This window comes from Paenarthrobacter nitroguajacolicus (genome assembly GCF_029952445.1).
GTDB lineage: Bacteria > Actinomycetota > Actinomycetes > Actinomycetales > Micrococcaceae > Arthrobacter > Arthrobacter nitroguajacolicus_B.
This window is the reverse complement of sequence record NZ_JAQPPK010000009.1, coordinates 57672-114380: the sequence shown is the minus strand read 5'-3', so window position 1 is coordinate 114380 and position 56709 is coordinate 57672. Positions and strand designations below refer to the sequence as shown.

Annotated in this window: 59 protein-coding genes and 1 tRNA gene (2 of these 60 running past the window's edge); 53 read left to right on the top strand and 7 right to left on the bottom strand. The window is 61.9% G+C overall.

What is annotated here, in order from left to right; translation table 11 throughout:
- Positions 1–1016, top strand: partial view of an ATP-binding protein gene (locus PJL15_RS08525; protein WP_281450720.1) — the 3' portion only. 535 nt of this gene lie to the left of the window's left edge; 1016 of the gene's 1551 nt are visible here — the last part of the coding sequence; its start codon lies off the left edge, out of view; its stop codon occupies positions 1014–1016.
- Positions 1013–1687: a LuxR C-terminal-related transcriptional regulator gene (locus PJL15_RS08520; RefSeq protein WP_281450719.1), complete on the top strand. Its 675-nt coding sequence runs from the start codon at positions 1013–1015 to the stop codon at positions 1685–1687. Before PJL15_RS08525 ends, PJL15_RS08520 begins: the two co-directional genes overlap by 4 nt.
- 188 nt (positions 1688–1875) lie before the next feature.
- On the opposite strand, the gene PJL15_RS08515 is transcribed toward PJL15_RS08520, so the two are convergent.
- Positions 1876–3105, bottom strand: coding sequence for a pyridoxal phosphate-dependent aminotransferase (locus tag PJL15_RS08515; RefSeq protein WP_281450718.1), 1230 nt, complete (start codon positions 3103–3105; stop codon positions 1876–1878).
- A 253-nt stretch (positions 3106–3358) separates the two neighbouring features.
- Here PJL15_RS08515 and PJL15_RS08510 point away from each other — a divergent pair.
- The 9 genes from PJL15_RS08510 to rplL all read left to right on the top strand — a co-directional run bounded on the left by PJL15_RS08510 (position 3359) and on the right by rplL (position 9942).
- A tRNA-Trp gene (locus tag PJL15_RS08510) sits at positions 3359–3431 on the top strand.
- Positions 3432–3511: 80 nt separating this feature from the next.
- On the top strand, positions 3512–3793 hold the full coding sequence (secE, locus tag PJL15_RS08505) for a preprotein translocase subunit SecE (protein WP_144659401.1): 282 nt from the start codon (positions 3512–3514) through the stop codon (positions 3791–3793).
- Positions 3794–3907: 114 nt separating this feature from the next.
- Positions 3908–4777, top strand: a complete 870-nt coding sequence (gene nusG, locus PJL15_RS08500) for a transcription termination/antitermination protein NusG (protein ID WP_281450717.1) — start codon at positions 3908–3910, stop codon at positions 4775–4777.
- A gap of 130 nt (positions 4778–4907) precedes the next feature.
- Positions 4908–5339, top strand: a complete 432-nt coding sequence (gene rplK / locus PJL15_RS08495; RefSeq protein ID WP_011775609.1) for a 50S ribosomal protein L11 — start codon at positions 4908–4910, stop codon at positions 5337–5339.
- 146 nt (positions 5340–5485) lie between these two features.
- A complete protein-coding gene (gene rplA, locus PJL15_RS08490; protein ID WP_281450716.1) occupies positions 5486–6193 on the top strand; it encodes a 50S ribosomal protein L1 in 708 nt (235 codons plus the stop codon).
- A gap of 136 nt (positions 6194–6329) precedes the next feature.
- On the top strand, positions 6330–7439 hold the full coding sequence (locus tag PJL15_RS08485) for a GNAT family N-acetyltransferase (protein ID WP_281450715.1): 1110 nt from the start codon (positions 6330–6332) through the stop codon (positions 7437–7439).
- On the top strand, positions 7418–8587 hold the full coding sequence (locus PJL15_RS08480) for a GNAT family N-acetyltransferase (RefSeq protein ID WP_432443807.1): 1170 nt from the start codon (positions 7418–7420) through the stop codon (positions 8585–8587). The genes PJL15_RS08485 and PJL15_RS08480 overlap by 22 nt, the downstream gene beginning before the upstream one ends.
- A 301-nt stretch (positions 8588–8888) precedes the next feature.
- Entirely contained in the window at positions 8889–9488 is a 600-nt protein-coding gene (rplJ, locus tag PJL15_RS08475) for a 50S ribosomal protein L10 (RefSeq protein WP_281450713.1), read from the top strand.
- A 76-nt stretch (positions 9489–9564) separates the two neighbouring features.
- Complete coding sequence (gene rplL, locus PJL15_RS08470; protein ID WP_011775604.1) at positions 9565–9942, top strand: 50S ribosomal protein L7/L12; 378 nt, start codon at positions 9565–9567, stop codon at positions 9940–9942.
- A gap of 124 nt (positions 9943–10066) precedes the next feature.
- Here the strand turns inward: rplL and PJL15_RS08465 are convergent, their stop codons facing one another.
- Together PJL15_RS08465 and PJL15_RS08460 are read right to left on the bottom strand one after the other, a co-directional pair.
- Positions 10067–10555, bottom strand: coding sequence for an aminoacyl-tRNA deacylase (locus tag PJL15_RS08465; RefSeq protein WP_281450712.1), 489 nt, complete (start codon positions 10553–10555; stop codon positions 10067–10069).
- Entirely contained in the window at positions 10555–11754 is a 1200-nt protein-coding gene (locus tag PJL15_RS08460; protein ID WP_281450711.1) for an acetyl-CoA C-acetyltransferase, read from the bottom strand. The genes PJL15_RS08465 and PJL15_RS08460 overlap by 1 nt, the downstream gene beginning before the upstream one ends.
- 425 nt (positions 11755–12179) lie before the next feature.
- Here PJL15_RS08460 and rpoB point away from each other — a divergent pair, with 425 nt between their 5' ends.
- From rpoB to PJL15_RS08420, 8 genes are all read left to right on the top strand, one after another.
- Positions 12180–15686 carry a DNA-directed RNA polymerase subunit beta gene (gene rpoB, locus PJL15_RS08455; protein ID WP_281450710.1) on the top strand — a complete coding sequence of 1169 codons (3507 nt, stop codon included), beginning with the start codon at positions 12180–12182 and terminating at the stop codon, positions 15684–15686.
- Between the two features lie 104 nt (positions 15687–15790).
- Positions 15791–19690 (top strand): DNA-directed RNA polymerase subunit beta', encoded by a 3900-nt coding sequence (locus PJL15_RS08450; RefSeq protein WP_281450709.1) that lies wholly within the window; start codon positions 15791–15793, stop codon positions 19688–19690.
- Between the two features lie 421 nt (positions 19691–20111).
- Entirely contained in the window at positions 20112–20486 is a 375-nt protein-coding gene (gene rpsL / locus PJL15_RS08445) for a 30S ribosomal protein S12 (RefSeq protein WP_009358312.1), read from the top strand.
- Between the two features lies 1 nt (position 20487).
- A complete protein-coding gene (gene rpsG / locus PJL15_RS08440; protein ID WP_003803829.1) occupies positions 20488–20958 on the top strand; it encodes a 30S ribosomal protein S7 in 471 nt (156 codons plus the stop codon).
- 69 nt (positions 20959–21027) lie between these two features.
- Positions 21028–23142: an elongation factor G gene (fusA, locus tag PJL15_RS08435; protein ID WP_281450708.1), complete on the top strand. Its 2115-nt coding sequence runs from the start codon at positions 21028–21030 to the stop codon at positions 23140–23142.
- A 231-nt stretch (positions 23143–23373) separates the two neighbouring features.
- The gene (gene tuf / locus PJL15_RS08430) at positions 23374–24564 is read left to right on the top strand and encodes an elongation factor Tu (protein WP_018776689.1); all 1191 of its coding nucleotides are present in this window, start codon (positions 23374–23376) and stop codon (positions 24562–24564) included.
- A 164-nt stretch (positions 24565–24728) separates the two neighbouring features.
- Complete coding sequence (locus tag PJL15_RS08425) at positions 24729–28997, top strand: hypothetical protein (protein ID WP_281450707.1); 4269 nt, start codon at positions 24729–24731, stop codon at positions 28995–28997.
- A 28-nt stretch (positions 28998–29025) separates the two neighbouring features.
- Positions 29026–29151: a hypothetical protein gene (locus tag PJL15_RS08420; RefSeq protein ID WP_281450706.1), complete on the top strand. Its 126-nt coding sequence runs from the start codon at positions 29026–29028 to the stop codon at positions 29149–29151.
- Positions 29152–29209: 58 nt separating this feature from the next.
- Here the strand turns inward: PJL15_RS08420 and PJL15_RS08415 are convergent, their stop codons facing one another.
- Entirely contained in the window at positions 29210–30643 is a 1434-nt protein-coding gene (locus PJL15_RS08415) for a GH1 family beta-glucosidase (protein WP_281450705.1), read from the bottom strand.
- Positions 30644–31026: 383 nt separating this feature from the next.
- Between PJL15_RS08415 and rpsJ the strand changes: the two genes are divergently transcribed.
- The 28 genes from rpsJ to map all read left to right on the top strand — a co-directional run bounded on the left by rpsJ (position 31027) and on the right by map (position 49536).
- Entirely contained in the window at positions 31027–31335 is a 309-nt protein-coding gene (gene rpsJ / locus PJL15_RS08410; RefSeq protein ID WP_003803825.1) for a 30S ribosomal protein S10, read from the top strand.
- A 17-nt stretch (positions 31336–31352) separates the two neighbouring features.
- The gene (rplC, locus tag PJL15_RS08405) at positions 31353–32003 is read left to right on the top strand and encodes a 50S ribosomal protein L3 (RefSeq protein ID WP_018776685.1); all 651 of its coding nucleotides are present in this window, start codon (positions 31353–31355) and stop codon (positions 32001–32003) included.
- A gap of 4 nt (positions 32004–32007) precedes the next feature.
- A complete protein-coding gene (gene rplD / locus PJL15_RS08400) occupies positions 32008–32625 on the top strand; it encodes a 50S ribosomal protein L4 (protein ID WP_018776684.1) in 618 nt (205 codons plus the stop codon).
- Positions 32622–32927 (top strand): 50S ribosomal protein L23, encoded by a 306-nt coding sequence (rplW, locus tag PJL15_RS08395; protein ID WP_011775593.1) that lies wholly within the window; start codon positions 32622–32624, stop codon positions 32925–32927. The genes rplD and rplW overlap by 4 nt, the downstream gene beginning before the upstream one ends.
- A gap of 29 nt (positions 32928–32956) precedes the next feature.
- On the top strand, positions 32957–33796 hold the full coding sequence (gene rplB, locus PJL15_RS08390; protein WP_011775592.1) for a 50S ribosomal protein L2: 840 nt from the start codon (positions 32957–32959) through the stop codon (positions 33794–33796).
- Between the two features lie 12 nt (positions 33797–33808).
- Positions 33809–34090, top strand: a complete 282-nt coding sequence (gene rpsS, locus PJL15_RS08385; protein WP_011775591.1) for a 30S ribosomal protein S19 — start codon at positions 33809–33811, stop codon at positions 34088–34090.
- A 39-nt stretch (positions 34091–34129) separates the two neighbouring features.
- The gene (gene rplV, locus PJL15_RS08380) at positions 34130–34495 is read left to right on the top strand and encodes a 50S ribosomal protein L22 (RefSeq protein ID WP_281450704.1); all 366 of its coding nucleotides are present in this window, start codon (positions 34130–34132) and stop codon (positions 34493–34495) included.
- Entirely contained in the window at positions 34496–35317 is an 822-nt protein-coding gene (gene rpsC / locus PJL15_RS08375) for a 30S ribosomal protein S3 (RefSeq protein ID WP_281450703.1), read from the top strand. It begins immediately after the preceding gene.
- Positions 35318–35734 (top strand): 50S ribosomal protein L16, encoded by a 417-nt coding sequence (gene rplP, locus PJL15_RS08370; protein ID WP_003803795.1) that lies wholly within the window; start codon positions 35318–35320, stop codon positions 35732–35734.
- 2 nt (positions 35735–35736) lie between these two features.
- Positions 35737–36057, top strand: coding sequence for a 50S ribosomal protein L29 (gene rpmC / locus PJL15_RS08365; RefSeq protein WP_014922387.1), 321 nt, complete (start codon positions 35737–35739; stop codon positions 36055–36057).
- Positions 36054–36350, top strand: coding sequence for a 30S ribosomal protein S17 (rpsQ, locus tag PJL15_RS08360; RefSeq protein WP_142938371.1), 297 nt, complete (start codon positions 36054–36056; stop codon positions 36348–36350). Before rpmC ends, rpsQ begins: the two co-directional genes overlap by 4 nt.
- A 353-nt stretch (positions 36351–36703) precedes the next feature.
- On the top strand, positions 36704–37072 hold the full coding sequence (gene rplN, locus PJL15_RS08355) for a 50S ribosomal protein L14 (RefSeq protein WP_003803789.1): 369 nt from the start codon (positions 36704–36706) through the stop codon (positions 37070–37072).
- Positions 37073–37075: 3 nt separating this feature from the next.
- Positions 37076–37435, top strand: coding sequence for a 50S ribosomal protein L24 (gene rplX / locus PJL15_RS08350; protein ID WP_167263523.1), 360 nt, complete (start codon positions 37076–37078; stop codon positions 37433–37435).
- Positions 37435–38019, top strand: a complete 585-nt coding sequence (gene rplE / locus PJL15_RS08345; RefSeq protein ID WP_281450702.1) for a 50S ribosomal protein L5 — start codon at positions 37435–37437, stop codon at positions 38017–38019. Before rplX ends, rplE begins: the two co-directional genes overlap by 1 nt.
- 78 nt (positions 38020–38097) lie before the next feature.
- Positions 38098–38496, top strand: coding sequence for a 30S ribosomal protein S8 (gene rpsH / locus PJL15_RS08340; protein ID WP_011775584.1), 399 nt, complete (start codon positions 38098–38100; stop codon positions 38494–38496).
- An 18-nt stretch (positions 38497–38514) separates the two neighbouring features.
- Entirely contained in the window at positions 38515–39051 is a 537-nt protein-coding gene (gene rplF, locus PJL15_RS08335) for a 50S ribosomal protein L6 (RefSeq protein WP_144659422.1), read from the top strand.
- 3 nt (positions 39052–39054) lie between these two features.
- Positions 39055–39438 carry a 50S ribosomal protein L18 gene (rplR, locus tag PJL15_RS08330; protein WP_281450701.1) on the top strand — a complete coding sequence of 128 codons (384 nt, stop codon included), beginning with the start codon at positions 39055–39057 and terminating at the stop codon, positions 39436–39438.
- A 29-nt stretch (positions 39439–39467) separates the two neighbouring features.
- Positions 39468–40139 (top strand): 30S ribosomal protein S5, encoded by a 672-nt coding sequence (rpsE, locus tag PJL15_RS08325; protein WP_026539813.1) that lies wholly within the window; start codon positions 39468–39470, stop codon positions 40137–40139.
- Positions 40140–40141: 2 nt separating this feature from the next.
- Complete coding sequence (gene rpmD, locus PJL15_RS08320; protein WP_018776677.1) at positions 40142–40348, top strand: 50S ribosomal protein L30; 207 nt, start codon at positions 40142–40144, stop codon at positions 40346–40348.
- The gene (gene rplO, locus PJL15_RS08315) at positions 40348–40830 is read left to right on the top strand and encodes a 50S ribosomal protein L15 (RefSeq protein WP_281450700.1); all 483 of its coding nucleotides are present in this window, start codon (positions 40348–40350) and stop codon (positions 40828–40830) included. Before rpmD ends, rplO begins: the two co-directional genes overlap by 1 nt.
- A gap of 187 nt (positions 40831–41017) precedes the next feature.
- Positions 41018–42328 carry a preprotein translocase subunit SecY gene (gene secY / locus PJL15_RS08310; RefSeq protein ID WP_144659427.1) on the top strand — a complete coding sequence of 437 codons (1311 nt, stop codon included), beginning with the start codon at positions 41018–41020 and terminating at the stop codon, positions 42326–42328.
- Between the two features lie 5 nt (positions 42329–42333).
- Positions 42334–42903, top strand: a complete 570-nt coding sequence (locus PJL15_RS08305) for an adenylate kinase (protein WP_175538591.1) — start codon at positions 42334–42336, stop codon at positions 42901–42903.
- Positions 42904–43016: 113 nt separating this feature from the next.
- Positions 43017–44060, top strand: a complete 1044-nt coding sequence (locus tag PJL15_RS08300; protein ID WP_281450699.1) for a 3-oxoacyl-ACP synthase III family protein — start codon at positions 43017–43019, stop codon at positions 44058–44060.
- Positions 44057–44854 (top strand): glycosyltransferase family 2 protein, encoded by a 798-nt coding sequence (locus PJL15_RS08295; protein WP_281450698.1) that lies wholly within the window; start codon positions 44057–44059, stop codon positions 44852–44854. Before PJL15_RS08300 ends, PJL15_RS08295 begins: the two co-directional genes overlap by 4 nt.
- A complete protein-coding gene (locus PJL15_RS08290) occupies positions 44851–46053 on the top strand; it encodes a cytochrome P450 (protein WP_281450697.1) in 1203 nt (400 codons plus the stop codon). The genes PJL15_RS08295 and PJL15_RS08290 overlap by 4 nt, the downstream gene beginning before the upstream one ends.
- A complete protein-coding gene (locus PJL15_RS08285; protein WP_281450696.1) occupies positions 46046–47767 on the top strand; it encodes a class I adenylate-forming enzyme family protein in 1722 nt (573 codons plus the stop codon). The genes PJL15_RS08290 and PJL15_RS08285 overlap by 8 nt, the downstream gene beginning before the upstream one ends.
- Entirely contained in the window at positions 47764–48675 is a 912-nt protein-coding gene (locus PJL15_RS08280; RefSeq protein ID WP_281450695.1) for an NAD-dependent epimerase/dehydratase family protein, read from the top strand. Before PJL15_RS08285 ends, PJL15_RS08280 begins: the two co-directional genes overlap by 4 nt.
- A 33-nt stretch (positions 48676–48708) precedes the next feature.
- Positions 48709–49536 carry a type I methionyl aminopeptidase gene (gene map, locus PJL15_RS08275; protein ID WP_281450694.1) on the top strand — a complete coding sequence of 276 codons (828 nt, stop codon included), beginning with the start codon at positions 48709–48711 and terminating at the stop codon, positions 49534–49536.
- 74 nt (positions 49537–49610) lie between these two features.
- Here the strand turns inward: map and PJL15_RS08270 are convergent, their stop codons facing one another.
- The 3 genes from PJL15_RS08270 to PJL15_RS08260 are packed head-to-tail and all read right to left on the bottom strand — an operon-like array spanning position 49611 to position 52907.
- Positions 49611–50957 (bottom strand): ABC transporter substrate-binding protein, encoded by a 1347-nt coding sequence (locus tag PJL15_RS08270; RefSeq protein ID WP_281450693.1) that lies wholly within the window; start codon positions 50955–50957, stop codon positions 49611–49613.
- 52 nt (positions 50958–51009) lie between these two features.
- A complete protein-coding gene (locus PJL15_RS08265) occupies positions 51010–51912 on the bottom strand; it encodes a carbohydrate ABC transporter permease (RefSeq protein ID WP_281450692.1) in 903 nt (300 codons plus the stop codon).
- Positions 51909–52907, bottom strand: a complete 999-nt coding sequence (locus tag PJL15_RS08260) for a carbohydrate ABC transporter permease (RefSeq protein ID WP_281450691.1) — start codon at positions 52905–52907, stop codon at positions 51909–51911. Before PJL15_RS08260 ends, PJL15_RS08265 begins: the two co-directional genes overlap by 4 nt.
- A gap of 223 nt (positions 52908–53130) precedes the next feature.
- On the opposite strand from PJL15_RS08260, the gene PJL15_RS08255 reads away from it, so the two are divergent.
- The 6 genes from PJL15_RS08255 to PJL15_RS08230 all read left to right on the top strand — a co-directional run.
- A complete protein-coding gene (locus PJL15_RS08255; RefSeq protein ID WP_281450690.1) occupies positions 53131–54075 on the top strand; it encodes a P1 family peptidase in 945 nt (314 codons plus the stop codon).
- A gap of 195 nt (positions 54076–54270) precedes the next feature.
- Entirely contained in the window at positions 54271–54492 is a 222-nt protein-coding gene (infA, locus tag PJL15_RS08250) for a translation initiation factor IF-1 (RefSeq protein ID WP_011775571.1), read from the top strand.
- Between the two features lie 71 nt (positions 54493–54563).
- Complete coding sequence (gene rpmJ / locus PJL15_RS08245; RefSeq protein WP_011775570.1) at positions 54564–54677, top strand: 50S ribosomal protein L36; 114 nt, start codon at positions 54564–54566, stop codon at positions 54675–54677.
- A 196-nt stretch (positions 54678–54873) separates the two neighbouring features.
- Positions 54874–55251: a 30S ribosomal protein S13 gene (rpsM, locus tag PJL15_RS08240; RefSeq protein WP_011775569.1), complete on the top strand. Its 378-nt coding sequence runs from the start codon at positions 54874–54876 to the stop codon at positions 55249–55251.
- Positions 55252–55302: 51 nt separating this feature from the next.
- Complete coding sequence (gene rpsK, locus PJL15_RS08235) at positions 55303–55704, top strand: 30S ribosomal protein S11 (RefSeq protein ID WP_014922380.1); 402 nt, start codon at positions 55303–55305, stop codon at positions 55702–55704.
- Between the two features lie 148 nt (positions 55705–55852).
- Positions 55853–56709: the 5' portion of a DNA-directed RNA polymerase subunit alpha gene (locus PJL15_RS08230; RefSeq protein WP_011775567.1), read on the top strand. The gene runs 154 nt beyond the window's last position; the window shows 857 of its 1011 coding nt (coding positions 1–857); it begins with the start codon at positions 55853–55855; its stop codon lies beyond the right edge, outside the window.

Sequence of the window (56709 nt, the reverse complement as noted above, 5' to 3'; positions counted from 1 at the left end):
TGCTGGGCGCGGCCCTGCTCTTGGTAGCGGCGATACTGATCGCGCGCCAATTCGGTGTGGATGTGCCGTTGGGGACACTCATCCCTGCCGCGGCGATCCTTGGTGGAGCGGCGATCGCGTGGATGCAGCTGGACGAAACCCGCAGGGCCGGGTTGGTGGACAAGACCAAGGCCGATCAAGCCGGCGGATGGGTGCGCCTGGCAGCGGGCCTGGCGCTGGTGGTGGCCGGTGTACTGGTCATGGTGTCCGGTTCGGGGTCGTGGGAACAGACATGGCTGGCGCTGCTGGCCTCAGTGGCGGTCCTTGGCGGCGTCGCCCTGGTGTTGCTGCCGTGGGGACTGAAGTTCTGGAAAGACCTTGAGACCGAGCGGGCAGGCCGTGTCCGGGAGACCGAGCGTGCCGAGATCGCGGCCCATCTGCACGATTCCGTGCTCCAGACCCTGGCGCTCATTCAGCGACGGGCGGGCTCTGAACAGGACGTGGTCCGGCTGGCAAGGGCCCAGGAGCGGGAACTGAGGGCCTGGCTCTTCAGCGATCCCGCCAAGGAATCAGGCCTCCTGGCGGAACGGATCAAGGCAGTTGCGGCCGAAGTGGAGGACGCACACGGCCACGCAGTGGAGGTTGTCACAGTTGGTGATTCCACCATGACCGACAGGCATGAGGCATTGGTCCAGGCAGCCAGGGAGGCCATGCTGAACGCTGCCCGGCACGGCGGCGGGACGGTTTCGGTTTATTTGGAGAGCGCTGATGGCAGTACGGAGATCTTTATCAAGGACCGGGGTCCCGGTTTCGCCCTCGACGCTATCCCCGATGACAGGCTGGGCGTCAAGGAATCGATCATCGGACGCATGAAGAGGCATGGTGGAACCGCGGTCATCAACAGCAGCAGCGATGGAACCGAGGTCCGGCTGGCCCTCCCGTCGGCAAATCCAGAGGCGGGCGAAAGCCGAACCAGTGAAGTGCGGAACAGTGAAGCCCGAAACAGTGAAGCCCTGAACGGAGAAACGAAGCAATGACTATCAATCCTGGCGGTGGCACAGTGCGCAGCGTGCGGGTGGTGATCGTGGATGACCACACCATTTTCCGCTCCGGCTTGAAGGCTGACCTCGACTCGCGCATGGATGTGGTGGGCGAGGCAGGAACCGTGGAGCAGGCCATTGCCGTCATCGCGGAGACCCGCCCTGAGGTTGTGCTGCTGGATGTCCATTTGCCCGGTGGGCTGGGTGGCGGAGGCCGTGAGGTCATTGCCGGGTCGGCAGCCTTGCTGGGCGGCACAAGCTTCCTCGCTCTGAGCGTGTCCGATGCCGCCGAAGACGTGGTCTCAGTCATCAGGGCCGGTGCCCGCGGCTACGTCACCAAGACCATTTCGGGCAAGGAAATCTCCGATGCCGTCATCCGCGTGGCCGACGGCGACGCCGTGTTTTCGCCGCGGCTCGCAGGTTTCGTGCTGGATGCGTTCGGAACGGCACCGGCGGACATCGCGGACGACGAACTGGACAAGCTCTCTGCCCGGGAGCTGGAAGTCATGCGGCTCATCGCCCGGGGCTACAGCTACAAGGAAGTTGGCAAGGAACTGTTCATCTCCATCAAGACGGTGGAAACACACGTTTCCGCGGTACTGAGGAAGCTCCAGCTGTCCAGCCGCCATGAACTCACCAAGTGGGCCGCCGAACGCCGCCTCCTCTAACCCTCATTCACGTCCGGTCCCTTTTTCCGGGACGCTCGCTCACGTCCGTTCCCTTTTTCCGGGACCCTCAATCACGTCCGGTCCCTCTTCGGGGACAAATCAGCCCCTGGCCAACCGAAACAGGTTGCCCAGGGGCTGATGGTGTTTCAAGGAAGGTCGGGATCCAACACCCCGGCGATCAGGAATTACTATTTGGCCTTGCCCAGGAATTCCTGCATGCGGCGGACACCCTCGGCGAGGTCGTCGTCGCCCAGCGCGTACGAAAGCCGAACGTACCCGGAGGGGCCGAAGGCCTCGCCCGGGACGATTGCAACTTCGACTTCGTCCAGGATCAGCGCTGCGAGTTCAGCAGAGGTGCCCGGGCGGACAGGACCGTTGGAGGTCTCGAATTCCTTGCCCAGCAGCCCGCGGACGTCCGCGTAGACGTAGAAGGCGCCGGTCGGCGTCGGGCATTCAACGCCGTCAATCGCGTTCAGTCCGGCGACAATCGCCTTGCGGCGGCGGTCGAAGGCAACCTTCATCTCGTCGACGGCGGTCAGCGGACCCGTGAGGGCAGCGGCGGCTGCCACCTGCATGATGTTGGAAACGTTGGACGTTGCATGGGACTGCAAGTTGGTTGCGGCCTTGATCACGTCCGTGGGGCCGATCATCCAACCCACGCGCCAACCGGTCATGGCGTACGTCTTGGCCACGCCGTTGAGGATCACCACGCGGTCCCCGAGCTCCGGGGCGGCAGTGGCAATGGAGGTGAACTCGACGCCGTCGTAAGTGAGGTGCTCGTAGATTTCGTCCGTGACGACCCACAGGCCCTTGGACGCGGCCCACTTGCCGATCTCGGCAACCTGCTCCGGGCTGTAAACAGCGCCGGTGGGGTTGGACGGGGAGACGAACAACAGGATCTTGGTCTTGTCGGTGACAGCGGCCTCAAGCTGCTCGATGGTTACCAAATAGCCCTGTTCCGGACCTGCGAACACCTCGACGGGCACGCCACCGGCGAGGCGGATGGCCTCCGGGTAGGTGGTCCAGAACGGGGTGGGGATGATGACTTCGTCGCCCGGATCCACCAACGTGGCAAAGGTGTTGTAAACGGCTTGCTTGCCACCGTTGGTCACCAGGACCTGGGCGGGATCGACCTTGTAGCCCGAGTCGCGCAGGGTCTTGTCGGCGATCGCCTTCTTCAGCTCAGGAAGGCCGCCAGCGGGGGAGTAGCGGTGGTACTTGGGCTGGCCGGCTGCCTCGATGGCCGCCTGGACGATGTAGTCGGGGGTGGGGAAATCGGGTTCACCGGCACCGAAACCAATCACGGGACGGCCCGCGGCCTTCAGTGCCTTGGCCTTGGCGTCAACGGCAAGGGTGGCGGACTCGGCAATGGCTGAGATTCGCTGTGAAATGCGGGCGGCAGTTGTTCCGGCAGACATCTATGTACCGTTCTTCGCAGGCAGCTCGTGGGCTGGATGATGGGATTCGACGTAAACTACCTTATGCTGTTCTGCGGAGCTCCCGCGTGCCTACCCGGATTTGTGACTGATAATGCTGGTCACAGGGCAAAAGGGACTGGAAGCTCCGGAACTGGGCCGGTTCGACTATCGCGAATTTCTTGCGTAGACTGGTTCACCGGTGTTGAAAAGCATCACAGGCTGAAGTGCGGCCTGAAACATGGATTCGATCCATAGGGTAGTGGCGCAATTGGTAGCGCAGCGGTCTCCAAAACCGCAGGTTGCAGGTTCGAGTCCTGTCTGCCCTGCGCAAGCTGTTCCGGCGGAAACGCCGGAGCACGCGCAGCAACCATGGCTCTGATCAGAGTCGGGTCAACGACTTTGCAAGGTGAGTGAGGACCAGGTGACCGAAACAGCTGCCAGCAGCTCGAAGGGCCGTCCCGCCAAGAAAGCCGAACGCGGCTTCTTCGCCCGTATTGCACTCTTCGTACGCCAGATCATCGGCGAGCTGAAGAAAGTCGTTGCCCCCACCCGCAAGGAACTGATCAACTACACGCTCGTGGTGCTGGTGTTCGTGGTCATCATGATGGTCATTGTCACCCTGCTGGACCTCGCCTTCGGCACGGGAGTCAGCTGGGTCTTCGGTGGGTCAGGCGCCACGGACCGCTAAGCGGATCTGTCCGCAAACTGTGTGAAATTCCTTGGTTCGCCAGGAACTTTGCGGGGTTTGCGGAATTGAGCCATTTAAATAGGCATGTTAGGCAATGAGGAAGCAGGAGACCAAGTGTCTGAGCAGGAGCTCGAGGTAAACGAGACTGAGCTGGGCGAATCCGCCGAGGACTCAGCCGACGCCACGGCAATTGTCGCGGAAGAGTCCGAGGTTGATTCCGCTGCGCCCGAATCTGCCGACGTCGACGACGACGATTCCGAAGAGGACTTCGAAGCCGACGTGGACGAAGAGTCCGATGACGCATCCGGCGAGCCTGCCGACGTCGACACCGAGGAAGAGTCCGACGGCGACCAACTGACGGCCGCTGCTGCTGCTGCGCCGGCTGATCCCGCCGAGGAGTTCAAGGCCAAGCTTCGCCGCCAGGAGGGTGACTGGTACGTCATCCACTCCTACGCAGGCTACGAAAACCGCGTCAAGGCCAACCTTGAGACCCGCATCCAGACCCTGGACATGGAAGATTACATCTTCGAGATCCAGGTGCCCATGGAAGAGGTCGTCGAGATCAAGAACGCGCAGCGCAAGGTCATCAACCGCGTTCGCATTCCCGGTTACGTCCTGGTCCGCATGGACCTGACCGACGCCTCCTGGGGCGCCGTCCGCCACACTCCCGGTGTGACCGGCTTCGTGGGCAACGCCCACAACCCTGTTCCGCTGCGCCTCGACGAGGTCTTCTCCATGCTCGCCCCGGTCTTCGAAGAAGAGCAGGCAGAGCAGGGCAAGCCGGTCAACAAGCAGAACCAGGCTCCCGTGGCCGTCGACTTCGAGGTCGGCGAGTCGGTCATCGTCAAGGAAGGTCCGTTCGAGACCCTCCCGGCAACGATCTCCGAGATCAAGCCCGAGTCCCAGACCCTGGTGGTTCTGGTCTCGATCTTCGAGCGCGAAACCCCGGTAACGCTCGCATTCAACCAGGTCACCAAGATCTAGCTGATTCAAGAATTTCGCTCCAGTCCTGCCTGCTTAGCAGTTCGGGAGCGGCCGGCCGCCTCGCCATGGCGGCCACCAACCTGGGACGCGCTCCTGTGTCCCAGGAAGCTATTGAGAGAAGGACCCTACATTGGCTCCCAAGAAGAAGGTCACCGGCCTCATCAAGCTGCAGATCCAGGCAGGTGCCGCTAACCCGGCTCCGCCGATCGGTCCTGCGCTTGGCCAGCACGGTGTCAACATCATGGAATTCTGCAAGGCGTACAACGCTGCAACGGAATCCCAGCGCGGAAACGTTATCCCGGTTGAAATCACGGTCTACGAGGACCGTTCCTTCACCTTCATCACCAAGACCCCGCCGGCTGCGGAGCTCATCAAGAAGGCTGCAGGCGTTGCCAAGGGTTCAGCTACCCCGCACACCGTCAAGGTTGCCAAGCTGACCCAGGCACAGGTTGAGGAAATTGCTTCCACCAAGATGGAAGACCTGAACGCCAACGACATCAAGGCAGCTGCCCTGATCATCGCCGGTACCGCCCGCTCCATGGGCATCACGGTCGAAGGCTAGAACCCTCGAAGGCCAATTACGGTCTTCACCCGCCGGGCAACCGGCATCTGAAACATTGAAATGTCGCAGGATCCTTGCCGGATCCCCGACTGTGGCAGGGCCCAGCGCGGTCCGCAGACCACAACTGCACAAGGAGAAACAGCAGCATGGCAAAGCGCAGCAAAGCATATGAGGCAGCCGTAGCCAAGATCGAGGCAGACAAGGTCTACGCCCCGTTCGAGGCCATCACCCTCGCGAAGGACACCAACCCTTCCAAGTTCGACGCAACCGTTGAGGTCGCTTTCCGCCTGGGCGTTGACCCTCGCAAGGCCGACCAGATGGTTCGTGGAACCGTCAACCTGCCCCACGGCACCGGTAAGACCGCCCGCGTCCTCGTTTTCGCAACCGGCGACAAGGCTGAAGCAGCAATCGCTGCCGGCGCCGACTTCGTTGGTTCCGATGACCTGATCGAAAAGATCGCAGCCGGCTGGACCGACTTCGACGCCGCAGTGGCAACCCCTGACCTCATGGGTAAGGTTGGCCGCCTCGGTAAGGTCCTCGGCCCGCGTAACCTCATGCCGAACCCGAAGACCGGTACGGTTACCCCGGACGTCACCAAGGCTGTCAACGACATCAAGGGTGGCAAGATCGACTTCCGCGTCGACAAGCACTCCAACCTTCACTTCATCATCGGCAAGGTGTCCTTCGACGCCCAGAAGCTGGCGGAGAACTACGCAGCAGCACTGGAAGAGGTGCTTCGTTTGAAGCCGTCCGCTTCCAAGGGCCGCTACATCCAGAAGGCTACCGTTGCCACCACGTTCGGTCCGGGCATCACCGTTGACCCGAACGTCACCAAGGTTCTCACCGACGCGTAAGCTTCGGGAGCACTTGCTCTGAAAAGGACCGTCCGGCATTGCCGGGCGGTCCTTTTTCTTGTCCCGGCCATGTTCCGGCTTGTCCCGCCAGGTTTGGGCCTGTTCCGCGCAGGAGGCGGGCCGTAGGCTGTGGTGCGTGACGTCGTCGAGTACTTCCGAGCCCGCAGGGTTGACTGTGGAGCGGATCCAGGTCCCCGGCAGCCCTGACGCAGCGGGTGCCCCTGACTTCCAGGCCTTTCACCAACTGAACGTCGCCCACGCGCTGGAACTGTGGGGTAACCTGGACCGCTGCGCCACCTTGGCAGAGGACGTCCTTTTCTGGCAGGGCAATGAGTACGAGGAACGCCACGTTTTCCTGGCGCGGCTTGACGGCGCCGTCGTAGGTTCCGGGACGCTGACCCTGCCGCTGAGTGAGAACACGACGACGGCGGGCGTGGACGTGCTGGTTGATGCGGACTTCCGGCGTCGCGGCTTTGGGTCACGGATGCTTGCCGTGCTGGAAGAGATGGCAAAGGGGCGGGGACGGGTTTCCTTCGATGCCTACTGCGGCGAACCACTGGCGCCGGTCGAGGCCGGCGTGGAGCTTTTGCAGGCCAAATCCGGCTCAGGTGGAGTTCCGTTGGCCGCAGCGTCCACGCGTTTCGCCCTTCACCACGGGTATTCGTTGGAACAGGTGGAGACCAACAGCACGCTGGCGTTCCCGGTGTCTGAGTCGTTGCTCAGCGACCTGGAAGCTGAAGCCTTGAAGCGGTCTACTGGTTATGGCGTGATCAGCTGGCAGGATCGTTGTCCCGACCACCTCGTGGACGCCTTCGCCCGCCTCAAGAGCCTGATGAGCACGGAGGTCCCCATCGCGGGCCTCGGGTGGGAAGGCGAGGACTGGGATGCAGCGCGGGTCCGGCGCGAGGAAGCCACTTGGCGCGAAAGCGGTGTGTCCTCCGCAGTGTGCGTCGCCCGCCGGGAGGCCTCCGAAGAACTGGCTGCCTACACGATCCTGACACACAGGGAAGAGGCGCCGGCAGTGATCTACCAGGAGGACACCCTGGTGGCGCCGGGTCACCGGGGTCACGGTTTGGGGATGCTGGTCAAAGTGGACAACCTGCGTCGCGCAAAAGAGCTCTGGCCGGCCGCCACGTTGGTTATGACATGGAACGCCGTTGAAAACCAGCATATGCTGGCCATTAATATCGCCCTTGGATTCAAGCCGTCCGGCTTTGAAGGCGAATGGCAGAAACGGCTGGAATGACTTTAGACGAGACGGACACCGTTCAGGTCGAGCAGCTGTGGGTGCCCGACACCCTGGATAGTCCTGAGGCCGCCGATTTCCTGGATGCCGTGGAAGTTGGCCGCCGGGTGCGGATGGAGACGTGGGGGAGCGACGACCTCGCCTACACGCCGCTGGAAAAGCTGTTGGAGTTTTCGGACCCCTATGAACGCCAGATCATCCTGGTGGCCAAAGTGGATGGTGTCATGGTGGGCGTGGTGGACATTGCCCTGCCCTTGGCCGACAACATGGACCTTGCTGAGTTCACCTTGGATATCCTTCCCGAGTTCCAGGGCCAAGGAGTTGGTCGCCAGTTGCTTGAGGCCGCCGAACAGCTGGCCCGGGCGGAAGGCCGGACCATGATCCTTGTGGACACCAACCATCCCGCAACGTCCTTGACGGAGGTCCCGGAGGACCAGATGATTCCGGGCAGCGGAGCCGGTTTTGTCCCTGTCAGCAGTCGGGAGACAGATTTCGCCCGGAAGGCCGGATACACGCTCCAACACATCGAGCAGTTCAGTTCCTGCATTTTGCCTTTGGACTCCCAGCTTGTTGCCGACCTCCAGCTTGAGGCGGAGGAAGCAAACGGGGGCCGTTACGCGCTCCACCACTGGACCGACCGTTGCCCGGAGGCATGGCTGGAGGCTGTCGCCGCCTTGGAAAACGCAGCCGGCGAGGTTGTTCGCGATGATGTCGAGGACGACGCCCCCGAGGTTGAAGCCAGTGGCATGGTCTTCGATACCGCCGTCCTTCGGGAAACTGAAGACGCCGCCTTGGCGCAGGGGCGGCGGACGGTGGTCACCGCCGTCGAGCATGTGGACAGCGGCAAGCTGGTGGGCCTGACCACCATCAGTGTCCTCGCGCACCGCCAGGACGTGGTGTTCCAGGACGATACCCTGGTCCTGCAGGAGCATCGCGGAAACAAGCTGGGTTTGCTCATCAAGGTGGCAAATATGGAAAGGCTCAGCGAGCAATTTCCCGATGCGAGGGTGATTTACACCTGGAACGCCCCTGAAAACCGCTACCTCCTGACAGTGAACAAGCAACTGGGATTTACGACGGCGGGCGTCACCGGACTGTGGCAAAAGGAACTTCCCGGCAGGGACAAGGGGCCAACGGTCGCGGACTAGGGAGTCCTCGATTTGGTTTGCCGAACGCGGTCCCGTAACCTTGAAGTACCAAAGACCGTCGGTTGATGGGAATCCACTCTCTCGAGCACAGCTCAATTCTGCAGCTACGCCCCTGAGAACCAAGTGAATTCCTTGACGAAGGACCCTGAACATAGGGCGGCCGGCGCAGGTGAACGAAGCAAGTCTCCGCAGTTGAAAACTGTGTTGAGCCGAGCCCCGTGCATCTGCGCGGGGCGTTTTTAGTTTTAGCTCTTGTGAGCGGGGACCCGGAAGACCGGCTTTATTCCCCGGAAGGAGGGTTATGACAACGCCTAGCAAGGTTTCCGCTGTTGCGGAGATCACGAACGATTTCAAGGAATCGAACGCGGCTGTCCTGACCGAATACCGCGGGCTCACTGTTGCACAGCTCAAGGAACTGCGTGTTGCGCTCGGCCAGGACACCAAGTTCTCGGTCGTCAAGAACACCCTGAGTGCCATTGCAGCCAAGGAAGCTGGAGTTGAAGCATTCAACGATCAGCTCGCCGGCCCTACTGCAATCGCCTTCATCAAGGGTGACGCTGTTGCTGCTGCCAAGAGCCTGACGGACTTTGCCAAGGCCAACAAGCAGCTGGTTATCAAGACCGGCGTCTTCGAAGGCAAGGCATTGGACGCAGCAGGAGTTGCCGCACTGGCAGCCCTCGAGTCCCGCGAACTGCAGCTCGCACGTGTTGCTGGTGTCCTCAAGGCTCCCGCATCTGCTGCTGCACGCATCATCGACGCTCTGCGCCTCAAGCTTGAAGAAGAGGGCGGCGCATCTGCACCGGCCGCTGATGAAGCCCCGGCCGAAGAGGCTGCAACCGAGGAAGCTCCGGCTGCTGAAGAAGCACCGGCCGCTGCCGAAGCTGCAACCGAAGAGAACTAAGTTCTCCCCCCAAACAAACTCTGGTGCACGGAGCGGTACGATCCGGACCTGCGCCAACTAATGGAAGGACGCCACCATGGCGAAGCTCAGCAACGAAGAGCTCATTGAAGCTTTCAAGGAACTGACCATCATCGAGCTCTCCGAGTTCGTCAAGCTCTTCGAAGAGACCTTCGAAGTTACGGCTGCTGCTGTTGCAGTTGCTGGCCCCGCTGCCGGCGGTGCTGCTGAAGCTGCTGAAGAGAAGACCGAATTCGACGTCGTTCTCGAAGCTGCTGGCGACAAGAAGATCGCAGTGATCAAGGAAGTTCGCGCCATCACCTCCCTCGGCCTCAAGGAAGCCAAGGACCTGGTTGACAGCGCACCGAAGGCTGTTCTCGAAGGCGCCACCAAGGAAGCCGCAGAGAAGGCAAAGGCTCAGCTCGAAGAAGCTGGCGCAACGGTTACCCTCAAGTAACTCGTCTTGCTTGGGAAGCCCCGTCCGGATCTCCGGGCGGGGCCTCCTGCTTTAAACAGCAACGCGGGGTCACTTATGGCCCATCCCAAGGGGATTTATGGGCCATAAGTGACCCCGCGTTGCTTTAAGAAGGTTCGCTGATGTCCGCTACCACCGCGCCCAAAGCCGCAGTGAGGGCGTCGGCGTCAACGAAGGCGCTGCGGCCGTGTGCTCCGGCGCCCATGGAAATGCGGCGGCCCGTGATGGTGGCGTCGGCGTAGACCGGCCAGGCCGTGGTGCTGCCCAGGGGAGTGATGGTTCCCCGCTCGTAGCCAGTGGCGGCCAGAGCCACATCGGCGTGGGGGAGTGAAAGCTTGTTGACTCCCACCAATGCCCGCAGCTTCGGCCAGGAAATCTGCCGGTCACCCGGTATCAAGGCGAACAAGAAGCTGCCATCGCGGTGCTTGACCACCAAGGACTTCACAATGTCCGCCGGCGATATGCCCAGGATGCCGGCGGCCTCTTCCAGGCTTCGCGCGGCGGGACGCTCGACGACGGCGACGTCCAGTCCGCGGGCGGCGGCGTCGGCAAGGAATCTCTGTGCGCCGTCCGCCGGCGTCGTCCCAGCAGCCATCAGTCGCGGTAGAGCAGTAGTGCTTCGCCCTGGCCGCCTCCGCCGCACAGGGAAACCGCAGCTTTACCGGTTCCCCGGCGCTTGAGTTCGTGGGCGGCATGCAGGGCAAGCCTGGCACCCGAGGCTCCAATGGGATGCCCCAGGGCGATGGCGCCGCCGTGGATGTTGCACTTCTCCAGCGGATAGCGCAGGTCCTTGAGGGACTGCACTGCCACTGAACCGAAGGCCTCGTTGATTTCGATAAAGTCCAGATCCTCGGCAGTCCAGCCGGCACGCTTCAAGGCCTGGGCGATCGCGTTCGACGGCTGGGAATGCAGCGAGTTGTCCGGCCCGGCAACCTGGCCCGGCTTTCCGACTACCGCCAGGTATTTCAGCCCGTTGTCCTTGGCGAACCGGCGACTCGTCAACACCAGTGCGGAGGCGCCGTCGGACAGGGGAGAGGAGTTGCCGGCAGTGATGGTGCCGTCGGTCGCGAAGGCAGCCTTCAGCGGGGCCAGGGTTTCGACGGTGGTGTTGGGGCGGACGCCCTCGTCGGTGCCCAGGACTAGCGGATCACCCTTGCGCTGCTTGACCTGAACCGGCGCGATTTCGACGTCGAAAATTCCGTCCGCGATGGCGGCAGCGGCGCGCTGGTGGGAGGCGGCCGCGACTTCGTCCTGGGCCTTGCGGTCTATGCCCAACGTGACGTTCTTGGTTTCCGTGGACAGGCCCATGGACTGTCCGTCGAAGGCGTCCGTGAGTCCGTCATGGGCTGCAACGTCCAAGGCCTGGATCGCTCCGTAGGTCCAGCCTTGGCGGGAACCTGGGAGGAGATGGGGAGCCCGTGTCATTGATTCCTGGCCACCGGCGACCACCACGGTGGCATCGCCGCTGCGGATCAGGCGCGCGGCATCAATCACGGCTGTCAGTCCCGAGAGGCACACCTTGTTGATGGTCACGGCCGGGATGTTCCAGCCCACGCCGGCGGCAATTGCGCTCTGGCGGGCAGGATTCTGGCCGGCGCCGGCTTGGAGGACCTGGCCCATGATGACGGCGTCCACCTGCTCGGCTTTCACGCCGCTGGACGCCAGTGCGGCGGCGATGGCATGCGCACCAAGTTCGACGGCGGTGAAGCCCGCCAATTGTCCGTTGAGGCGACCCTGCGGGGTGCGGGAGGCGGCGAGGATGACAACGTCATTGTCGTCAGCGGAGTTGCTCATGGTCTCTCTTCCGATCCGGGAATGGTCTAGCAAGGCTATCGCGCTGTTTGCGCCTGACCATTAAACGTTCGTGTCCGTCCGGGCATTCCATCACGTGCCGGCTAGGAGCCGGCTAAGCGCCGGCATCCAGCATTGGGTGCCTGCGGCAACGGTGCTTGCAATCACGGACGATCTGGGGTAGACAGGAAGGCTGCTTTGCCGTATTGTAGATATTTGCGTCTTCCCTGTTAACCTTCAGCCTTCATATAGCGGTGGGCTTTACCTCTCAGCTGCGTCATTGACGTGCCGTTCCGAAACGTGCACTGCCATGCGCAGACTGGGTCCGGGTCATATAGCGGAACCGGATTAAGTATCCTGCGGAGCACTCTGCAGAATGCAAACGGGGGAGATCTGAAAACGCCTGAAGGTCTGTGGAAGGATCCCTCTTGGTCGCCTCGAGCACCTCTAATAACGAAACCGCTAACACGACAAGCACCGATGGTGCCACCCGTCGCCTCTCATTCGCAAAGATTCACGAACCCCTTGATGTTCCGAATCTTCTCGCCCTGCAGACGGACAGCTTTGACTGGCTCGTCGGAAACGAACGCTGGCAGGCGCGGGTAGCGAAGGCTGTCGAGGAGGGCGACCTCAGCGTCGCCACCACCTCCGGACTTGCCGACATCTTCGAAGAGATCTCCCCTATCGAGGACTTCCAGGGCACCATGTCCCTGAGCTTCTCCGAGCCGGAGTTCGCTGATCCGAAGTACACCATGGCCGAATGCAAAGACCGTGACGCCACCTACTCGGCCCCGCTGTATGTCAAGGCCGAGTTCATGAACAACAACACGGGCGAAATCAAGCAGCAGACCGTGTTCATGGGCGACTTCCCCCTCATGACTGAGAAGGGAACGTTCGTCGTCAACGGCACCGAGCGTGTTGTCGTCTCCCAGTTGGTCCGTTCGCCGGGCGCCTACTTCGAGCGCACCGCCGACAAGACCAGTGACAAGGACATCTTCACTGCGAAGATCATCCCGTCCCGTGGTGCCTGGTTCGAACTCGAAATCGACAAGCGCGACCAGGTCGGCGTCCGCCTCGACCGCAAGCGCAAGCAGTCGGTCACGGTTCTCCTGAAGGCCCTCGGTTGGACCGAAGGCCAGATCCTGGAAGAGTTCGGCCAGTACGACTCCATGCGTGCAACGCTGGAGAAGGACGCAACCGAAACCCGCGAAGACGCGCTTCTGGACATCTACCGCAAGCTGCGTCCGGGCGAGCCGCCCACAGTCGAGGCTGCCCAGTCCCTGCTGGACAACCTGTACTTCAACGCCAAGCGCTACGATCTTGCCAAGGTTGGCCGTTACAAGATCAACCGCAAGCTCGGCATCGACCGCTCCCTTGGTGACAAGGAAGCTTCGGTCCTGCACGTTGAAGACATCGTTGCCATGATCAAGTTCCTCGTTGCGCTCCACGCCGGCGAGAAGACCATCATGGGCAAGCGCGACGGCGAAGACCACGAGCTCCGCGTCGACATCGACGACATCGACCACTTCGGCAACCGTCGCATCCGCGCCGTGGGCGAGCTGATCGAGAACCAGGTCCGCACCGGTCTTTCCCGTATGGAACGCGTCGTCCGCGAACGCATGACCACGCAGGATGTCGAGGCCATCACCCCGCAGACGCTGATCAACATCCGTCCCGTCGTGGCAGCCATCAAGGAGTTCTTCGGAACGTCCCAGCTGTCGCAGTTCATGGACCAGAACAACCCGCTCTCGGGTCTGACCCACAAGCGCCGCCTGTCGGCACTTGGCCCGGGTGGTCTGTCCCGTGACCGCGCAGGCATGGAAGTCCGAGACGTTCACCCGTCCCACTACGGACGTATGTGCCCCATCGAAACCCCTGAAGGCCCGAACATTGGTCTGATCGGTTCGCTGGCTTCCTACGGCCGCATCAACCCGTTCGGCTTCATCGAGACGCCGTACCGCCTGGTTTCCAACGGTGTTGTCTCGGACGAGGTCCAGTACCTCACGGCCGATGACGAAGCCGAGGTCCTGATTGCACAGGCCAACGCTCCGCTCGATGCTGACAAGAAGTTCTCCGAAGAGACCGTCCTTGTCCGTGCCCGTGGTGGTGGAGGCGAGCCCGTTCTGGTTCCCGCCGGAGAGGTCCAGTTCATGGACGTTTCCCCGCGCCAGATGGTGTCCGTTGCTACAGCGCTGATCCCGTTCCTCGAGCATGACGATGCAAACCGTGCACTCATGGGTGCCAACATGCAGCGCCAGGCCGTGCCGCTGGTCCGTTCCGAGGCTCCTTTCGTGGGCACCGGCATGGAGCGCGCAGCAGCCGTCGACGCCGGTGACGTTGTCATCGCGAAGAAGGCCGGTGTGGTCACCGAGGTTTCCGCTGAACTCGTTGTGATGATCAACGACGACGGTACCGAGACCAACTACCGCATCAACAAGTTCGCCCGTTCCAACCAGGGCAACTGCTACAACCACCGCGTCCTGGTCAACGAAGGCCAGCGCCTGGAAGTTGGCGGCATCATCGCTGACGGTCCCGCAACGGACCAGGGTGAGCTCGCCCTCGGTAAGAACCTGCTCGTGGCATTCATGTCATGGGAAGGCCACAACTTCGAGGACGCCATCATCCTGTCCCAGCGCATTGTTGCTGAGGATGTCCTTTCCTCCATCCACATCGAGGAGCACGAAATCGATGCCCGCGACACCAAGCTTGGTGCCGAGGAAATCACCCGTGACATCCCCAACGTGTCCGAGGAAGTCCTGGCTGGCCTGGACGAGCGCGGCATCATCCACATCGGTGCCGAGGTTGAAGCCGGCGACATCCTGGTAGGCAAGGTCACCCCCAAGGGTGAAACCGAGCTGACCCCGGAAGAGCGCCTCCTGCGCGCCATCTTCGGTGAGAAGTCCCGCGAAGTCCGCGACACCTCCCTGAAGGTGCCCCACGGCGAGTCCGGTACGGTCATCGGCGTGCGCGTCTTCGACCGCGACAACGACGACGAACTGCCCCCGGGCGTGAACCAGCTGGTCCGCGTCTACGTTGCAGCCAAGCGTAAGATCACCGACGGCGACAAGCTCGCCGGCCGTCACGGCAACAAGGGTGTTATCTCCAAGATCCTTCCGATCGAGGACATGCCCTTCCTTGCAGACGGTACCCCGGTGGACATCGTCCTGAACCCGCTTGGTGTTCCGGGTCGAATGAACGTTGGACAGGTCCTGGAAACCCACCTTGGTTGGGTCGCCAAGACCGGTTGGAAGATCGAAGGCGAGCCGGAGTGGGTCAAGAACCTCCCGAACCTGCCCCGTGAAACCGGCCAGACCACCGTTGCCACCCCGGTGTTCGACGGCGCCCGCGAAGAAGAAATCACGGGCCTGCTTGACTCCACCAACGTGACCCGCGATGGCGACCGCCTGATCGACTCCTCCGGCAAGACCCGTCTGTTCGACGGCCGCTCCGGCGAGCCGTTCCCGGACCCGATCTCCGTCGGTTACATGTACATCCTGAAGCTCCACCACCTGGTGGACGACAAGATCCACGCGCGCTCCACCGGCCCGTACTCCATGATCACGCAGCAGCCGCTGGGTGGTAAGGCTCAGTTCGGTGGCCAGCGCTTCGGTGAAATGGAAGTGTGGGCGCTCGAAGCTTACGGTGCCGCCTACACGCTTCAGGAACTCCTCACGATCAAGTCGGATGACATCCATGGTCGTGTGAAGGTCTACGAAGCCATCGTCAAGGGCGAGAACATCCCTGAGCCTGGCGTTCCCGAGTCCTTCAAGGTCTTGATCAAGGAAATGCAGTCGTTGTGCCTGAACGTGGAAGTTCTTTCCACGGACGGAACCACTATCGAGATGCGTGACTCTGATGACGCAGTCTTCACGGCTGCGGAAGAACTGGGTATTGATCTGTCCCGCGCAGAGCCCAGTTCCGTAGAAGAGGTCTAGCAGCGGTTCCGGCGGGCAGTCGCAATGTACTGTCCGCCGGAGCAGCTCCCTCTTCCCGTAACCAAGACTTCAGAATTTAGAGAACAAGAGAGAACAGGGACCATATGTCCAGCGAATCCTCCTTCGGCCTCATGCAGATCGGCCTCGCCACCGCGGAAGACATCCGTGGCTGGTCTTACGGTGAGGTCAAGAAGCCGGAAACCATCAACTACCGCACACTCAAGCCCGAGAAGGACGGCCTCTTCTGCGAGAAGATCTTCGGCCCGTCCCGCGACTGGGAATGCTACTGCGGCAAGTACAAGCGCGTCCGCTTCAAGGGCATCATTTGCGAGCGTTGTGGCGTTGAAGTCACCCGCGCCAAGGTGCGCCGTGAGCGCATGGGCCACATCGAACTGGCTGCGCCTGTAACCCACATCTGGTACTTCAAGGGCGTTCCCTCGCGCTTGGGCTACCTTTTGGACCTGGCACCGAAGGACCTTGAAAAGGTCATCTACTTCGCTGCTTACATGATCACCAGCGTTGACACCGAAAGCCGTCACGCCGAACTGCCGAACCTCCAGGTTGAGCACGACCTCGAGAAGAAGCAGATGATCGACAACCGCGACAGCGACATCGCAACGATCGCCCGCGACCTTGAAGACGAGCTTGCCCGTCTTGAAGGCGAAGGCGCCAAGGCTGCCGACAAGAAGAAGGCCCGCGACTCCGCTGACCGCCAGATGGCGAACGTCCGCAAGCGTGCCGACGCCGACATCGAGCGCCTTGAGCAGGTCTGGGACCGCTTCAAGAACCTCAAGGTCGCTGACCTTGAAGGCGACGAAGGCCTCTACCGCGAACTGCGCGACCGCTACGGTCTGTACTTCGAGGGCTCCATGGGTGCCGAAGCGATCAAGAAGCGCCTCGAAACCTTCGACATGCAGGCTGAGGCTGAGTCCTTGCGCGACACCATCCAGAACGGCAAGGGCCAGCGCAAGACGCGTGCCCTGAAGCGCCTGAAGGTTGTCAACGCATTCCTGACCACCAACAACAGCCCGCTCGGCATGGTCCTGGACGCCGTCCCGGTGATCCCGCCGGAACTGCGCCCGATGGTCCAGTTGGACGGTGGCCGCTTCGCGACCTCCGACCTCAACGACCTCTACCGTCGTGTGATCAACCGCAACAACCGCCTCAAGCGCCTGCTTGACCTGGGTGCTCCGGAGATCATCGTCAACAACGAGAAGCGCATGCTTCAGGAAGCTGTTGACAGCCTCTTCGACAACGGTCGTCGTGGCCGCCCCGTCACGGGTCCGGGCAACCGTCCCCTGAAGTCCCTGAGCGACATGCTCAAGGGCAAGCAGGGTCGTTTCCGCCAGAACCTGCTCGGCAAGCGCGTCGACTACTCCGGCCGTTCGGTTATCGTCGTCGGCCCGCAGTTGAAGCTGCACCAGTGTGGTCTGCCCAAGCAGATGGCCCTGGAGCTCTTCAAGCCGTTCGTGATGAAGCGCCTGGTTGACCTCAACCACGCACAGAACATCAAGTCGGCCAAGCGCATGGTCGAGCGCTACCGTCCGCAGGTTTGGGACGTGCTGGAAGAGATCATCACCGAACACCCGGTGCTGCTCAACCGTGCACCTACCCTGCACCGCCTCGGCATCCAGGCCTTCGAACCGCAGCTTGTTGAAGGCAAGGCAATCCAGCTTCACCCGCTGGTTTGTGGCGCCTTCAACGCTGACTTCGACGGCGACCAGATGGCAGTCCACCTGCCGCTGAGCCCGGAAGCCCAGGCCGAAGCCCGCATCCTGATGCTGTCCTCCAACAACATCCTGAAGCCCTCGGATGGCCGCCCGGTGACCCTGCCTTCGCAGGATATGATCATCGGTCTGTACCACCTGACCACCAAGCGCGTCGGCTCCGCCGGCGAAGGCCGCATCTTCTCCTCGGTTTCGGAAGCAATCATGGCGTACGACGCCCGTGAGCTGCACCTGAACTCCCAGGTCAAGATCCGCCTGGACGACTTCGTGCCGTTCGCTGGATGGGAAGCTCCGGAAGGTTGGGAGCCCGGTCAGCCGGCTCTCGTCGAGACCTCCCTCGGCCAGGTCATCTTCAACCAGACCCTGCCTGAGGACTACCCCTGGGTTGAGGCTGTTGCGGACAAGGGCGAACTGTCCCGGATCGTCAACGACCTCGCAGAGCGCTACCCGAAGGTTGTTACCGCGGCAACGCTGGACAACCTGAAAGATGCCGGCTTCTACTGGGCCACCCGTTCGGGTGTCACGGTTGCCATCTCCGACATCGAGGTGCCGACTTCCAAGCCCGCCATCCTGGCTGGTTACGAGAACATGGCTGCCAAGATCCAGGGCCAGTACGACAAGGGCCTGATCGACGACGACGAGCGTCGCCAGGAACTGATCGAGATCTGGAACAAGGCAACCAACGAGATCGCCCAGGCGATGCGCGACAGCCTGTCCCCGATGAACACCATCAACCGCATGGTGTCCTCCGGTGCACGTGGTAACTGGATGCAGGTCCGCCAGATCGCGGGTATCCGTGGTCTTGTGGCCAACCCGAAGGGTGAGATCATTCCCCGCCCGATCAAGTCCTCCTACCGTGAGGGCCTGTCGGTTCTGGAATACTTCATCGCCACGCACGGTGCCCGTAAGGGTCTGGCCGATACCGCTCTGCGTACCGCCAACTCGGGTTACCTGACCCGTCGTCTGGTGGACGTTTCGCAGGACGTCATCGTCCGTGAAGAGGACTGTGGCACTGAGCGCGGTCTGGTCACCCCGATCGCCGTGCCGGATTCCAACGGTGAGCTCGTCCTGGACGAGAACGTCGAGAACAGCGCCTACGCACGTACGCTGGCTGTCGACGTCGTCGATGCCCAGGGCAACGTCCTGGCTGCCGGCGGCACCGACTGCGGCGACGTCGTCATCGACCAGCTGCTGGCCGCAGGCATCACCGAGGTCAAGGTCCGCTCCGTACTCACCTGTGAGTCCAAGGTCGGCACCTGTGCGCTTTGCTACGGCCGTTCGCTGGCCACTGGCAAGACCGTTGACATCGGCGAGGCCGTGGGCATCATCGCCGCACAGTCGATCGGTGAACCCGGTACCCAGCTGACCATGCGTACGTTCCACACCGGTGGTGCTGTTTCCGCCGGTGGTGGCGACGACATCACCCAGGGTCTGCCCCGTATCCAGGAGCTCTTCGAAGCCCGTACTCCGAAGGGTGTCGCACCGATTGCTGAAGCAGCCGGCCGCATCACCATCGAAGAGTCCGAGCGCCAGATGCGCCTGGTGATCACTCCGGACGATGGTTCCGAAGAGATCGCCTACCCGGTACTGCGCCGTTCACGCCTCCTCATCGAAGATGGCGAGCACGTCAGCGTCGGCCAGAAGCTGATCAACGGTCCGGTGGACCCGAAGCAGGTTCTGCGCATCATGGGCCCGCGTGCCGCACAGAAGTTCCTCGTGGACGAAGTGCAGGGCGTGTACCGCAGCCAGGGTATTGGTATCCACGACAAGCACGTCGAGGTTATCGTCCGCCAGATGCTGCGCCGCGTGACCGTCATCGAGTCCGGCGACTCCGACTTGCTCCCCGGTGAGCTTGCAGAGCGCGCCCGCTTCGAGGACGAGAACCGCCGCGTCGTGTCCGAGGGCAAGGCCCCGGCTTCGGGTCGTCCGGAACTCATGGGTATCACCAAGGCTTCCTTGGCTACCGAGTCCTGGCTGTCGGCCGCTTCCTTCCAGGAAACCACCCGCGTCCTGACGCAGGCGGCCATGGAAGGCAAGAGCGATCCCCTGCTCGGCCTGAAGGAAAACGTCATCATCGGTAAGCTCATCCCGGCTGGTACGGGCCTGCCCCGCTACACAGAGGTCACTGTGGAGCCGACGGAAGAAGCGAAGGCAAGCCTGTTCACGGGCCCCAGCGCTTTCACCGACTTCTCCTATGACGCCCTGGGTGGCGACGGTGCTCCCGAGTTCCACGCCATCCCGCTGGATGACTACGACCTCGGCAACGACTTCCGCTGAAATTCTTCGGCAGTAGTCAATGACTGAACGGTCAGGCCCCGCACTCGTGAGTGCGGGGCCTGACCCGTTAAAGGCGCCTTCCGCGCGGTGGGCCCGGGGGAGTGAAGGACGACGGCGGCACCCGGCTGCCGCCGTCGCCCTCCATACACCCGATTAAGGCGCTAGATCAAGCCGTGCTAGACTTTTGGTAATTGTTCTGTGTGGCAGTGGATGAAGGCCGCCGCAGCATCATTTTGGTTTTGTTCTCATGGTGCTGGGTGGAGCCTGTTTCCGGGTTGCGGGCAACATGCGCAACGAATGCCGCACTTTTGCACGCCTACCGGAGTTTCGGCCGGCTGCACGAGCAACGCCAAAGTTCCCACGTTTACGCAGGCTGGTGCCTGTGTGTGGGAGCAGAGATCAAACAACGGAGAACACGAAAGTGCCTACGATTAACCAGCTGGTCCGCAAGGGCCGCACGCCGAAGGTCTCCAAGACCAAGGCTCCCGCGCTGAAGGGCAGCCCGATGCGCCGCGGTGTTTGCACCCGCGTTTACACCACCACCCCCAAGAAGCCGAACTCGGCTCTTCGTAAGGTGGCACGTGTACGCCTCAACGGTGGCGTGGAAGTTACCGCTTACATCCCCGGTGTTGGCCACAACCTCCAGGAGCACTCCATCGTGCTCGTTCGTGGTGGTCGTGTGAAGGACCTTCCGGGTGTCCGCTACAAGATCGTCCGCGGCGCACTCGACACCCAGGGTGTCAAGAACCGCAAGCAGGCCCGCAGCCGTTACGGCGCAAAGATGGAGAAGAAGTAATATGCCTCGCAAGGGTCCGGCCCCGAAGCGGCCGCTAGTTTCCGATCCCGTTTACGGCTCCCCGTTGGTCACTCAGCTGATCAACAAGGTTCTGGTTGACGGCAAGAAGTCCACCGCAGAGCGCATCGTTTACGGCGCACTCGAAGGTGCACGTGCCAAGTCCGGCGGCGACCCCGTTGCCGCACTCAAGAAGGCCATGGACAACGTCAAGCCTTCCCTCGAGGTGCGTTCACGCCGCGTTGGTGGCGCCACCTACCAGGTTCCGGTTGAGGTCAAGCCGGGCCGCTCCACCGCCCTCGCTCTGCGTTGGCTCGTGGGCTACTCCAAGGCCCGCCGGGAGAAGACCATGACCGAGCGCCTCCAGAACGAAATCCTGGATGCCTCGAACGGTCTCGGTGCCGCTGTCAAGCGTCGCGAAGACACCCACAAGATGGCCGAGTCGAACAAGGCCTTCGCACACTACCGCTGGTAAAACTTCCCGAACGCCGCCGGCTCCACCGAGCCGGCGGCGGACGTGTAGTCCATCCGAAAGGGAGACCCCGTGGCACAGGACGTGCTTACCGACCTTAACAAGGTCCGCAATATCGGCATCATGGCCCACATCGATGCCGGCAAGACCACCACTACCGAGCGCATCCTGTTCTACACGGGTGTGAACCACAAGATCGGCGAGACGCACGACGGCGCCTCGACGACTGACTGGATGGAACAGGAAAAGGAACGCGGCATCACCATCACGTCTGCCGCCGTGACTTGCTTCTGGAACCAGAACCAGATCAACATCATCGATACCCCGGGCCACGTGGACTTCACGGTCGAGGTTGAGCGCTCACTGCGTGTCCTCGACGGCGCAGTCGCAGTGTTCGACGGCAAGGAAGGCGTGGAGCCGCAGTCTGAGACTGTTTGGCGCCAGGCTGACAAGTACAACGTGCCGCGTATCTGCTTCGTCAACAAGATGGACAAGCTGGGTGCGGACTTCTACTTCACCGTAGACACCATCATCTCCCGCCTTGGTGCCAAGCCGCTGGTCATGCAGCTGCCGATCGGTGCCGAGAACGACTTCATCGGTGTGGTTGACCTCCTCGAAATGCGCGCCCTGGTTTGGCCTGGCGACGCAAAGGGTGACGTCACCATGGGCGCTTCCTACGAAGTGCAGGAAATCCCGGCGGACCTCCAGGCCAAGGCCGAAGAGTACCGTGCGCAGCTCGTTGAGACTGTGGCCGAGGCTTCCGAAGAACTGATGGAGAAGTACCTCGAAGGTGAAGAACTCACCCTTGAGGAACTGAAGGCCGGCATCCGCAAGATGACCATCAACTCCGAGCTGTACCCCGTGTTCTGTGGCTCTGCCTTCAAGAACCGCGGCGTACAGCCGATGCTTGACGCTGTTGTCGACTTCCTGCCGAACCCGCTCGACGTCCCGCCGATGATCGGTCACGATCCCCGCGACGAAGAGAAGGAACTCACCCGTAAGCCCTCTGCAGACGAGCCGTTCTCGGCCCTCGCCTTCAAGATTGCTGCGCACCCGTTCTTCGGTCAGCTGACCTTCGTCCGCGTGTACTCCGGTCACGTTGAGGCCGGCGCCCAGGTGGTCAACTCCACCAAGGGCAAGAAGGAACGTATCGGCAAGCTGTTCCAGATGCACGCCAACAAGGAAATGCCTGTTGAGGGCGCTACCGCCGGCCACATCTACGCAGCCATCGGTCTGAAGGACACCACCACGGGCGACACCCTGTGCGACTCCAACAACCAGATCGTCCTCGAGTCCATGAGCTTCCCGGAGCCCGTGATCTCGGTTGCCATCGAGCCCAACACCAAGGGTGACCAGGAGAAGCTCTCCACGGCCATCCAGAAGCTCTCCGCTGAGGACCCGACCTTCCAGGTCTCCCTCAACGAAGACACGGGCCAGACCATCATCGCCGGCATGGGCGAGCTTCACCTGGACATCCTGGTGGACCGCATGCGCCGCGAATTCAAGGTCGAGGCAAACGTCGGCAAGCCGCAGGTTGCTTACCGCGAAACCATCAAGCGCGCAGTCGAGCGTCATGACTACACGCACAAGAAGCAGACCGGTGGTTCGGGTCAGTTCGCAAAGATCCAGATTGCGATCGAACCGATGGACACCTCTTCGGGCGAACTGTACGAGTTCGAGAACAAGGTCACTGGTGGCCGCGTTCCGCGCGAGTACATCCCGTCTGTTGACGCCGGTATCCAGGATGCACTGAACGACGGCGTCCTGGCCGGTTACCCGGTTGTCGGCATCAAGGCCACGCTGATTGACGGCGCGTCCCACGATGTTGACTCCTCGGAAATGGCGTTCAAGATCGCCGGACGTATGGCTTTCAAGGAAGCTGCACGCAAGGCGAACCCTGTTCTGCTTGAACCGCTGATGGATGTTGAGGTCCGCACACCTGAGGAATACATGGGTGATGTTATTGGTGACCTGAACGCCCGCCGTGGCCAGATGCAGTCCATGGAGGACGCAGCAGGTGTGAAGGTTATCCGTGCACACGTTCCGCTGTCCGGCATGTTCGGCTACATCGGTGACCTGCGGTCCAAGACCCAGGGTCGCGCCGTGTACTCCATGACGTTCAACAGCTACGCGGAGGTCCCGAAGGCAGTAGCCGACGAGATCATCCAGAAAACCCGCGGCGAGTAATCTCCCGGTAACGGATGCAATTCCGGTATCGGGAAGGCATCTAAGCGCATGAGGCGGGGCTGTGGCGAGAGCCGCAGCCCGGCCCCTGCGCAAACAGGCTCTAGGAACTATCATTGGTTCCTGAATCTGCAATTTCACCAAAACCAAGCCCCCAAGTAGACTTGCTAAAGTTTCTGCCGCGAAAAGCGCGGCCGAGGAGCACTTCACTTGAAATCGTTCTAGGAGGAACCTGTGGCAAAGGCAAAGTTCGAGCGGACTAAGCCGCACGTCAACATCGGCACCATTGGTCACGTTGACCACGGTAAGACGACGCTGACTGCCGCCATTTCCAAGGTGCTGTACGACCAGTACCCGGATCTCAACGAGCAGCGCGACTTCGCGTCGATCGACTCCGCTCCGGAAGAGCGCCAGCGCGGTATTACCATCAACATCTCCCACGTGGAGTACCAGACCGAGAAGCGCCACTACGCACACGTAGACGCCCCCGGTCACGCTGACTACATCAAGAACATGATCACCGGTGCTGCCCAGATGGACGGCGCAATCCTCGTGGTTGCCGCAACCGATGGTCCGATGGCTCAGACCCGTGAGCACGTTCTGCTCGCCCGCCAGGTTGGTGTTCCCTACCTGCTGGTCGCACTGAACAAGTCCGACATGGTTGATGACGAAGAACTCCTCGACCTCGTCGAAATGGAAGTTCGTGAGCTCCTGAGCTCGCAGGGCTTCGATGGCGATGAGGCTCCGGTTGTTCGCGTTTCCGGTCTCAAGGCTCTGGAAGGCGACCCGGTTTGGGTCAAGTCCGTCCAGGACCTGATGGCAGCTGTCGACGAGTCCGTTCCGGACCCCGTACGTGACCGCGACAAGCCGTTCCTGATGCCGATCGAAGACGTCTTCACGATCACCGGCCGTGGCACCGTTGTTACGGGCCGCGCCGAGCGTGGAACCCTCGCCATCAACTCCGAGGTCGAGATCGTTGGCATCCGCCCGATCCAGAAGACCACGGTTACCGGTATCGAGATGTTCCACAAGCAGCTCGACGAAGCATGGGCCGGCGAGAACTGTGGCCTCCTGCTCCGCGGTCTCAAGCGCGACGATGTCGAGCGTGGCCAGGTTGTCGTCAAGCCGGGTTCCATCACCCCGCACACCGACTTCGAGGCTAACGTCTACATCCTCTCCAAGGACGAAGGCGGACGTCACAACCCGTTCTACTCCAACTACCGCCCGCAGTTCTACTTCCGTACCACGGACGTAACCGGCGTTATCACCCTGCCGGAAGGCACGGAAATGGTTATGCCTGGCGACAACACTGAGATGACCGTTGCGCTCATCCAGCCGATCGCTATGGAAGAGGGCCTCGGCTTCGCTATCCGCGAAGGCGGCCGCACCGTTGGTTCGGGACGTGTCACCAAGATCATCAAGTAGTCATTACTTGTAGATCGGTGATCTCCCGGCCCAGCCGGTAGTTTGCTTGGAAGAACCCCATCGCTTCGGCGGTGGGGTTCTTCTTTGCTATAATTTATCTATCGACTGGATAAAACTGTGCGATGCCTCTCCAGTGCCAATACCAGTGACATCAAGGAGTTGCCGTGAATGCCCTGCTGATCGTAATGCTTCTCGCCATAGCCGCAGTGGTTGGCATTCTCGTAGGCCGGAGCCAGGGGCGCAGGGCGGCACCCCGCGACAACGCTCATTCCGGAATGGCGGACCCACAGGCTTACCAGGCCGGCTTCCTGGCCGGTCACGTTGCTGGTTGGCGCGACGCCGAGACCAAGCTCCGGGGGAGCAGCCCACCACAGGTCCGCAGCGCCTCTGTTAACCCTGCCGGTCCGGCGGTACCTTGGGCACCCGCGCGGCAGGCCGCCGTACCGATCGCGCCGACACCGCTGACAACCGTAGCTTCGTCTGCATTTGTCCCGAGTGTGGCTGTTCCTCCTGTTGCTCAACCGTCACAGGTGCCTCAGTTGGTGCGCGAGACACCTGCGGAGGTGGCAGCCCGAAAGGCCAAGCGCGATCAGCAGAACATCAACATCACCCTCTATGTCGCCAGCCTTCTGTTGGTTGCCGCGGGTGCACTGTTTGTGGGAACCAGCCTGCCGGAACTGTTCCGTTTCGGGGGCATCTGGTTCATCACGGCCATGTTCTATGTTTCGGGATTGGTTATCCACGCGAAGATCCAACGATTGCGGCCGGCAGCAATAGCTTTTGTCGGCACCGGACTGGCCCTCATTCCGGTTACAGGCCTGGCCATGTATAGCTTCGTGATTCACAACGGTGCTGCTGCGTGGCTGGTCACGTCCTTGCTGGGAACCATCCTGTACGCCTACACGGCGGTAAGGCTGGACAACAAGATCCTGGCCTTCTTGTCCCTCAGCTTCGTCGTTTCCACTGCCTGGTCCGGAGTCTCCATCCTTGGCGGAGCGCTGGTCTGGTATTTCACGGCCCTGATCGGTGTGGCCATACTCCTGACATTGGGGGCGATGCTGAGGCCCCGGTGGATACCTCCGCTGTATGTCCGGCCCCTGATGCTGCTACACCCCTATGTTGTTCCCCTCGTGGCCTTGGCCGTGACCATCACTCCCAACCTGTTGTCCAGGGGTGAGTATGCCCTGGTCATGCTCATGTGCGGCAGTTACTTCTCGGTGATGGTCCTGGTGCCCCAGGCCCGGTACAGGCTTCAGCATTTCTATGCGGCACGGGCTGCGCTGACCTTGGCCCTCCTTGGGCTGGTGTGGGATGTCACTGCCGATGTCAGCGCCCTACTTATGGCGGCCGTGGTCTGCCTCGGTGTCCAATCGCTGGGCGTCGCGTTCGGGGGCAATCGGTTGGCTCCCCGGCTGTGGTGGAGCGACGCCGTGGCGTGCTGGGGCCTGCAACTTGCGTCCTCTGCCGTGCTGACCGCAGTCCTGGGGATCGGTGACTTTGATCTTCCGGTCCAAGTTCCGCTCTATGTCACCCTGCTGACCGCGATGGTGTTGGGCTGGAGGCTGGGGCGGGGCCCCGTTTCTGCCGGAGCAGCCATGCTCTTTGCCCCCGCCGCCGCGGTGGGGGTGGGCCTGGCCTTGGCATTCCTGCTGGGCGCATGGCCTGTTGCGTTGGTAACGGGGACCACCGGCTGCTACTGGTTCCTGATGGCCGTTCTTTCGCCAGCGGTTTACCGGCAGCAGTTGGTGCTCGCAGCCCGTATTGCCCTGACGGCTGCTGCGCCAATCCTCGTGGCGGCCATCTTCGAGGGCAGCCCGGACAGGTTTGCCTTTGCCCTGCTGTCACTGGTGGCGGCGGCGGGGGTTCAGGAAGTGGCCAGCGCGGTGCTGTTCCGAAGCGGTGTCCGGCTCGTGGCACCGCAGGTGACTGCGGCTGCGTTCGCTGGCGCCGGAATGGCTGTGCTTCTGTTGCTGCCCGTCGTTGACCACGCTGCCGGCCGCCCAACGGTTTCTGTGGCGGTTGTCCTGGTCTTGATCGCCGGGGTTGCCTCCGGGATGTTGCTGTTGAGCCCCACCAAGGGTTCACTGCACCAAGCAACCTGGTCCCTGAACACGGCAGAAGTCCTGCCTCCCGTAACTGCCGTGGTTGCAGGTGCCGTTGCTGCCAGTGCCGTCTCGCTGACCTTGGCGAACATAGTGCTCCTGGTTGCGGTCGCTTATTTTGGTGCCACTGCACTGCGGATTACGGCGCTCTATCATCGTCAAAGCTACTGGTGGCTTGCACGCGCTGCAGGAAGTTTGCTGATCGCCTCCGCTTACGTGGACGCCTTGCATGGGGGCTGGAGCCCGCACATTGCGGGGGAGATCCCCGGTGTTCCGCTTCTTGCAGCAGCCGTAGCAGTCGCGCAATTGGCGTTTCCCCTGTCCGGCCGAGTTCAAGGCCGGTTTCCGCGGGCTTCCGTTATCGAGGCCGCTGTTTTGATGGCCGTCATGGCGGGTGCCGCCACAGTCCTTACGCTCGGCGCGACTGTTGGTGGATGGCTTCCGAGAGGGAGTTGGCAGCCGGGGACCGCAGCGGTTGCGACCGCCGTCGCCGCCGTGGCATGCACCCTTGCCCTCCGTTATCGCCCGGGTGCTTGGGCGTTTGCTCCAGCAGCATTGCTGCTGCTTCTGCCCCTGCGATTCGGAAACGTGCGCGACGTCGAGGTCCTCCTTGGCATCTTTGCCTGCTGCAGCGCGGTGATGGCGGGCTTGGTGCGCGACTCCCGCATACGTGGCGGGTATCTTGTGGGGCTGCGCGTCCTGGGTTCGGCCTTCATCACGGTAGTGGTTGCGGACGTCACGGACTCAGCGGCCGCAGTGACCATGGTGGTGGCAGTACTCTTGATGCTCCAGCATGTGCTGACGCTGTCCCTGCGTCGTCGCCATGTTGATGTTGCCTTCCAGCAGGCGACGACGTGGGCCGCTTTGTTCGCCCAACTGCTGCTTCCCGGCGCCTACCTCTTGTTGGGGGACGGTTTTGCGCGGGATTACGACGGCGGTGGCCGTTGGGTGGTCATGGCAGGTTTGGGCTTCGTCCCGATAGCGGCGGCGTTTGCTTGGCGGTTCCTGGGGATCCGTGGTTCCCAGTACCTGGGTGCGGTTGCGATCGGCGCATTGGTGATCGCCACAGGACCGGCCTTGCGTTTCCCCACGGCCACACGGCTCTCCCGGCCTCTCTTGAATGACTCGCAGGTTCCTGTCGTCTTGCTTGGACTCGCCGTATCAATGGTGGTCATCCGGATTGCCTTTCCACCACGACCCGCCCCACTGCAATCCGCCACGCCGGGATCCGCCGCGCTCCAATCTGCCCCGCCAGAATCCCTGCAATCCGGCTCCGTTGCCCTGCAGTCCTTGGAACGCTGGTTCTGGCTTGCGTCCTCGCTGGCTTTCGTGCTCACTGGCGGCCTCCTGACCCTGCCCGTGGACTACGCCCTGACTGGTTTGTCGGCCCTGGTGCTGGCAGCTGTCCTGTTTTCCGCCTCACATGTGGAAGGCCTGTCTCGTCTCTACGCAGCTGCCGCACCATTGGCGCTGTTGGGTGCCGTGCCCGCCGTCGAGGGTTTGCTCCGCAATCTGCCGTCGGGCGTGTGGGCACAATACGCAGTGTGGCTCCTGGGGGCCGCCGGGGCGGGAGCAGTTTTGTATGCAGTGAAGATGTTCGGGCCGGTGGCAGTTCGGAGCGAGGTTTGGCGTCGGAATTCCTTGGCTGTGACCGCGGCGGCCGGGCTGGCGTCTGCGGCAGTCGTTGGGATGATCCACGATGAGACTGCTTTGGTTGCCTTTGTGCTGGTAGCAGCCGCCGGCGCTTTGGTGGTGGCCGAGGTTCCCCGGGGAAAGTGGCTGGCCGGGGAAGTCGCGGGCGTCCTGGCCGTTGCGGCCCTGCAGCGGGCACTGCTGTTTGTTGGCGCTGCCAGGACTGACTGGTTCTGGCCCGAGTGGTTTTGGCCCCATTGGTTTTGGACTGTGCAATGGTACGTTGTCGCAGCTGCTGTTATAGCAGGGTTGCGCTATTTCAGGGGCCAACGCCGCGAAGGCCTGCTGCGCCTCTGCGTAGGTGCAGGGATACTGTCCCTGACGTCATTGGGAACCATTTTTGGTGGAACTGCAGGGCAGCAACTCTATGTGCTGGTGGCACACGTGGTGCTGCTTGCCGCGGGGCTGGTCCTGGCGGAACGGGTGCTGGTGGGCTGGGGTGCCGTGGGCGTGGTGCTGAGCATCATGTGGGCGCTTCGGACGTACGCCTTCGCGATGTTGGCGCTTGTAGCCGTGGGCCTCATTGTGCTGGCTGTTTGGAGGCTGAACCGAAAGCCACCCGCCGGGCCCGGCAATCAGGACCACAGCGACGAATCCAGTGACCCGGCACCCTCGCAGGGCTATGGTGGCATCCGATAGGGTTGACTTCTACGAAGAGGAGCGCAGTGTGGAATTCCTGATTTTCCTGGCAGTCATTGCTGCCATTGGTGGCGCGGTGCTGTGGGGGCGCAAGAACTTCCGGCAAGAGATCGACAGGGCCAAGCGCATCAGGCGTGCCAACAAGAACCAGTAGGCTGCGGAGGCGGCAAGCGGGCTTCTGCAATGCGCGCGGGCGATTTAACGCACTTGGGCTACATCTCCCGCTCACGCGCGTGCGCCAATGCCCGCAGCCAGTAGAACGATTCCTTCGGAGTCCGTTCCAAAGTCTCGAAGTCCACATGCACAAGTCCGAAACGTTGTGAGTAGCCCGCTGCCCACTCGAAGTTATCCAGCAACGTCCACACGTAATAACCGCGCAGATCCACTCCCTCTGCCTCGCCGCCCGGGCCGGTCGCCGTCACGGCGTGGCCGAGGTGCTCAGCCAGGTACGTGATGCGGTTGGTGTCCGGGAAGGTTCCCTCAACATGGGCCGGCTCCGGAAAGCTGGCACCTCCCTCGGTGATAAAGACAGGGGGCAAAGCATCCCCATACCGCTGTTTCATCTGTTGCAGCAAAGTGGCGAGTTGCCCGGGTGCCTCGGGCCAGCCGAAGCCCGTGGTCTCGTACTCCTGGTAGGCAGCAAGATGGAACGGGACGTTGCCCATCTCCTCGGCCTGCCCTGTAGGGATCTCCGCCGGACCCCGCCCGGAGGCAACCTTGATGGGGTAGTAGTAGTTCAGGCCGTAGAAATCCAGGGGCTGACTGATGGTCTGGAGGTCGCCGTCGAACACCGGACCCAGGGAACGAAACCAGGGCCAAAGGGGAATTGACGGCTTGGGGTATTGGCCCAAAAGGACTGCGTCGGCGTAAATGCGATTCAGGATCAGGTCAAGGGCCTCTGCCATCAGGCGGTCCGAGAGCCGGTTGCTTGCCGGCTCCACGGGGGAGTGCATGTTGGATACGCCGATCTTCCCTTTGACCCCCTCGGCCCTGAGTGCCTTGACCGCCAGTCCATGGCCCAGCAACTGGTGGTGTGCGGCGGGAAGGCTGTCGAACAGAAGTTGGCGGCCAGGTGCATGCGCCCCCAAGGCGTAGCCTTGCAGCGTCACCGAGACGGGTTCGTTCACCGTGACCCAATGGTCCACCCGGTCACCGAACCGACGGCCGGCCACTGCGGCATACTCCGCCAGCCGTTGGGAGGTGTCCCTGTTCATCCAGCCGCCCGCGTGTTCCAGGGGGAGCGGAGTATCCCAGTGATAGAGGGTGACCATGGGGGAGATACCGGCAGCCAGCAGCTTGTCCAGGAGCCGATCGTAGAAGTCCAGGCCACGCTGGTTGATCGCGCCTTGGCCATCAGGTTGGATCCTTGGCCACGACAACGAGAACCGGTAGGAATCGACGCCGAGCTCCTGCATCAGGGCGATGTCTTCATCGGCGCGGTTGTAATGGTCGCACGCCACGGCGGGGGAGCCGCCGTCGACAATTGCTCCGGGCTTCTCCGCAAAGGCGTCCCAGACGGACGGGCCACGTCCGTCAGCAGTCAGGGAACCCTCGATCTGGAAGGCGGCAGCTGCTACCCCCAGCGTGAAACCAGGCCGCAGACGTGCAGCGAGATCTTCCACTGAGCCTGAATCCTGGACGGACATGCCACCATCATCCACAGTTGGCGGGGGCCGGGCAATGGCCATTCCGCGGTCGATTGGCCTTTGCTCCGGATTTCCGCCATACTGGATGAGTTGTTCAAGCGCTTCTTCGTGTCCCGATCCGGATAATGCCGGGTGTCAGGGTCCAGGTTGAAGCCCAAACATAACCCTGAACCCCATGGAATGCGGTCGAGTCTGCGTGGAAATCGCGACACGCCCGACCGCGGGGGTCGGTGCGCCGGCAGGTTGAGGAACCCGGAATATCCGGATTCAGCTTGTGCGGCGTGTGGTGGTAAAACCTCAAACGCCTCGGCGGCCACATCAACAGGTAAGTAAACAGAGCAGCCCTAACTAGAGCAGCACTAGCTGAAAGAGAGTCAGGCGACATGGCGGGACAAAAAATCCGCATCCGGCTGAAGTCATATGACCACGAGGTCATTGATGTTTCAGCGCGGAAGATCGTTGAGACGGTCACGCGCGCAGGCGCAACGGTAGTCGGCCCGGTGCCGCTGCCCACGGAGAAGAACGTTTACTGCGTTATTCGCTCTCCTCACAAGTACAAGGACAGCCGTGAGCACTTCGAAATGCGTACTCACAAGCGTCTGATCGACATCATCGACCCCACGCCGAAGGCCGTTGACTCGCTTATGCGTCTCGACCTGCCTGCAGACGTGAACATCGAAATCAAGCTCTAGGGAGGTGCTGAGAGACTATGACCGCAACCCGTAACGTAAAGGGCCTGCTGGGCACGAAGCTCGGCATGACCCAGGTCTGGGACGAGAACAACAAGCTCATCCCGGTAACTGTCGTCCAGGCTGACTCCAACGTCATCACGCAGCTGCGCAACGCAGATGTCGATGGCTATGTCGCCGTCCAGATCGGCTACGGCCAGATCGACCCCCGCAAGGTCACCAAGCCGCTGGCTGGTCACTTTGAAAAGGCTGGCGTCACCCCTCGCCGCCACGTCGTCGAACTGCGTACCGCAGACGCCGCATCCTACGAGCTGGGCCAGGAGCTCTCTGTTGAGATCTTCGAAGCCGGCCAGAAGATCGACGTCGTCGGCACCTCCAAGGGTAAGGGCTTCGCCGGTGTTATGAAGCGTCACGGCTTCCACGGCGTTGGCGCTTCCCACGGTGCCCACAAGAACCACCGTAAGCCTGGCTCCATCGGTGGCGCATCCACCCCGAGCCGCGTCTTCAAGGGCCTGAAAATGGCCGGCCGCATGGGCGCCGAGCGTCACACCACGCTGAACCTCACGGTTCACGCTGTTGACGTTGAGAAGTCGCTGCTCCTTATCAAGGGTGCCGTCCCCGGTGCCCGCGGCCAGGTCGTACTCGTACGCACCGCCGTGAAGGGAGCCTAGTTCAATGACTAGCACTGTCAAGGTAGACCTGCCTGCAGAGATCTTCGACGTCCAGACCAACGTGCCGCTGCTGCACCAGGTCGTCGTCGCACAGCTCGCTGCTGCTCGCCAGGGTACTCACAAGACGAAGACCCGCGCCGAGGTTTCCGGTGCAGGTCGCAAGCCGTTCAAGCAGAAGGGCACCGGCCGCGCCCGTCAGGGTTCAATCCGTGCTCCTCACATGACCGGCGGTGGCGTTGTCCACGGTCCGACACCTCGTGACTACAGCCAGCGCACCCCCAAGAAGATGAAGGCTGCTGCACTCCGCGGCGCCCTGTCTGACCGCGCCCGCAACGGCCGCATCCACGTCATCGCTGAACTGGTAGCCGGCACCAAGCCGTCCGCCAAGGACGCACTGGCTTCGCTGCGCTCCGTCACCGAGCGCAAGAACCTGCTCGTCGTTATCGAGCGCGCCAACGATGTTGCTGCACTTTCCGTGCGCAACCTCCAGGATGTTCACGTTCTGTACGCAGACCAGCTGAACACCTACGACGTGCTCATCTCCGACGACGTGGTCTTCACCAAGGCTGCTTTCGAGGCGTTCGTCGCTGACAAGGCAAAGAACGAGGAGGCCTCCAAGTGAGCGTAACCACCATCAAGGATCCGCGCGACGTCGTGCTTGCACCCGTTGTTTCGGAAAAGAGCTACGGTCTGATCGACGAAGGCAAGTACACCTTCCTGGTGGACCCTCGCTCGAACAAGACCGAGATCAAGCTGGCCGTTGAGAAGATCTTCTCGGTCAAAGTTGACTCGATCAACACCATCAACCGTGCCGGTAAGCGCAAGCGCACCAAATTCGGCTGGGGACAGCGCAAGAGCACCAAGCGTGCAATTGTCACCCTCAAAGAAGGCACAATCGACATCTTCGGCGGTCCGCTCGCGTAGCGGAGACCACTTTAACGAGGAAATAAATTATGGGAATCCGTAAATACAAGCCGACTACCCCGGGCCGTCGTGGCTCGAGCGTAGCCGACTTTGCTGAAATCACGCGATCGACTCCGGAAAAGTCGTTGCTGCGTCCGCTGCACAAGACTGGCGGCCGTAACAACTCCGGTAAGATCACCACCCGTCACAAGGGTGGTGGGCACAAGCGCCAGTACCGTCTGATCGACTTCCGTCGTCACGACAAGGACGGCATCAACGCCCGCGTTGCCGAAATCGAGTACGACCCGAACCGCACGGCTCGCATCGCACTCCTGCACTACGTTGATGGCACCAAGCGTTACATCATCGCCCCCAACAAGCTGTCCCAGGGTGACTTCGTCGAGGCTGGTCCCGACGCTGACATCAAGCCGGGCAACAACCTGCCGCTGCGCAACATCCCGGTTGGTACCGTAATCCACGCAGTTGAACTGCGTCCGGGTGGCGGCGCCAAGATGGCTCGTTCCGCAGGTGCTTCGGTACAGCTCGTTGCCAAGGAAGGCCGTTTCGCCCAGCTGCGTCTGCCCTCCGGTGAAATCCGCAACGTTGACGTGCGCTGCCGCGCAACCGTCGGCGAGGTCGGCAACGCCGAGCAGTCGAACATCAACTGGGGCAAGGCCGGCCGCATGCGCTGGAAGGGCGTTCGCCCGACCGTCCGTGGTGTAGCCATGAACCCGGTTGACCACCCGCACGGTGGTGGTGAAGGTAAGACTTCCGGTGGACGTCACCCGGTTAACCCGAACGGCAAGCCTGAGGGCCGTACCCGCCGTCCGAACAAAGAGAGCGACAAGCTTATTGTTCGTCGCCGCCGTACTGGCAAGAACAAGCGATAGGAGCCTGGACACATGCCACGCAGCCTGAAAAAAGGTCCTTTCGTTGACCAGCACCTCTTTGTGAAGGTCGCACGGGAAAACGATAAGGGCACCAAGAACGTCATCAAGACCTGGTCCCGTCGTTCGATGATCATCCCCGACATGCTCGGGCACACGATCGCCGTACACGACGGACGCAAGCACATCCCGGTGTTTGTCACTGAGTCGATGGTCGGGCACAAGCTCGGCGAATTCGCTCCCACGCGGACATTCCGCGGCCATGTTAAGGACGACCGTAAGGGCAAGCGCCGCTAAGGCGCCTGACTTTACGTCTTAGACGAGAGAAGGAAAGCAATGGAAGCCAAGGCTATTGCGCGTCACATCCGCGTAACGCCTATGAAGGCCCGGCGCGTCGTCAACCTTGTTCGTGGTAAGCAAGCGAATGAGGCTCTGGCAATTCTGAAGTTTGCCCCCCAGGCAGCTTCGGAGCCGGTATTCAAGGTACTTCAGTCGGCAATCGCCAACGCACGTGTCCTCGCGGACCGTGACGGCGTTGCGTTCGACGACAGCGACCTGTTCATCAGCGAAGCATTCGTTGATGAAGGCCCGACCATGAAGCGGTTCCAGCCGCGTGCCCAAGGCCGCGCCTACCGCATCAGGAAGCGGACCAGCCACATCACCTTGGTCGTGGCAACCCCGGAGAAAGAGGAGGCTCGCTAAGTGGGACAGAAAGTAAACCCGCACGGGTTCCGACTCGGCATCACCACCGACCACGTTTCGCACTGGTTCGCTGACAGCACCAAGCCCGGACAGCGCTACAAGGACTTCGTCCGCGAGGACATCAAGATCCGTCAGCTCATGTCCACCGGCATGGAGCGCGCCGGCATCGCCAAGGTTGAGATCGAGCGCACCCGCGATCGTGTCCGCGTGGATATCCACACGGCACGCCCGGGTATCGTTATCGGCCGCCGCGGCGCCGAAGCAGACCGCATCCGCGGCGAGCTCGAAAAGCTCACCGGCAAGCAGGTTCAGCTGAACATCCTCGAGGTCAAGAACCCCGAGATGGAAGCACAGCTTGTTGCCCAGGGCATCGCTGAGCAGCTGACTTCCCGCGTGGCTTTCCGCCGTGCGATGAAGAAGGCAATGCAGTCCGCACAGCGTGCGGGTGCCAAGGGTATCCGTGTTGCTTGCTCGGGCCGTCTGGGTGGCGCAGAAATGTCCCGCTCGGAGTTCTACCGCGAAGGCCGTGTGCCCCTGCACACCCTCCGCGCGAACATCGACTACGGCTTCTACGAAGCCAAGACCACCTTCGGCCGTATCGGTGTGAAGGTTTGGATCTACAAGGGTGACGTAACCGCCAAGGAACTGGCTCAGCAGGCAGCTGCTGCTCCGTCCCGTGGCCGTGCAGGAGACCGTCCGGGCCGCCCGGGTGGCGACCGCCGTCGTCGTAACGACCGTCCGGCAGCTGAGGCAGCACCTGCTGCCGTTGAAGCACTGGCCGCTGAAGCTGCTGCTCCCGCAGCAGAAGGAGGACAGGCTTAAATGCTTATCCCACGTCGAGTCAAGCACCGTAAGCAGCACCACCCGGGTCGTTCCGGCGCTGCTACGGGCGGCACCAAGGTCAGCTTCGGTGAGTACGGTATCCAGGCCCTGAGCCCGGCATACGTTACCAACCGTCAGATCGAGTCCGCTCGTATCGCGATGACCCGCCACATCAAGCGTGGCGGTAAGGTCTGGATCAACATCTACCCGGACCGTCCGCTGACGAAGAAGCCTGCTGAAACCCGTATGGGTTCCGGTAAGGGTTCTCCGGAATGGTGGGTCGCAAACGTCAAGCCGGGCCGGGTTCTCTTCGAACTCTCCGGTGTCAATGAAGAGGTAGCTCGCGAGGCCCTGCGCCTGGCAATCCACAAGCTGCCGTTGAAGGCACGCATTGTGCGTCGCGAAGGTGGTGAATAGAAATGGCAGTAGGGTCGAAGGATCTCGCACCCGCACAGCTGGACGGTTTCGACAACGAGCGTCTCGTTGAAGAACTCCGCAAGTCCAAGGAAGAGCTGTTCAACCTGCGTTTCCAGTCCGCCACCGGACAGCTGGAGAACCACGGTCGCCTGCGCGCGGTAAAGAAGGACATCGCACGCATCTACACCGTTCTCCGTGAGCGCGAGCTGGGCATTCGTGCCGAGGTTGCCGCACCGGTTGTGGAAGCCAAGGAAGAAAAGAAGTCCAAGAAGGCTGCCAAGGCTGAAAAGGCCGAGGTTGAAGCTGGAGAGGACGCCAAGTGAGCGAGAAGGAAACTGTGACGGAAGCAGCAGCCAGCGCTGAACAGCGCGGTTACCGTAAGACGCGTCGCGGCTACGTTGTCTCTGACAAGATGGAAAAGACCATCGTTGTTCAGGTTGAAGACCGCGTAAAGCACGCTCTGTACGGCAAGGTTATTCGCCGCACCTCGAAGGTCAAGGCTCATGACGAAGAGAACACCGCCGGCATCGGCGACCTCGTTCTCATCTCTGAGACCCGCCCGCTGTCCGCTACCAAGCGGTGGCGTCTGGTGGAGATCCTCGAAAAGGCCAAGTAAATCCGACGCCGGGCTTGCCTGGCAACGATTCACTGGAAAGGTCCGCATTCCCTATGGAATGCGGGCCTTTCCGCTTCCCTGCCTGTTTCGGTTACTGGCCGTAAACGTGCTAGGATATTGAGTTTGTATGGCGCCACTTGTGCGTCGTCCACTACCTCGTAAACAATCGTGCCGCTGCATACTGCCCCGCGCAGAGTTTTCTGCAAGGGAAGCTGATGCTTGTGGCACGGGCGTTTAGGCCTGTTCTGGCAAAATCCAGGCAGGTCAAGAGACACCCCGATCAACCGTTCCGCAAGGCTCATTCCGTATGCATGATTTCGGTCTGAGAACCGGCGCGACGCAAGGAGTAGAAATTGATTCAGCAGGAGTCGCGACTCAAGGTCGCCGACAACACGGGTGCTAAGGAAATCCTTACCATTCGCGTTCTCGGTGGATCCGGTCGTCGCTACGCAGGCATCGGCGACGTCATCGTCGCCACCGTCAAGGACGCTATCCCTGGCGGCAACGTAAAGAAGGGTGACGTCGTCAAGGCCGTCATCGTTCGTACCAAGAAGGAACGCCGCCGTGCGGATGGTTCCTACATCAAGTTTGACGAAAACGCAGCTGTGATCCTGAAGAACGACGGTGACCCCCGCGGTACCCGTATCTTCGGCCCGGTTGGTCGTGAACTTCGCGACAAGAAGTTCATGAAGATCGTTTCGCTGGCCCCGGAGGTGCTTTAGTCCATGGCTAAGATCAAGAAGGGTGACCTCGTTCAGGTCATCACCGGCGCCAAGCAGGAACGCGGCGGAGACCGCGGCAAGCAGGGCAAGGTCCTGCGCGTATTCCCGGACACCAACCGCGTGCTGGTAGAGGGAATCAACCGCGTCACCAAGCACACCAAGGTCGGTCAGTCGCAGCGCGGCACCAAGACCGGTGGCATCGAGGTCGTTGAGGCCCCGATCCACGTTTCCAACGTGGCTTTGGTAGACCCGTCCACCAAGAAGCCGACCCGTGTTGGTTTCCGTCTCGACACCGTTGAGAAGGATGGTCGCACCAAGACTGTCCGTATCCGCGTGTCCAAGGCCTCCGGGAAGGACATCTGATGAGTGAGACACTGTCTGAGACCACCGTCAACAAGATCGTTCCGCGTCTGAAGACCAAGTATGCAGAGACCATCAAGAAGTCGCTGCAGGACGAATTCAACTACGCGAACGTGAACCAGGTTCCCCGCCTGGTGAAGGTTGTAGTGAACATGGGTGTTGGAGATGCCGCAAAGGACTCCAAGCTGATCGACGGCGCTGTCCGCGACCTCACCCTGATCACCGGCCAGAAGCCGCAGGTAACCAAGGCCCGCAAGTCGATCGCACAGTTCAAGCTGCGCGAAGGCATGCCGATCGGTGCACACGCAACTCTGCGTGGCGACCGCATGTGGGAATTCGTGGATCGTCTGGTTTCGCTGGCACTGCCGCGTATCCGTGACTTCCGCGGCCTCAACGGCAAGCAGTTCGACGGTAACGGTAACTACACCTTCGGTCTGACCGAGCAGGTTATGTTCCACGAAATCGACCAGGACTCCATCGACCGCGTACGCGGCATGGACATCACGGTTGTCACCACCGCCAAGACCGACGACGAAGGCCGCGCGCTGCTCAAGGCGCTTGGTTTCCCGTTCAAGACCGAAAACTAACTACGTGACAGGTCCGTCCGCGCAGGCTCATAAGAGCCGGCGCAGCGGAAACCGGTACGAGGAAGGGCTATAGCCCAAATGACTATGACAGATCCTGTCGCAGACATGCTCACGCGTCTGCGCAATGCAAACTCGGCATACCACGACACCGTGTCCATGCCGTACAGCAAACTGAAGGCACGCGTTGCCGACATCCTGAAGGCAGAAGGCTACATTGCCGGCTGGAAGGAAGAGGACGCCGAGGTTGGCAAGAAGCTGACCATCGACCTGAAGTTCGGTCCGAACCGCGAGCGTTCCATCGCTGGCGTCCGCCGCATCTCCAAGCCGGGCCTCCGCGTTTACGCGAAGTCCACCAACCTGCCTCACGTGCTGGGTGGCCTGGGTATCGCAATCCTGTCCACCTCTTCCGGCCTCCTGACTGACAAGCAGGCCGGCAAGAAGGGCGTGGGCGGCGAAGTCCTCGCGTACGTCTGGTAACGGGAAAGGAAGAGAATAATGTCACGTATTGGACGTCTCCCCATCACCGTTCCTGCCGGAGTTGAGGTCAAGCTCGATGGCTCCGTCATCAGCGTCAAGGGTTCCAAAGGCGAGCTGAGCCACACTGTGGCCAGCCCGATCGAGGTCTCCCTGGAAGAGAACACTCTCACGGTCACCCGCCCGAACGACGAGCGCAACTCGCGTTCGCTGCACGGCCTGACCCGCACCCTGATCGCCAACATGATCCAGGGCGTTACCGAGGGCTACGAGAAGAAGCTTGAAATCGTTGGTACCGGTTACCGCGTTCAGGCAAAGGGTTCTGACCTGGAGTTCGCTCTGGGCTTCAGCCACCCGGTTAACGTCTCTGCACCCGAAGGCATCACCTTCGTAGTAGAGGGTCCGACCAAGCTCTCTGTTGCGGGTATCAACAAGCAGCAGGTCGGCGAGGTTGCTGCCAACATTCGCAAGCTGCGCAAGCCCGACCCCTACAAGGGCAAGGGTGTCCGTTACGCCGGCGAAGTCATCCGCCGCAAGGTCGGAAAGGCTGGTAAGTAAACCATGGCCATCGCAATTAACAAGAAGCGCACGAACAAGAGCAAGTCGGCTGCACGCAACCGTCGCCAGCTTCGTATCCGCAAGCGCATCACCGGTACGGCTGTACGTCCTCGTCTGGTCGTCAACCGTTCGGCACGCCACATGTTCGTCCAGGTTGTCGATGACAGCAAGGGTGTAACCGTGGCTTACGCTTCCACCCTGGAAGCTGACCTTCGCGCACTTGACGGAGACAAGACTGCCAAGGCCAAGCGCGTCGGCGAGCTCGTTGCCGAGCGTGCCAAGGCTGCAGGCGTCGAAGCTGTTGTCTTCGACCGTGGCGGTAACAAGTACCACGGCCGCATCGCCGCCGTCGCTGACGGTGCTCGCGAAGGTGGGCTGGCACTGTGACCGTTGAAAATAACGAAAAGGACATTCAGGTGACTGAAGCTGTAGCTGCTGAAGCAACTGAGACCGCACCCGCTGCCGATGACCGCCGTGGCGGACGTCGTGGCGAGCGTGGCGACCGTGGCCAGGGCCGCGGCGACCGTGGTGGCCGTGGTGGCCGCGACGGCGGTCGTGAAGCCGAGAAGAGCCAGTTCGTAGAGCGCGTTGTCACCATCAACCGCGTTGCCAAGGTGGTCAAGGGTGGTCGTCGCTTCAGCTTCACCGCTCTGGTCGTCGTCGGTGACGGCAACGGCATGGTTGGCGTGGGCTACGGCAAGGCCAAGGAAGTTCCCGCTGCTATCGCAAAGGGCGTAGAAGAGGCCAAGAAGTCCTTCTTCCGCGTTCCCCGCGTTGGCAACACCATCCCGCACCGCGTGCAGGGTGAGGCTGCTGCAGGCGTTGTCCTGCTGCGTCCGGCTTCCGCCGGTACCGGTGTTATCGCCGGTGGTCCGGTCCGCGCGGTATTGGAGTGCGTGGGTATCCACGACATCCTCTCCAAGTCGCTCGGTTCTTCCAACGCGATCAACATCGTTCACGCGACCGTTGCCGCTCTGAAGCAGCTCGAAGAGCCCGCTTCCGTGGCTGCCCGCCGTGGCCTGCCGCTGGACGAGGTTGCTCCTGCTGCTCTGGTGCGCGCGCTCCAGAACCAGAAGGCAGGTGTTTAGTCATGGCTAAGAACCTGACTCCCTCCGACGCCAAGTTGGAGATCACCCAGATCAAGGGCGTCATTGGCGCCAAGCAGAACCAGATCGCCACCCTTCGGTCCCTCGGCCTGAAGCGCATCGGACACACCGTTGTCCGTACCGCCGACGCTGTGACCGTTGGAATGCTGAACACGGTTCCGCACCTCGTGAATGTAGAGGAGGCGAAGTAATGGCAGAGAACAAGACCGCCGCAGAGACTGCTGAGAAGCAGAACACTCTGAAGGTCCACCACCTGCGTCCCGCCCCGGGTGCCAAGACAGCCAAGACCCGTGTTGGTCGTGGTGAAGGCTCCAAGGGTAAGACCGCTGGTCGCGGTACCAAGGGTACGAAGGCCCGCTACCAGGTAAAGGCTGGCTTTGCCGGCGGCCAGCTGCCGCTGCACATGCGCCTGCCGAAGCTGCGCGGCTTCAAGAACCCGTTCCGGGTTGAGTTCCAGGTTGTAAACCTGGAGAAGCTCAACGAGCTGTTCCCGGAAGGTGGCACCGTCACCGTTGAATCACTGGTTGAAAAGGGCGCCGTTCGCAAGAACCAGCCCGTGAAGGTGCTCGGCACCGGCGACATCACCGTCAAGGTTGACGTCACCGTACACGCATTCTCTTCCAGCGCTTCGGAAAAGATCGCTGCAGCAGGCGGATCCACCACCACCCTCTAGGGTTGTGTGGGACATCAGCCCGCTGTAACAAAGAATCCCGGTATGCGGGGCTTCGGCCCCGGATACCGGGATTTTTTTGATGGTTGTGGACTCTCGATTATTACGACGGCGTCACAAGCAGTTAGACTCGGTTGTTGGGTTTCATTGAGCCCGACCACATCCTTGTACTTTCTACTCAGGAGGACGCTTGCTAAGCGCATTCGGCCGGGCGTTTCGGACGCCTGATTTGCGACGCAAGTTGTTGTTCACGCTGGGAATCATCACAATCTTCCGCTTGGGAGCTTTCATCCCCTCGCCTGGTGTGAACTACCAGAATGTCCAGCAATGCTTGAACAACGGTGACACCTCGCAGGGCATCTACCAGCTGGTGAACTTGTTCAGCGGCGGCGCGTTGCTGCAGGTCTCGATCTTTGCCCTGGGCATCATGCCCTACATCACGGCGAGCATCATCGTGCAGTTGCTCCGGGTGGTTATTCCCCGGTTCCAGCAACTCTACGAAGAGGGTTCCTCGGGACAGTCCAAGCTGACGCAGTACACCCGGTACCTCACCATCGCCCTGGGCCTGCTGAACGCCACCACCCTGGTGTCCCTGGCCCGGTCCGGCCAATTGCTGCCCGGCTGTAACCTGCCGATCATTCCCGATGAGAGCATCATCACCACCCTCCTGATCATCATCACGCTGACAGCAGGCACCGGCCTGATCATGTGGATGGGTGAGCTTGTCACCGAGCGCGGTGTCGGCAACGGCATGTCGCTGCTGATCTTCACCTCCATCGCAGCAGGCTTCCCCCGCTCGCTCGGCTCCATCTGGGAGACCAAGGGCCCGGGAACCTTCTTCATCGTTCTTGCCATCGGCCTTCTCACCGTTGCCCTCGTGGTCTTCGTGGAGCAGTCGCAGCGCCGTGTCCCGGTGCAGTACGCCAAGCGCATGATCGGTCGCCGCACTGTGGGCGGCACCAGCACCTACATTCCCATCAAGGTGAACATGGCCGGCGTCGTGCCTGTCATCTTCGCTTCCTCCATGCTTTACCTGCCCGGCTTGATTTCGCAGTTCAACCAGCCGAAGCCAGGGGAGCAGATGGCTCCATGGGTTGAGTGGATCAACAACAACCTCACCCGTGGCGACCATCCCATCTACATGGCGCTTTACTTCGCCATGATCGTGTTCTTCACCTACTTCTACGTAGCCATCACCTTCAACCCTGAAGAAGTGTCGGACAACATGAAGAAGTACGGCGGGTTCATTCCGGGCATCCGGGCGGGTAAACCGACCGCGGACTACCTGCAGTACGTGCTTTCCAGGATCACTTTGCCGGGAGCCCTCTACCTGGGCTTCGTGGCGCTGATTCCGCTGGTTGCACTCGTCCTGATCAACGCCAACCAGAACTTCCCGTTCGGTGGCACGTCAATCCTGATCATGGTGGGTGTTGGCCTGGAGACCGTCAAGCAGATTGATGCGCAGCTACAACAACGTCACTACGAAGGGCTTTTGCGATGACGAGAATGCTGATCATTGGACCTCCCGGTTCGGGCAAGGGTACACAGGCCGAGCGGATTTCCGAGCGCCTCGGCGTAGTCGCCATCTCCACCGGCGACATCTTCCGTGCCAACGTAAAGGGCGAAACCCCTTTGGGCATCGAAGCCAAGAAGTACATGGATGCCGGCGACTTCGTTCCGGACAGCGTCACGAACAACATGGTTCGGGACCGGCTGGGCCAGAGCGACGTCGAGAACGGCTTCCTCCTGGACGGTTACCCGCGCACCACCGCGCAGGTTGACTACCTGGACCAGATCCTCGCCGAGGGTGAGCAGGAGCTCGACGTAGTGCTCCAGCTGACCGCCGACGACGAAGAACTGGTAGCCCGGCTCCTGGGACGTGCCAAGGAGACCGGCCGCTCGGACGACAACGAGACCGTGATCCGTCACCGTCTTGACCTGTACCACGAGCAGACCGAAGCCGTTGTGGCGAAGTATGCCGAACGTGGCATCCTCACGCAGGTGGATGGCATCGGCGGTATCGATGAAGTTACCGACCGCGTGCTCACGGCCATCGAGTCGGCCAAGGCCGTCTAGGGTTTTCCACATAGCCGGTTCCACCGGAGCTTGAGTGAAGGGTGTGTCCCGTACCATAAGGTGCGGGACACACCCTTTTTCGTTGACGCGGCACTTTCTTGGGGGAAACGCGAATGCACACAGCTCTGTCGGGACGTAGCCGGATTTCGGGGCTGGAGGTCTACCTGCCACCTACGCGGCTGGACACCGCCGCCGTCGAACGCCGCATAGCTGACAACAGCCCCGGTTTCAGGGTCCCGAACGGCCTCATTGGCAGGGTGACAGGAATCCGGTCCCGGAGTGTCATGGCCGAGACGGAGCAGGCCTCGGACCTGGCGGCCAACGCTGCCGGGAAGGTCCTGGCGGAATGCGGGCTCCAGGCTCCGGACGTGGACCTGCTCATCTTCGCCTCCGCCAGCCAGGACATGGTGGAGCCGGCTACTGGGCACATGGTTGCGGCGAAGTTGGGGCTCTCCTGTCCCGTGATGGATGTCAAGAATGCCTGCAACAGCTTCCTTAACGGCATGGAAGTTGCTGACGCCTTGATCGGCGGCGGACGCTACGCCCGGGTTCTGGTGGCCACCGGGGAGTCGCCTTCCAGGGCGGTGCGGTGGTCGGTACCGGATTTCCAGACTTTTGCCTCCAGCTTTCCCGGGTACACCATGAGCGACGGCGGCGCTGCGGTGTTGCTCGAGGCCGTGGAAGAGCCCGCCGCTGCGGCAGAGGGCGCTGCAGCGATCCTGGCCACAGCCTTTACGGCGCGCAGCAGCCACTGGTCCGTAGGGACCTTGGCAGCCGGTGGTTCGGCGTTTCCCCGTGATCCGGAGGCCAGCTACTTCAGCATGGACGGAGAAAAGCTCAAGGATGCTTTCCTGGACCTGGGCTCCGGGATCCTTGACGAGACACTCGCACGTTTGGGCCTTGCCTGGACGGATTTCGCTGTGGTGTGCGTGCACCAGGTCAGTGCCCCGTACAGGCAGATCTTCGCCGAAGGCGCCGGGGTGCCCGCTGAACTGCTGGTCCATTCCGTGGAGGACTTTGGCAACCTCGCCTCGGTCAGCCTCCCGCTGCAGTTGAAGCTCGCTGTTGACAGCGGCCGGGCTGGCCCCGGTGATCTCGTGGCGTTGGTCGGATTGGGTGGTGGCGTGAGCCTCGGGATGGCGGTGGTGAGGCTGTGAGCCCGCTGGAACAGGGCAACGGACCTGCGAGCCAGGCGCCCACCCGGCCCTTGTGCATCGCCATGCCGATGCTCAACGAAGAGAAGCTTGTCCGGCAGGCACTGCATTCCCTGGCCGCCCAGTCGTTCCAGGACTTCACCGTGGTGGTGGTGGATAACGGCTCCACCGACCGCAGCTGCGCCATTGTGGAGGAGTTCTCAGCAGAACATCCCGCGATGGACATCAGGTTGGTGCACGAAGCCGAAAAGGGAACCGGCGCCGCGGCTGACACCGGCATGGTCTTTGGGGTGGAGCACGGGGCTCGATGGCTGGCCCGCACTGATGCCGACTGCCTGGCCGCTCCGGACTGGACTGCCCGCATCATGGCCGCTTTCGACGACGGCCTGGAGCTGGTGGCGGGCCAATTGAATCCCCGCGAAGACGAAGGGATCACTTCCCGTGAACGGCTCATGATGTTGTTCGCCGTCGAAGTGGCTTCCTTCTTTGGTCGTATCCGCCCCGGCAACAAGGGCGAGGGCTACCTTGGCCCGTACCAGATGCTTCCCGGCTGCAACATGGCCATCACGGCAGAGATGTACCACCGCTCAGGCGGTTTCCCCAGAACCAAAATCGAAGACCTCCACGAGGACCGCGCTTTATCCAACCGGGTGCGAAAGCTGACCCGGAACTACGCACTGCGACGCGACGTGGTGGTGTTCGGTTCCTCCCGCCGGGTGAAGGCATGGGGATTGAAGAACACGCTCGCGTGGTACGCGGACCACCGGTACCGGCCTGAACACGTGGACATCCGGTGACGGCCGTACTTGCCGTGGGCAGCCGGCAGAACACGGCTGAGCGTTGGGAGCGCCGTGTCCATCTCGGAGCCCACCCGGTGCTGTATCCCGTCATCCGTGGATTGGGTGGATTGCGTCCTGTGCTGAGGCTCCCTGGGGTAGGGGTGCTGGTCAGCGAAGCGGGCCTGGTGCGTGAGGTGTTGATGAACCAGGAACTCTTCGTGAAGAACGGACCTTCGGGCTCGGGGGCGCTGTGGACTCCGGTTGTCGGGCGCAAAGCACTGGTGAATATGGACGGCGAGGAGCATAGGTTGCTGCGCCGGCGTCTCGGGGACCTCTTCACTCCCCGTTCTGTTGAAGGCATCGTCGAACCGGCGGCGGTCGTGCTGAAGAATCGTGTTCATGCCGGGTTTGAAGCGCATGGCCGGGTGGACCTTGTGGACTGCGTCAAGGAACTGGCCGGTGGCGTCATTTCCCGGCTGCTCGGGGTACCTGAGGATGCTCCGGGAAGGCTGGCTGACAGGGAGCTTTTCGATCTCGGGTCCTCCATCTCGTCCCTTGTCCGCCTGGGCCGGCCTACACTCACTGAACGGCAAGTGGCCAAAGGGAAGTCCGCCGTCGCGATTTTGGCCGGACCTGTCCGGACGGCCTACAGGGAAAGCGATCCCGACACCTTCCCCGGCAGGCTGCGTGAACTGGGGATGTCCGAGGACGAGGCCATGGGCATCATCAGTGCGTTCGTCATGGTGGGCACCGAAACGCTGGTGTCGTTCGTGCCCAGGTTGGTGGCCTTGCTGGCTGACAGCGGGCGCCTCAGCGAACTGGCCGGCGACCGGTCCGCAGTTCCGGCCGCGGTCAACGAGGCCTTACGCTTCACCGTCCCCTCACCCATGATGCTGAGGGACGCAGTGGCAGACGGGGCAATCGGAGGCACCAAGGTTCGCGCCGGAGACCGGATCCTGCTCTCAACCATTCACGCAGCCAAGAGCCTTGGCGGCTTTGATCCGTCCCAGGCAACTCCACAGCAGGCACGCCAACTCTGGTTTGGCGCCGGTCCGCACTTCTGCATCGGCATGCCGCTTGCCATGGCCGAAATCAATACGACGCTGGACCTGCTGCTGGACCTCTATGCCCAACGGCCCTGGCACATCGCCGGGCGCCACGTCAGCAGGGGCGTGTTGATTCCCGGGTACAGGAAGTTGGAGCTGGCCAATGCCTGAGGAGACCACCGAACAACCGTTGATCACCATGGACCTGATCACCGCCGTCTACGCAGCAGCGGAAAGGGTTCCTGACCGTCCCGCCATCACAGCTCCGGGCAGAAGGCAGCCTCCGTGGGCCAGGCGCGGAAATGACGGCGTCCGGCCCGGCCGTACCGTGACCTACCGCCGGTTGGTGGATGGCATTGAGGCCACAGCGCGTCGACTGCAGGATGACGGATTCGGAACAGGGGAGCGGATGCTCTTCTCGGTCCGCCCCAGTCCGGAAGCCTTCATCCTGGCCCTTGGAGCTGTCCGGGCAGGTGGCTCCGTGGTGTTTATCGATCCCGGCATCGGGCCTTCGCTCTTCCGGGACAGGGCGGAGCTGGCTGCGCCGCGCTGGGCCGCATCCGAATCGCTCCTGTATGCCCTGAGTGCGCGAAGCCCGCTTCGTCCGATTGCCCGGGGCCGCGGGCTGCTCCTCCCCGATTACGGTGCCATGGATGTCCGCCACTATTACTCAGGACCATGGCTGCCCGGCGTCCCGCGTGGCGCCTCACCTGTGAAGCGCCTTGCGGCACCGATGGCCCAGCGACAGGAAGCCGACCGCGCAACTGGGAAGGTGACCGGGCAGGAAGCCGTAATCATCTTCACCTCAGGCACCACCGGATCGCCCAAAGGGGTCATCCACACCAGGGGCTCGCTTGCCGCCGGCTTCGGGCAGCTGTCCACGCGATGCACGTTCGGTGAGGGCGACCGGATCCATTCCGAACAACTCATGATGGGACTTCCGGCCCTGATTGCCGGGGCGCACTGGACCATGCCAGGCTACGGTTTCTCTGCGCACATAGACCCGCTGCGTCTCGCTGGCGAGTTGGGCGCCGTGGCCGGTAAAGAGACAGCCTACGACGCCGCGACCCACCTTTTCCTGGTGCCCTCGCAACTGGCCCCTATCCTGGATGCCATCGAAGACGGCTCCGTGACGCTCCCCGGAACGCTGAGGACAATAATGCTTGGGGCCGCGCCCATACTTGCACCGTTCCTGCAACGGGCCATGAAGCTCCTGCCTGGCGTCGGCTTCAAACTCATCTACGGCATGACCGAGGTGCTTCCCATTGCGATCGCAGACGGTCGGGAGAAACTGGCCTTCGCCTCCGGGGCCGAAGCGGAGTTCACCGCTCCCGATGGCAGCGGCGAAGGTGACTTCCTCGGGGAACCGCTGCCCGCCGTCGGAATCTGGGTAGCAGCCGACCACGAACTGTTCGCCCGCGGTCCGAACATGTGCCACGGCTATTTGGGCGAAGACCCCATGGTGGAGCACGCCACCGGGGACCTGGTGCGGCTGGACCATGGGTCATCGGGCGTGCCCCGGCTGGTCATGATCGGGCGAAAGAAAGACATGATCATCCGGGGGAAGACCAACATCTATCCAGCCTTGTATGAGCCAGTGATCTCCGCTGTGCACGGCGTACGGCAGGCGGTCATGGTCGGAGTTCCGGACAGCATTGGAGACGAAGCCGTGTGGCTGGCAGTCGTCCCCGATCCGGATGAGCCTGCCGCTGCGCTGGAGTCCCGGCTGGCCAGGGAATTACCCAGGATCATCGACGAGTCAGCGCTTCCGGACCATATCGAGGTACTGGAGGCCATTCCGTCCACGGGGAGGCATCGCAAACCTGACCGGGTTGCACTGCGGAAGATGTTCGCTGGGCAATCTGCCCAGAGGAAAGCCACATGAAGATCGCAGTAACAGGCGCCACCGGGTTCATTGGTGGAGCTGTGGCCACCGCTGCCGAAGCCCGTGGTTGGGACGTGATCCGTTTTGCCCGCCGTCCGGGAAGGGGCCTGCGCTACTGGGACCTGGCGGGTCTGCCGCCGGCTCGGATCCCGCAGGTGGACGCCGTTGTCCACGCTGCCGCCCACGTGGCCGACTGGGGAGATGGTGCAACCTTCCACCGGGCAAACGTCCTGGGGACCAGGGCCGTAGCCGAAGCTTTCGCCGGTACGCGCCTGGTGCACCTCTCGAGTTCCAGCGTCTATCCCTGGTGGGAGGCATGCGTGGACCGGGCCGAGGAGGACGTGGCTTTCCGCCACCTCAACGCCTATGGACGCAGCAAGGCGCTCGCCGACGTGGAAGCCAGAAGGCACGGCAATGCCGTGGCCCTGCGTCCCCATGGTGTCTACGGCCCGGGGGACAGGACCCTTTTGCCACGGCTGGTGGGCAACATCCACGGAGGCCGTCTGGTGAGCGTGGGGCACCCCGGGGTGAAGCATCAACTGACGCACCTGGAGAATTTGGTTGAGGCCGTCCTGGCTGCCTGCCAATCAACGGTGCGGGGAGCTGTGAACGTGGCGGATGCCGAACCGGTGGAGCTGGGGGCCATACTGCGCCAGGTCCTGGACGTTTCAGGCCACAGCAACGTCCCGATCGCCTATCTTCCGGAACCTGCGGCAATGGCGGTCGCGGCTGTTTCAGAGACAACTTCACGCCTCACGGGCCAGACTCCGAGGCTGACCCGCTACGCCGTGAGCCAGGTCGGCAAGGAGCGGACCTACCGTTTGGACCGCCTGCGCAACGAGCTGGGAATCAAGCCAATTTCGACCACGGTCTCCGATGCGGGAAAATGGTTGAAGCATGGGGCCTGATCGGTCCCAACCGCAAACCTTCCAGAGGAGAACATGGCGTTCGGTCAGCCCCGCATTGAATATAAGAGCAACGAGCAGATGCGCACGATGCACCAGGCCGGGCTTGTCCTGAGCAGTGCATTGGACGCTGCCGTTGCGGCTGCCAAGCCCGGCGTCACCACGAAAGACCTGGATGATGTTTTTGCGGCTGTCCTCAACGACGCCGGAGCCAAGTCCAACTTCCTCGGGTATCACGGGTTTCCTGCCACCATCTGCACTTCCGTCAACGAGGAAGTGGTCCACGGCATCCCCGGCGGGCGCGTACTTCAGGACGGCGACATCATCTCCATCGACGGCGGCTGCATCGTTGACGGCTGGCACTCCGACTCGGCGCGGACAGTCATAGTAGGCGCCGCGGACCCCGAAGACCAGCGTCTTTCGGACGTCACCGAGGCCGCCATGTGGCGGGGAATCGCGGCCCTGGCGAAAGGGAAGTTCGTGGGGGACATCGGCAATGCGATCGATGATTACGTATCCTCGGTCCCCGGCAAACCCCTGGGCATCCTGGAGGACTACGTTGGCCACGGCATCGGTTCCGAGATGCACATGGCACCGGATGTCCTGAACTACCGGACCAGCCACCGCGGTCCCAAGATCCGGCCGGGACTTTGCCTGGCGATCGAGCCCATGCTGGTTCGCGGTGATATCGAAACTGCGACCCTCGACGACGACTGGACAGTTGTCACTACCGACGGCAAGCGCTCCTGCCAGTGGGAGCACTCTGTGGCCGTGCACGAAAAGGGCATCTGGGTGCTGTCGGCCCCCGATGGCGGCGCGGAGCAGTTGGTGCCGCTCGGCGTCGTGCCTGTCCCGATCCCGTAACAGCTGCAAAAGAAGAGCGGAGCTACCCAAGTAGCTCCGCTCTTCGTTTGTCTTAGAGGGTGTGTAGTAAAGGGTCAGGACTTCAGCTTCGGTTTGACGTCCTTGGTGTAGATGCCTTCAAGCGTCTTCTTCAGCTCGGTCATGGTGGCCTGGACATCGCCCTGCTGCGTGAGGATTTTCGCTGCGGACTTGGCCATTTCCTGATCTGCGCCCGGCAGGAACACCCGGGCGTTGTCCTGGACCTTGGTGGCAGCGAGCTGGTCCATGGCTGTCTTGATCTGCGGCGTGGCCGCGAGGACTGCGGACATGTCGGCCGAGAGCCTGGTGGGCATGTAGCCAGTGGCGGCGGAGAAAGCCGCGGTGTTCTCCGGTTCAGTCATGAACTTGAGGAACGTTGCGGCGGCAAGCTGTTCTTCCTTGGTGATGCCACTGGGGATGCCCAGGCCCGCACCGCCGGTGGGGCAAACGCCGCTGGGGGCCTCGGGGCCGCCAGGGAGGAATCCGACGCCCACGTTGAACTTGGCTGCCTTCAGGACTCCGAGGAGCGAACCCGTGGAGGAGATAGTGGACGAGGTGATGCCGGCGGCGAAGTCGTCAGCTGCCTCCTTGGAAGACACTCCGGCCCAGCCATCCTTGTAAATGGAGTCCTGGGCCCACTGAAGGGCTGCCACGGATTCCTTGGAATCGCAGGTGATGTCCCAGCCCTTGGACCAGGCGCCGCCCCAACCCCACAGGTTGTTCTGCAGGGTCCATCCCGCATAGCCGGCCAGCGCGGGATAGATGTAGGCGTATTGCGCTCCGGAGGTGGCCTTGAGCTTGGGCGCCCACTCCGCGAATTCCTGCCACGTGGCCGGTGCACGGTCCGGGAGGCCCGCTGCCCTGAAGTGGTCCTTGTTGTAGTAGAACAACGGGGTGGACCGGCCGTAGGGGAGGGCCCACTGCTTGTCGTCGTACTTGTAGTCGTCCACCAGTGACTTCTGGAAGTCGTCGATCTTGATGTCCAGCTGCTTCACCAGGCCATCGATCGGGATGATGCTGCCGTTGGAGAAGTAGCGGAACCACCAGACATCGGACAGGACAACCAGCCCGGGCAGGCCGGTCTTGGCCGCCTGGGAAGTCTGGAACTTCTGGGCGATCTCTTCATAGTTGGCTCCCGCGGTCACCAGGTTCACCTTGATGTCCGGGAACTTGGCCTGGAACTTCTCGATGATCGCCTTCTCAACGTCCTGGGACTTGCCGGGGTGGTTGGTCCAGAAATCGATGGAGGCTGCGGGTTTGATGCCGGTGAAGTCGATCTGTCCGGTGTCGACGACCGACGCCGGGCCCGCCGTCGACGGTCCGCCGCATGCGGCGAGTGCCGCCGCTCCGGCTCCGAGGCCCGCCAGTCCCAGGAAATGGCGGCGGTCAAGGTTGGTGCGCATGATGCTTCCTCTCAATAACGTACTTCGATGCGAAATGGTGCGGTGGAGAATTTCAGCCGGTGACACTGCCTTGGGTCAGCCCGGCAACGATGTAGCGCTGGAGCGCGGCGAACACCAGCAGGATCGGAACGATCACCAGGACGGCACCGGCCATGAGGATTCCCCACCCGGCACCGTTGCCTTCAGAGTTCTGCAGCAGTGTCAGGCCCACCGGCAGCGTCATCGTTTCGGGCCGGTCCGTGATGATGAGGGGCCAGATGTAGTCGTTCCATTCACTGACCACGGTCACCAGGGCCACAGTCGCGATGGAGGGAACGGAGACCGGAACGATGATCTGCCACAGCCTGCGCCAGTGCCCGGCTCCATCAATTTCTGCCGCTTCAAGGATCGACGGCGGCAGGGTCAGGAAGTGTTGGCGCAGGAGGAAGGTGCCGAACGCCGTGCCGAGCCCGGGAAGGATGATGCCCCACAAGGTGTTCTTGCCGCCCATCCCCGCAATCAGGATGTAGTTGGGCAGGATCGACACCTGTGCCGGGACCATGAGGGCCACAAGGATCAACACGAAGATCCCGTTCTTGAAGGGAAAGCGCACGAACACCAGGGCATAGGCCGTGAGGATCGCCAGGACAACTTTGACTGACGAGCCCACCACGGTGACGATCAGGCTGTTGGCGAAGAACTGCGCGAACGGAACGGTGGTCATCGCCGTGACGTAGTTCTGCAGGTTCAATGATTCGGGAAGGACCTTCAGATCCATGGTGACGATTTCGCCGGGCTGCTTGAAGGAACTCAGGAGCATCCACAGCAGCGGGAGGAAAACCACCAGCGTGGCAATGACCAGCGGGACGTACCCCGTTGCCACTGTCTGGAGGAGATTGGATGCGGACAGGGGGCGGTCCAGCGGAGCGGGCTGTTGGCCGTTTTCACGCACGACGGCGGGTGCTGGGGCGCTCATGAGTAGTGGACCTTTCGTTCAACGAACCGCAGTTGGAGGACAGTGATCACCAGCAGGATGGCGAAGAGGATCACCGAGATCGCGGCTGAATACCCTGCCCTGTTGTAGGCCCCGAAGGCCTGCAGGTACGCCTCGTAAATCAGCGTGCTGGTTCCGTTGCCCAAGGGGGTCATGATGCGGATGAGGTCGAATGCCTGCAGCGAGCTGAGCATGGTGGTGATGAGCAGGAAGAACGTGGTGGGCGAGAGCAGCGGCAGGGAGATGTTGAAGAACCGCCGGACACTGTTGGCCCCGTCCAATGCCGCAGCCTCCATCACATCCCGGGGAAGGGACTGCAACCCGGCCAGGAACACCACGGCGCAGTAGCCCAGGTTCTTCCACACGTAGACGATGATGACCATCACGAGCGAGAGCTGGGGATCGTTGATCCACTGCGGGCTCTGCTGGCCGAGTCCGCGAAGGATCCAGGCCAGGACCCCGTATCCGGGATCGAAGATGAACAGCCACACCAGCCCCACACCGACTCCGGAAAGTACATAGGGCGCGAACACCGCGGAACGGGCGAATGTGGTGCCGCGGACTTTCGAATTCAGGGCCAGGGCCACCAGCAAGCCGAGGATCATGGAGCCGCCAACGGTGAGCACGGTGAAGATCGCCGTGGTGCCCAGGACTTTGGAAGCGTCCTCGCTGGTGAAGAACGTCACGTAGTTCTGCAGCCCGACCACCGTGGCCGAGGCCGAGCCGAGCGTCCAGTCGAGCGTGGAGTAGTAGATGTTGTTGATCAGCGGCCAATAAGTGAAGGTTCCAATCAACACCAGGTTCGGTAGGGCCATGGCCAGGAACACCACGAAATCCTTGCGGCTGCGACCGGACCAGCGTCGTCTTGGCTGATCGGCCTTGGTTTTCGCAGTGGGTCCGTCGGGCGGTGTTGCATTTGCCCGGCCTGGCCGGACAGCGGGCGCGGCGGTGCTGTTGTGCGTCAAAGGGACAGTCATCTATTACTCACGGTTTCGGCGAATGCGGGGCGCCTGCTCCCTGCCAGGGGCGGCGAAGACAGGCTTAGCTCACCACATTGGAGTGCTCCGCCGACGCCAAAATGAACCTCCGTAGCGATAGTTGTCTTACACTTCCGGGCTCGTTTACCAAGCGTTCCCCTCAAGTTCGTATTTGAGGTTCGGCTACCGTTTCGCAGTCGGGTCGCGGGTGGAGAATGGAGCCATGACGGCAATCACCGATGTTCCGGGTATACGGGTTGGGCACGTGCAGAAGAGCGACGACGGGTGGCTGAGCGGGGTGACGGTGGTCCTGCCGCCAGTGGGAACCGTTGGTTCGGTTGACGTGCGTGGCGGGGGCCCGGGAACGCATGAGACCGACGCCCTGGACCCGACCACGTTGGTTTCCACGGTGGACGCTGTTGTCCTGACCGGTGGGAGTGCGTTCGGATTGGTGTCGGCTCATGGTGCGCAGCGCTGGTGCGAAGAACAGGGACGCGGCTTTGCCGTCCCGGGGACCGTGGTCCCGATTGTTCCCGCTGCGGCCATCTTCGACCTCGGGCGCGGTGGCGACGTGCACGCAAGGCCCGACGCCGACATGGGCTACCAGGCAGCCGCCGCAGCGTTCGCCTCAGGCGACCATGCCGCCGTCGAACGCGGAAACGTGGGTGCCGGCACCGGAGCCGTCATTGCCCGCGGCCAGTACAAGGGCGGAGTGGGCACTTCATCCATCACGCTGGACGGTGGAATGGTCGTCGGTGCGATCGCTGTGGTGAACGCGCTCGGGACGCCGGTGGTTGGTCCGCTGGGCCGGGCGCCAGGCCCGGAAGGCCCGCCACAAGGTCTCAACACAACGCTGGCGGTGATCGCTACGAATGCCGTCCTTGATGTTGCCGAGTGCAAACGGACTGCGTCGTCTGGACATGCCGGGCTGGCTCGGGCTTTGGATCCGTCCCATACTTTGGCGGACGGTGACACTGTTTTCGCTTTGGCGACGGGCGCCGTCGCGCTTGACCGCAGTACCGAGCAGGCGCGGCAGGTATCGCTGATAACCCTGCAAAGTGCGGCGGCGGAAGTAGTCCGGCTGGCCATCCTCGACGGCGTTGCGTCCGCCGAAAGCATCACGACGGCGGGCGGCCACTTCCCGGCATTCCGGCCTGCGGGGGAGTGACGGCGGGCTGCACGTGCGCTACCATGGTCGGATTTAACTTTCCAGCCTGATTGGCGTAGAGTTATTTGTTGGTTGTCTGTGCAGCCGCGCCCTTTTTGGTGTCGTGGTTCCAAGACGGTCAAGCAAACAAAAAACGTCCGCTGGATCTTCGGTGCCTAACCGGAGGACGGTGGCAAACAACAGTTAGCGGAGGATATGGCCAAGAAGGACGGGGTCATTGAGATCGAGGGCGTTGTGACTGAGGCTCTGCCCAATGCGATGTTTCGTGTTGAGCTCACCAATAAGCACGTCGTTCTCGCACACATCTCTGGGAAGATGCGTCAGCACTACATCAGGATTCTCCCAGAGGACCGGGTAGTGGTGGAGCTGAGCCCATACGACCTCACACGTGGTCGTATCGTCTACCGCTACAAGTAAATTGCTGGGCGGCCAGGCAATAGTGCCGAGCCGCTCCAGCAGATCAACTGCAAAACACGCAAAGGAACGCCATGAAGGTCAAGCCGAGCGTCAAGCAGATCTGCGACAAGTGCAAAGTGATCCGCCGTAACGGCCGGGTCATGGTGATCTGCGAGAACCCGCGCCACAAGCAGCGCCAGGGCTAATTCCCCTTCCGGGAATCAGCGCCCGCAAGGGCAAACCTGGGTTGCTAGCCCACGCAAGTAAATAAAGGCAGCACAAGCTGTGCCAGGACTGCATTACAGAGCCTGGTCAGCGAACCCCCGGTCGGAGGCTGGGGCCACACGGACTGTGTGGGTGTACTGCCTACGACCTCCGGTTTATTCAAGGAGTACCGCCAATATGGCTCGTCTCGCTGGCGTAGACATTCCCCGCGAAAAGCGGTTGGAAATTGCGCTTACTTACATCTACGGCGTGGGCAAGACCCGTGCACACGAAACCCTGGCTGCCACCGGCATCAGCGCTGACGTTCGCGTCAAGGACCTGACTGACGCCGAACTGGTTCAGCTGCGTGACTACATTGAAGGCAACTACAAGGTTGAGGGTGACCTTCGCCGCGAGGTAGCCGCTGACATCCGCCGCAAGGTTGAGATCGGCAGCTACGAAGGCCTGCGCCACCGCAAGGGCCTGCCCGTACGCGGACAGCGTACGAAGACCAACGCTCGTACCCGTAAGGGCCCGAAGCGCACCGTCGCCGGCAAGAAGAAGGCCGGACGTTAATCCCTCGGGATTGACCTGGTTTTCCCCCGATAACTTTCTGTAGGAGAAACAATGCCCCCGAAGACTCGTGGAGCGGTTCGTAAGCCGCGTCGCAAGGATAAGAAGAATATTGCGCTTGGCCAGGCGCACATCAAGAGCACCTTTAACAACACCATCGTGTCCATCACGGACCCGAACGGTGCTGTTATCTCATGGGCTTCCGCCGGTGAGGTTGGCTTCAAGGGCTCGCGTAAGTCCACCCCGTTCGCTGCCCAGATGGCTGCCGAAGCTGCTGCAAAGCGCGCTCAGGAGCACGGTCTGCGCAAGGTTGACGTATTCGTCAAGGGCCCGGGCTCGGGACGCGAAACCGCAATCCGTTCGCTTCAGGCCGCTGGCCTCGAGGTTGGCTCCATCCAGGATGTCACCCCCAGCGCCCACAACGGTTGCCGCCCCCCGAAGCGTCGCCGCGTCTAATTAGGTCTTCCCTGCCTGACCGGCCGGGCCTGCTATGGATGGTTTTTCCGTCCATCAGCATGGCCCGGCTGGTCAGGCTGGAAACCGAAGCCGATTTCCACCACCTGTGTTGCGTCATATAGCGGATGCTCGCCGAAAGGAAACCTAAGTGCTCATTGCACAGCGCCCCACCCTGTCTGAAGAAGTTGTATCCGAGAACCGCTCCCGTTTCATCATTGAACCGCTGGAGCCGGGCTTCGGTTACACCCTCGGAAACTCCCTCCGCCGTACCCTGCTCTCCTCCATCCCCGGTGCCGCTGTAACCAGCATCCGGATCGATGGCGTGCTGCACGAGTTCACCACGGTTCCGGGTGTCAAGGAAGATGTCACCGAGATCATCCTGAACATCAAGAACCTTTCGGTTTCCTCCGAGCACGATGAGCCGGTTGTTGCTTACCTGCGCAAGCAGGGCCCCGGAGTCGTCACCGCCGCGGACATTGCTCCGCCGGCCGGCGTCGAATTCCACAACCCGGATCTGCACATTGCCACTCTGAACTCGAAGGGCAAGTTCGAACTCGAACTGACCATCGAGCGCGGCCGTGGCTACGTTTCGGCAGCTCAGAACAAGTCCGGCGACTCCGAGATCGGCCGTATTCCGGTCGACTCGATCTACTCGCCGGTCATGAAGGTAACTTTCCGCGTGGAAGCTACCCGTGTTGAGCAGCGCACCGACTTCGACAAGCTCATTGTCGACGTCGAGACCAAGCAGGCCATCGCCCCGCGCGATGCCGTTGCTTCCGCAGGCACCACCCTGGTGGAACTGTTCGGTCTGGCCCGTGAGCTGAACACCGCAGCTGAAGGTATCGAGATTGGCCCGTCGCCGACGGACGCTGCCCTGGCAGCGGACATGGCTCTGCCGATCGAGGATCTGGACCTAACGGTCCGTTCCTACAACTGCCTCAAGCGTGAGGGCATCCACACCGTGGGTGAACTCGTTGCCCGCTCCGAGGCTGACCTGATGGACAT

Coding starts and splice junctions, on each gene's coding strand:
- PJL15_RS08305 (WP_175538591.1), top strand. CDS start 42,334: ATGCTGATCATTGGACCTCCCGGTTCGGGCAAGGGTACACAGGCCGAG.
- rplP (WP_003803795.1), top strand. CDS start 35,318: ATGCTTATCCCACGTCGAGTCAAGCACCGTAAGCAGCACCACCCGGGT.
- PJL15_RS08260 (WP_281450691.1), bottom strand. CDS start 52,907: ATGACTGTCCCTTTGACGCACAACAGCACCGCCGCGCCCGCTGTCCGG.
- PJL15_RS08415 (WP_281450705.1), bottom strand. CDS start 30,643: ATGTCCGTCCAGGATTCAGGCTCAGTGGAAGATCTCGCTGCACGTCTG.
- rplO (WP_281450700.1), top strand. CDS start 40,348: ATGGCAGAGAACAAGACCGCCGCAGAGACTGCTGAGAAGCAGAACACT.
- PJL15_RS08270 (WP_281450693.1), bottom strand. CDS start 50,957: ATGCGCACCAACCTTGACCGCCGCCATTTCCTGGGACTGGCGGGCCTC.
- PJL15_RS08280 (WP_281450695.1), top strand. CDS start 47,764: ATGAAGATCGCAGTAACAGGCGCCACCGGGTTCATTGGTGGAGCTGTG.
- rplD (WP_018776684.1), top strand. CDS start 32,008: ATGACTAGCACTGTCAAGGTAGACCTGCCTGCAGAGATCTTCGACGTC.
- PJL15_RS08255 (WP_281450690.1), top strand. CDS start 53,131: ATGACGGCAATCACCGATGTTCCGGGTATACGGGTTGGGCACGTGCAG.
- rpsS (WP_011775591.1), top strand. CDS start 33,809: ATGCCACGCAGCCTGAAAAAAGGTCCTTTCGTTGACCAGCACCTCTTT.
- PJL15_RS08300 (WP_281450699.1), top strand. CDS start 43,017: ATGCACACAGCTCTGTCGGGACGTAGCCGGATTTCGGGGCTGGAGGTC.
- PJL15_RS08460 (WP_281450711.1), bottom strand. CDS start 11,754: ATGAGCAACTCCGCTGACGACAATGACGTTGTCATCCTCGCCGCCTCC.
- rplC (WP_018776685.1), top strand. CDS start 31,353: ATGACCGCAACCCGTAACGTAAAGGGCCTGCTGGGCACGAAGCTCGGC.
- rplB (WP_011775592.1), top strand. CDS start 32,957: ATGGGAATCCGTAAATACAAGCCGACTACCCCGGGCCGTCGTGGCTCG.
- rplE (WP_281450702.1), top strand. CDS start 37,435: ATGAGTGAGACACTGTCTGAGACCACCGTCAACAAGATCGTTCCGCGT.
- rpmJ (WP_011775570.1), top strand. CDS start 54,564: ATGAAGGTCAAGCCGAGCGTCAAGCAGATCTGCGACAAGTGCAAAGTG.
- PJL15_RS08480 (WP_432443807.1), top strand. CDS start 7,418: ATGGCAGAAACGGCTGGAATGACTTTAGACGAGACGGACACCGTTCAG.
- rpsJ (WP_003803825.1), top strand. CDS start 31,027: ATGGCGGGACAAAAAATCCGCATCCGGCTGAAGTCATATGACCACGAG.
- rplL (WP_011775604.1), top strand. CDS start 9,565: ATGGCGAAGCTCAGCAACGAAGAGCTCATTGAAGCTTTCAAGGAACTG.
- rpsK (WP_014922380.1), top strand. CDS start 55,303: ATGCCCCCGAAGACTCGTGGAGCGGTTCGTAAGCCGCGTCGCAAGGAT.
- PJL15_RS08465 (WP_281450712.1), bottom strand. CDS start 10,555: ATGGCTGCTGGGACGACGCCGGCGGACGGCGCACAGAGATTCCTTGCC.
- rpmC (WP_014922387.1), top strand. CDS start 35,737: ATGGCAGTAGGGTCGAAGGATCTCGCACCCGCACAGCTGGACGGTTTC.
- PJL15_RS08265 (WP_281450692.1), bottom strand. CDS start 51,912: ATGAGCGCCCCAGCACCCGCCGTCGTGCGTGAAAACGGCCAACAGCCC.
- rplF (WP_144659422.1), top strand. CDS start 38,515: ATGTCACGTATTGGACGTCTCCCCATCACCGTTCCTGCCGGAGTTGAG.
- rplA (WP_281450716.1), top strand. CDS start 5,486: ATGGCAAAGCGCAGCAAAGCATATGAGGCAGCCGTAGCCAAGATCGAG.
- rplR (WP_281450701.1), top strand. CDS start 39,055: ATGGCCATCGCAATTAACAAGAAGCGCACGAACAAGAGCAAGTCGGCT.
- infA (WP_011775571.1), top strand. CDS start 54,271: ATGGCCAAGAAGGACGGGGTCATTGAGATCGAGGGCGTTGTGACTGAG.
- rpmD (WP_018776677.1), top strand. CDS start 40,142: ATGGCTAAGAACCTGACTCCCTCCGACGCCAAGTTGGAGATCACCCAG.
- rpsG (WP_003803829.1), top strand. CDS start 20,488: ATGCCTCGCAAGGGTCCGGCCCCGAAGCGGCCGCTAGTTTCCGATCCC.
- rplV (WP_281450704.1), top strand. CDS start 34,130: ATGGAAGCCAAGGCTATTGCGCGTCACATCCGCGTAACGCCTATGAAG.
- rplX (WP_167263523.1), top strand. CDS start 37,076: ATGGCTAAGATCAAGAAGGGTGACCTCGTTCAGGTCATCACCGGCGCC.
- PJL15_RS08520 (WP_281450719.1), top strand. CDS start 1,013: ATGACTATCAATCCTGGCGGTGGCACAGTGCGCAGCGTGCGGGTGGTG.
- PJL15_RS08285 (WP_281450696.1), top strand. CDS start 46,046: ATGCCTGAGGAGACCACCGAACAACCGTTGATCACCATGGACCTGATC.
- rplJ (WP_281450713.1), top strand. CDS start 8,889: ATGACAACGCCTAGCAAGGTTTCCGCTGTTGCGGAGATCACGAACGAT.
- PJL15_RS08515 (WP_281450718.1), bottom strand. CDS start 3,105: ATGTCTGCCGGAACAACTGCCGCCCGCATTTCACAGCGAATCTCAGCC.
- rpsM (WP_011775569.1), top strand. CDS start 54,874: ATGGCTCGTCTCGCTGGCGTAGACATTCCCCGCGAAAAGCGGTTGGAA.
- rpsH (WP_011775584.1), top strand. CDS start 38,098: ATGACTATGACAGATCCTGTCGCAGACATGCTCACGCGTCTGCGCAAT.
- PJL15_RS08450 (WP_281450709.1), top strand. CDS start 15,791: ATGTCCAGCGAATCCTCCTTCGGCCTCATGCAGATCGGCCTCGCCACC.
- map (WP_281450694.1), top strand. CDS start 48,709: ATGGCGTTCGGTCAGCCCCGCATTGAATATAAGAGCAACGAGCAGATG.